This is a genomic window from Crossiella sp. SN42, assembly GCF_023897065.1.
Taxonomy (GTDB): domain Bacteria; phylum Actinomycetota; class Actinomycetes; order Mycobacteriales; family Pseudonocardiaceae; genus Crossiella.
The window spans coordinates 1-51,103 of sequence record NZ_JAMHIV010000051.1 but is presented as its reverse complement, the minus strand read 5'-3'; the positions used below and the strand labels follow the sequence as shown (position 1 = coordinate 51,103).

The following is a 51,103-nucleotide window of genomic DNA, read 5'->3' as shown; positions in this document are numbered from 1 at the left end:
GCCGAAGGCGGCGCGGACCGCTGAAGTGCCGCCGACGACGGGGAGGGTGAACTCGGTCTGGTTCAGGTTGACCGACAGGCCGGCGCCGGGCTTGGGGCGCAGGGTGTAGTCGTAGTCGCTGGAGAGCAGGACGATGCCGAGCTTGTGGCCGGCGGGCAGGACGTAGTCGTCCGGCTGCATCTCCACGTTGACCCGGTACTGCACACCCGGGCGCAGGGGCTGGGTGCGGTCCTCGCGGTGGCGGTTCTGCGGGTCGGTCCAGCCCCTGGTGATGATGTGGTTCTTGCCGTCGGGGGCGCGGTCGACCAGCAGGGCCGTCACGTTGGCCGCGGGGCGGGTGAAGGACACCTTGAGATCCACGCCGACGGTGCCGGAGATGCGCAGCGGGGCCGCGGCGGGACCGCTGAAGTAGGCCAGCCGGTGCGGGGACTCCGCGGCGGCGGTCAGGTCCTCGGCCTTCTTCGTCGCGTCGTCGACGATGTTCTCCAGGACCGGGCGGCCGTGCACGCCGTCGACGTGGGACAGGGCGCCGGTGGTGCTGCCGCCGGGGAGGGGGTGGAAGCCGACCTCGCGGGTGCCGGGGGCGGGCCACTCGGCTTCCTGCACCCAGCTCTTGTCCTCACGCTGCAGGGTGGCGCGGGGCTCCTGCTCGACGCCGTTGCGGTGGTCGTACAGGTACCGGGTGAACCAGCGGTTGAGGGTCTTCAGCCATTCGTCCTTGCGGAGGCTGAACGGGTCGGAGTGGCCGGACTGGTGCCACCAGATCTTGTGCGGGGTGCCCTGCTTGCGGAGCTGCTCGTACCACTGGGCGGCGTGCTTGGTCTTGACGTTCCAGTCGTTGAGGCCGTGCACGACCAGGGTCGCGGCCTTCACCTTGCGGACGTCGTTGAGGTAGTTGCGCTCGTCCCAGAACTCGCTGTAGTCACCGGTGATCCGGTCCTGGGCGGCGGCGACCTCGGCGATGATCGGCTTGCAGATCTCGCGGTCGGCGCGGGTGTAGACGTACTCGGCGAGCACGTCGGCGTCCTCGCCCTGGTAGGTGCCGGGGGCGACCACCGCGCCGTCGGCCCGGTAGTAGTCGTACCAGCTGCTGATCGCGGCGATCGGGACGATGGCCTCCAGGCCCTTGACCCCGGTGCTGGCGACCGCGTTGGGCAGGGTTCCGTTGTAGGACACGCCCATCATGCCGGTCTTACCGGTGCTCCAGGTGGCCGCGGCGGCGGCGCCCTTCTCATCCCGCGCCGGGGCGCGGCCGTTGAGCCAGTCCACAATGGACTTCGCGCCGATGGTCTCGTTGCGGCCGCCGGTGGTGGGGCAGCCGGTGGACTCGCCGGTGCCGAGGGACTCGCCGTAGACCACCGCGAAACCGCGGGCGGTGAAGTACTCCTCGTAGCGGGAGACCGGGATCGGCTTCTCCCGGGGACCGCCCACGGCCGCCTCGACCCGCTCGTCGGTGCGGGCGGAGGTGATCGCGCCGTCGCGGCCGGGGCGCTTGGGCACGTGCAGCTCGACGTCGACGTTGTGGTTGGGCACGTCGTTGGTCGGCGCGTAGTAGGGGCTCGGCAGGTAGACCACCGGGACCTTCAGGCCCGCCGTGGTCGCCTTGGGCCGCACCACCAGCGCGTGCGCCTCGTCGTCCTTGCCGTCGCGGTCGGAGTCGACCGGCGCGCGCACCCAGACGTTCTCGCGCAGCACGTCCTTCGGGTCGAACACCGGTTGCGCGGCGCCGTCGGCGAACACCGGTCCGCTCGGCGGGTCGGCCAGCGCGGGCACCGCGGTCAGCGGCAACACGGCGAGGGCGACCGCCACGGTCAACGGGACACTGCGAGCACGCCTCATGGGCACTCCTGATGATCACGTGTGCTGGTTGGCACCGGCACCCTTTCCCGAGGTGTGGCGCGTGTCAATAGTCCGTTGACCTGCTCCCAGGGGTTGGTCGAGACTGGATGGGTGACCTTGACCTCCGACGTGCGGCTGCCGCTCTACGGCAGCGATCACTCCCGGGGCGACCTGGCCTGGTAGTGGCGGTGGTTCCGCTCCCACCCCGCCAAGTCCGCACGAAAGGTCATTCACATGGACATGCGTTCCTTCGTCGCCGCCCTGCCCAAGGCGGAGCTGCACGTGCACCTGGTCGGCGCCGCCTCGGTGGACACCGTCCTGGAGCTCGCCCGCAGGCACCCCGGTCGCGGCGTCCCCACCGAACGGGACGAGCTGGCCCGCTACTACGAGTTCACCGACTTCGCGCACTTCATCACCGTCATCGGCGCGCTGGGCCGGCTGGTCACCACCGAGGCCGACGTGGTCACCCTGCTGGTCGGCCTGGCCAGGGACCTGGCCGCGAACCAGGTCCGCTACTGCGAGGTCACCGTCACCCCGGTCAACCTCTTCAACGCGGGCATCGGCGACGAGGCACTGGTCAGGGCGCTGGCCACCGGCAAGGAACGGGCCGCGGCCGAGCACGGCGTCGAACTCACCTGGATCTACGACATCCCCGGCGAGCAGGGCGTGGAGGCGGGCTGGCGGACCATCAACTGGTACCGCGAGCACCAGCCGGAGCACACCGTCGGCTTCGGCCTCGGCGGTCCGGAGATCGGCGTGCCACGCGGCCAGTTCAAGCCCATGTTCGACCTGGCCCGCGAGGCCGGGCTGCACTGCGTGCCGCACGCCGGGGAGACCACCGGCCCGGAGACGGTGTGGTCGGCGCTGCTGGACCTCGGCGCGGAGCGGATCGGCCACGGCATCCACTCGGTGCGCGATCCCGAGCTGGTCAGCTACCTCGCCGAGCACCGCATCCCGCTGGAGATCTCCCCGCACTCCAACCTGCGCACCCGCGAGGTGCTCGACCTGGCGGAGCACCCGCTGCCAAAACTGTTGGCCGCGGGTGTGCCGGTCGTGCTCAACACCGACGACCCCGGCATGTTCGACACCGACCTCAACCGCGAGTACCTGGCCGCGCACGAGAAGATGGGCCTGACCGCGAAACAGCTGGTCGACATCGCCCGCACCGGAGTCGAGGTGTCCTTCGCCAGTGACGCCACCAAGGCCGCTCTGCTGGCCGAGCTGGACGCGGTCACCCTGCCCGGCTAGCCCATTCTCTGGAGAACCCACCACCGGACGGCTCCGCGTCGTCGCCGCGGGACTGGCATAATCTTCCCCGCGGCGGCGATGTGGGTGGGGGGTTCGGAAACGATGTCCGGTCGGCGGGATCAGCAGATCACCCCGACGGCGGACCCGACCCTGCGTCCACTGGTCGGACGACAGCCACTGCTCAAGGTCCTCGGCACCACGCTGAAGCGCTCCGCGCGCAAGACCTTCCACCTGGTGGAGCTGGTCGGCGAGCCCGGTGTGGGCAAGTCCCGGTTGGTCGCCGAGGTGGCCAGCCGGGCCCGTGAGCTCGGCATGGTGACCCTGGCCGGGCGGGCCGCGGAGTTCGAGCAGGACGCGCCGTTCGCCGCGGTGGTGGACGCCCTCGATGACCATCTCGAGTCCCAGGTCGGCTTGCTGACCAGGCGGTTGCCGCTGCCCGAGGCGCGGCTGCTGTCCTCGGTCTTCCCCGGGCTGACCGTGGACCTGCCGCAGGTGCCGATCCCAGCCGGCGCCGGTGGCGCGCGCTACCGGTTGCACCGGGCGGTGCGCACGCTGCTGGAGGTGCTGGCCGAGTCCTCCGGCCTGACCCTGCTGCTCGACGACGTGCACTGGGCCGACGAGGCCACCATCGAGCTGCTCGACTACCTGGTGCGGCATCCCCCGCGCGGGCAGGTCGTGATCACGGTCGCCTACCGGCCGGCCCAGGTCTCCGCGCGGCTGCGCACCGCGCTGACCCAGGTGCCCGCGGACCAGGGCACCAGGATCACGGTGAGCCCGCTGTCGCAGAAGGAGACCGAGGAGTTCCTCGGTCCGGGGATGAGCCAGGCCAAGCGGCGCAGGCTGTACGAGTCCAGCGGCGGCAACCCGTTCTACCTGGAGGCGCTGTCCAGGGCGGAGAACGGCAACGGCAACCCGCTGTCCCCGATCACCGGCGACCTCGCCGAGGACGCGCTGCGCGACGTGCCGGACGCGGTCCGCTCCGCGCTGCAGGTGGAGCTGGGCCAGCTGTCCTCCAAGGCGCTGCTGATCGCGCACGCCGCCGCCGTGGTGGGCGATGAGTTCGAGCCCACCGCCGCCGCGGCCGCGGCCGAGCTGACCGACGCCGAGGCGCTGACCGTGCTGGACGAGCTGGTCGCCAGGGACGTGGTGCGGGTCGCGCCCACGCCGGGCCGGTTCCGCTTCCGGCACCCGCTGGTCCGGCACACCGCCTACACCTCGGCCTCGGCGGGCTGGCGGATGGCCACCCACGGCCGGGTCGCCGCCTACCTGCAGAAGCTCAACGCGCCCGCGCCACAGCTGGCCCGGCACGTGGTCCGCTCGGCGGGCTTCGGCGACATAGACGCCGTCGGCGTGCTGACCACCGCCGCCCGCTCGGTGGCCCCGCGCGCGCCACTGACCGCCTCCTACTGGCTGACCCAGGCGCTGCGCCTGCTGCCCGACATCCCGGCCAACACCGGCGAACGCATCCAGCTGCTCATCGAGCTGGCCAGCGCCCAGGGCGTGAGCAGCCAGTTCACCGAGGCCAGGGACACCGCGCTCGACGTGTTGGAACGGCTGCCCGCACAGGCTTATCCGCAGCGCGCGATGGTCGCGGGGCACATCTACTCCAAGGTGGAACGGCTGCTCGGGCGTTCGGTCGAGGCCCGCGCCCGGTTGCAACGGGAGCTGCGCGCCGTCCCCGCCGATCAACTGCACCACGCCGGGCCGCTGTACCTGCGGCTGGCCGTGGAGGCCACCTGGTCCGGCGAGAACGCAGAGGCGACCCGGCTGCTCGGCGAGGTGCCCGTGGACAAGGTGCCGTCCACGATCGCCTACGCGGTCGCCGCCCTGGGACCGATGCCCGCGATCGCCAGTGGCGACGGCGCGCGTGGCCTGGAACTGCTCGGCGAGGCCGACCGGGTGCTGGCCACCGCCACCGCCACCGACCTCGCGCCCTGGCTGGACGCCTACACCTGGCTGTGCTTCAGCGACCTGCTCACCGGCCGGTACCGCAACGCCCTGCCCCGCTTCGAGCGGGTGGCCGACATCGCCCGCAACACCGGCCAGAACTACATCCTGCCGCCGGTGCTCTCCGGTCAGGCCCAGGCCGTGGCGGTGCTTGGTGACATGGACGAGGCGTTCACGCTGATCGAGGAGGCCATCGATGTGGCCAGGGTCGGCGGCTCGCCGCAGTCCCTGGCGCTGGCGCTGGGCTCCCGGTCGATGCTGCTGACCTGGTCCGGCGACCACGCCGAGGCGCTGCGGGTGGCCGCGGAGGCCACCCAGGCCGGTGGCGATGTCCCCGAGTGGCCGAGCCTGCGGGCGCGGGTGGCCGAGGCGATCGCGGTGGCCTACACCGGCGACCTCGACGAGTCCGGCCCGGCCGAGGTGTGCGACCTGCTGGAGTCCGTGCAGCGGGACCAGCCGATGCTGCTGATGCTCTGCGAGACCATGGCGCACCTGCTGGCCGGGGCGAACCGCTGGACCGAGGCCGGCGGCTGGGCCGAACGCGCCGAGCGGGTGACCGATCCCGCGCTGCCGATCAACCGGACGATGGCCGACCTGGTCAAGGCCCATGCGCTGACCGGCACCGATCCCGTGGCCGCCGCCGAGCTGGCGCTGCGCTGCGCCGCCGTGCTGGAGCAGGCCGGGCTCAAGCTGGAGGCCGCCCGCGCCCGGCTGCGCGCCGGCCTGGCCTACGCCGCGGCCAAGGACCGGGTCAAGGCGCTGCCCGAGCTGGCCGCCGCGGCCGAGGCCTTCGCCGCCTGCAAGGCCAAGACCCTGCGGGCCGAGGCGCTGCGGGCCACCCGCCGCCTGGGTGTCCGGGTGGCCGTCCCAGGTGGACCGAAGCAGAGCGGGCCGTTCGGATTGTCACCGCGAGAACTCGAAATCGCGCGACTTGTGCTCGACGGGCACACCAACCAGCAGATTGCTGAGAAGCTGTTCATCGGCATCCGCACCGTGGAGACCCACGTGTCGCACGTGTTCACCAAGCTCGGTGTGACCTCGCGGGCTAGCGTCGGCCGGGTGCTCGGGCCCGCCCTGGACGCTCACGACCGGGGCTGAACCGACAGCTTCGTCCGGGTCGGGGCAGTTCAGCGAAGCTGACCCGGACGATTTGTCAGTGATTCCCACGATGGCACGGAGCAGGTCGGCTGGCCATGGTGGACACACACACGATGGTCAGGTGAAGGACCCATGAAACGCGAGATCCCGCTGTACACGCTCGACGGCGTGCGCGACGCGGACGTGTCCACGCACCCGTTCACCACCGAAGACGGCCTCGGCCTCAGCCTGCTGCGCTTCCACCGCGGCGAGAGCCAGGACGTCGTGCTGCTCATTCCCGGGCTGACCCAGTCCAGCGACATGTTCATCATGCCGGAGCACCGCAACCTGGTCAGCTACCTGCTGGACAACGGCTACGGCGACGTGTGGTCGCTGGACAGCCGGCTGAGCAACCGGCACCCGTACAACCACGGCATGCACCGCTACACCCTCGACGACGTGGCGCACTGGGACAGCGCCGAGGCGGTGCGCACCGTCCGCAAGGCGATCGGCCCGGACCGCAGGCTGCACGTGATCTCGCACTGCCTCGGCGCGGTCTCCTTCCTGATGGGCCTGTTCGGCGGCGTGATCGACGGCGTCACCAGCGTGGTCGCCAACAGCGTGGGGCTCACCCCGACCCTGTCCACCTACTCCGCGGCCAAGATCGCGGTGGAGCCGGACCTGCTCGAGTACGTGGCCGGCTTCGAGTACTTCGACCCGAACTGGGGCAACGCGCCCCGGTTCACCAGGGCCTGGCTGCTGTCCAAGGCCATCTCCGTCCTGCACCGCGAGTGCGACGTCGCCGCCTGCCACGTGCTCAGTCACCTGTGGGGCGCGGGCTGGCCCGCGATGTACCGGCACGAGAACCTGCTGGAGGTCACCCACCGCAGGCTCGGCGACCTGTGCGGCGGCACCGGCATGAACTACTACCGGCACGTGCGCAAGATGTACCTGGCCGGGCGCGCGGTGAAGTTCGACCCCAAGGACGAGCGGCACGAGGAGCTGCCCAACGACTACCTGGGCAACGCGGCCATGGTGGACGTGCCGATCCTGCTGACCACCGGCGACACCAACAAGGTCTTCGGCGACTCCAACGAGATCTGCTACCGCAAGCTGGAGAAGATCGCGCCCGGCAGGCACGAGTTCCGCATCCTGCCCGGCTACGGCCACCTGGACCCGTTCATCGGCGAGCACGCCGACATGGACGTCTTCCCGCACCTGCTCGACTTCATCAAGCGGCAGGCCGGTTGAGATGACCGAACACGTGGACGTGGTGGTGGTCGGGACCGGCTTCGGCGGTTCCGTCAGCGCCTACCGACTAGCCGAAGCCGGCAAGTCCGTCGTGGTGCTGGAGCGGGGCCGCAAGTACCCGCCCGGCTCCTTCGCCCGCTCCCCCGCGGAGATGCGGGGCAGCTTCTGGGACCCGGCGCGCAAGCAGTACGGCCTGTTCGACGTGTGGAGCTTCCGCGGCTTCGCCTCGCTGGTCTCGGCCGGGGTCGGCGGCGGCTCGCTGATCTACGCCAACGTGCTCAAGCGCAAGGACGAGCGCTGGTTCGTGCACGAGGAGCCGCTGCCCGGCGGCGGCTACGAGACCTGGCCGATCACCAGGGCCGACCTGGAACCGCACTACGACGCGGTGGAACGGATGCTCACCCCTGCTCCGTATCCACTCGACCACCCGGATTTCTCGGACATGCCGAGGACGAAGGCCATGCGCGAGGCGGCGGCCGCGCTCGGCCTGGAGTTCGAACGTCCGCCGCTGGCAGTCCGGTTCGCGGCTCGGCCAGGGGGCGAGCCGGGAACCGGGCTGCCGATCGAGGAGGAGTGGTACGGCAACCTGCACGGGGAGCAGCGCCGTACCTGCCGGCTGTGCGGTGAGTGCAACATCGGCTGCAACGACGGCGCGAAGAACAGCCTCGACCACACCTACCTGTCCGCGGCGAACGCCTACAAGGCCGACATCCGCGAGCGCAGCGAGGTGCGGGTGATCCGCCCGCTGACCGGTGGCGGCTACGAGGTGGGCTACCGCAGGCACCAGGAGGACGGCCGCACCACCGCAGCCACCATCCGGTGCGACAAGCTGGTGCTGGCCGCCGGCACCTTCGGCACGCTGCACCTGCTGCTGCGCAACCGGCCGCGGCTGCCCAGGCTGAGCAAGGCGCTGGGCACCAGGTTCACCGGCAACGGCGACCTGCTGACCTTCCTGATCAAGGCCAAGGACCGGGACGGGATGCGGGACCTGGAGGCCAACCGGGGACCGGTGATCACCAGCGCGATCCGGGTGCCGGACGCGGTGGAGGGCGAGGGGATCGTCGGGCGCGGGCACTACATCCAGGACGCCGGCTACCCGAGCTTCGTGTCCTGGCTGGTCGAGGCCGCCAACGCGCCGAGCCAGCTGACCAGGATCTTCGGCTTCGCGGCCAAGCGGCTGCTGAACGCGGTGGACCGCTCGCCGAGTGCCTCGCTCTCCCACGACCTGGCCGGGCTGCTCGACGACGGGGTGTTCACCGAGAGCTCGGTGCCGCTGCTGGGCATGGGCCGGGACGTGCCGGACGGGGTGGTCCGGATGCGGGACGGCTGGCTGGACATCGACTGGACGACCGAGTCCAGCCTGGAGTACTTCGGCGGGGTCCGCGCCACCATGCGCGGCATCTCCGAGGTGCTCGGCGGGGAGTACCACGACAACCCGATGTGGCTGACCAAGCGGATCATCTCGGTGCATCCGCTCGGCGGGGCGCCGATGGGGCGGCACCCCGGCGAAGGCCTGTGTGATCCCTATGGCGAGGTGTTCGGCTACCCGGGTCTCTACGTCGCCGACGGCGCGGCGATGCCGGGACCGGTGGGCCCGAACCCCTCGCTGACCATCGCGGCCTGGGCAGACCGTCTCTGTGACCGGCTCCTCGGGGGAGGGGGGCCAGCACACGGAAGCACGGTCGAGCCCATTGACCCGCACCGTTCGGAGGGAGCGGTGCGGGTCCCCGAGGAGGAGCCGGCCGGTCGAGGGGGGCCGGCCGGCTCCGCCGGGCTGTCCTTCACCGAGGAGATGTCCGGGTCGTTCGCATTGGGGGAGAGCGAGCCGAGGCAGGGCGAGCTGGTGGGGCGGCGGGACGAGCGGGGGCTCACCTTCCGCCTCACCATCTCCATCGAGGACATCGACCGGTTCCTGGACGACCCGAGCCACACCGCCACCGCCACCGGCTGGCTGCACTGCGACGACCTGGGCGGCCGGGTCTCGGTGCCGCACGGCCGGTTCCACCTGCTGGTGCCGGGTTCGGCGACGGACACCCGGCACATGTACTACCGGCTGTTCTTCGACGACCTGGCGGGCAACCCGCTGACCCTGACCGGGCGCAAGGACCTGCACGACGACCCCGGCCTGGACCTGTGGTCGGACACCACGACCTTGCAGGCGTGGCTGCACGCCGGGCACGTCTACGAGGACGAGGACCCGGGCCAGGCGATCGGCGCCGGGGTGCTGCACATCGGCTGGCGGGACTTCCTGCGGCAGCTGGGCACGATCCGGGCGACCGGGCCGGACCCGCTGGGCACCATCGAGCGGTTCGGGCGGATGTTCCTCGGCCGGTTGTGGGAGGTCTACGGCCCGCGCGGACCGGAGGACGAGGAGTGAGCGGCGGGCTGGCGCTGGTGCTCTCCGGCGGCGGGGCGCAGGCGGCCTACTTCGGCGCGGGGGTGGCGCAGGGGCTGGCCGAGCTGGGGCGCACGCCGCGGATCTACTCCGGGACCTCGGCGGGCGCGCTGAACATCGGGCTGCTCGCCGGGGGCATGGCGCCGGACGCGCTGGTACGGCTGTGGGCGGAGCTGGGGTCCTCGGACGTGTACCGCTTCCGCGCCGACCTGCACCGGCTGCTGCGGCCCTGGCAGCTGCTGCGGCTGGCCGAGGACCTGGTGGGCAACGCGCTGGGCGCGATCGGCTGGACCTGGCTGCTGGACACCGCCCCGGCCCGCAAGACCCTGGCCAAGGTGCTCGCCGGGAACGAGCTGCTGGTCGACGACGAGGTGGTCGCGGTGGTCTCCGCGGTGGAGCACGCCACCGGGCACGTCACCCGGTTCACCAACGTGCTGCCGCCGGAGCACCGGCGCACCGACCGGTACCGGCGGGTCGAGCTGACCGTGGACCACCTGCTGGCCAGCGCGGCGGCCCCGGTGCTGTTCCCGCCGGTGGAGATCGACGGGGTGGAGTACACCGACGCCGGTCTGGTCGCCAACACCCCGCTCTCCCCCGCGCTGGCCTACGAGCCGGACACGGTGATCGTGGCCGCCTCCTCCCGGCGGCAGCCCACGGACCGGCCGGACTCGCTGGACGAGGCGCTCGGGTTGCTGTTCGCCAACGTGGCGCGTTTCGCGGTGGAGCAGGACTTCCGGCACGCGCAGACGGTGAACAAGCTGGCCGAGGCCGGGGCCACGGACAAGCGTCAGGTGGAGCTGGTGCTGGTGGAGCCGAGCGCGGACTTCAGCATCTCCGGCTTCGTCCGGTTCTCCCCGGACACCGCGCGGGCCGTGGCCGAGCACGGCCGCTCCAGGGTGCTGGAGCTGCTGGGCTGACGCCTCCGCCACACCAGTACCGCCACGACCAGCAGCAACACCCCGAGCAGGCCGAGGCTGACCCAGCTGGACACGGTCGCCACCAGCTCGTAGGAGCGGCCCGCGGCCCAGCCGACGAGCACCCACAGCGCGCCCCACACCGGCGCGACCGGCAGGTTCCACCTGGCGAAGCGGTGGTACGGCAGCCCGGCCATGCCGGCCAGGCGGGGCACCAGGGTGCGCGCGCCGACCACCCACTGGCCGAGCAGCACCGCGCGCTCGCCGAAGTCGCCGACCAGGCCGGTGATCCGCTGCCAGCGGGCCGGACCGATCCGCCGGACCGTCCAGCTGCGCGGCAGGTCGCCCTCGCCGCCGAGGCTGCGACCGCGCCAGTAGGCCAGCTGCGAGCCGGTCAGCGCGGCCGCCCCGGCGGTGATCATGGCCGGGACCAGCGGCACCGTGCCGAGCTGGGTGAGGAAACCGAAGACCAGCAGTGCGCTCGCCCCCGGCAAGACCACGCCGATGACCAGCGCGGCCTCGGCGACCAGCAGCAGCCCGACCGCCAGGCACACCAGCAGCGGCGGGAGCCCGCTGAGCTGCTCCCGCAGCAGCTCGATCATGTCTTGGGGCGCCGGCACACGTAGGTGATGGCAGGCGGCACGTTGCGCCAGACCACCCTGGTGAGCAGCACCTCGTCGAAGACCGATTCCAGCAGGATGCGGAACTTGCGCGCGCCGACCATGCCGAGGGCGTGCACGTAGGCGAAGGTGGTGAACACCCCGGTCTGGCCGATGCCGTCGGCGACGTGGCCGATGATCTGCCGCTGCACCTGCTCCGGGATCAGCACCCAGGGCAGGCCGGAGACGACCGCGTCCACCATGCCGGGTTCGCCGACACCGCGGTCGGCCAGCACCTTGTCCAGGTCGGCGGCGTTGGCGTTGACGACCTCGATCTTGGGGTAGGCGGCCTGCACGTGCGTGGCCAGGTCCTCCTCCAGCTCGATCGCCAGGTAGCGGCCCCGGCCGCCCAGCCGCGACTCGATCGCGCCGCTGACCGCGCCGGTGCCCGCGCCCAACTCCACCACCAGCGGCTCACCCTGGCCGGGCACGACCGAGGCGAGCCGGGCCGCGAGCGCCGGGGAGCTGGGCACGACCGCGCCGATGAGGCTCGGCTGCCGCAGGACCGCGGAGACGAAAACGGCCAGCGAGCTGCGTGGTGGGGGTGCTGATGTCACCGCACCAGACTGCCTTATCGCCGCCTGTGATGTGCACGGGGATGTCCGATCTCAGGGCTTTTTCAGGGCTAGCTTCGATTCATGAACGCTCTCCAGCAGGTGTGGGGCGTGCTCGGCGGGAACCCCGCCGATCTGGCCTCGGTCACCGTGACCAGCCCGGACGAGATCCTCCCTTCGATCTTCAAGGTGACCGAGGCGGCCACCGCGGTGGTGGCGGCGGGCTCCCTGGCCGCGGCCAGGCTGTGGCGGACCCGTGGGGGTCCTGACCCTGAGGTCACCGTGGACGGCCGGGCCGCCGCGGTCGCCCTGCGCAGCGAGCGCTACCTCCGGATCGACGGCGTCGCGCCGCCGGTCTGGGGTCCGCTGTCCGGGGACTACCCGACCGCGGACGGCTGGGTGCGGCTGCACGGCAACTACCCCGCGCACCACCGGGCGGTGCTGACCGCGCTGGCGGTGCCGGAGTCCGAGGTGGCCGCCACGCTGCGCACCGCCTCGGCGGTGGCGGTGGAGGAGGCGGTGCTGGCCGCCGGTGGCGCGGCCGCCGCCCAGCGCACCCGCAGCGACTGGCTCGGCACGCCGCAGGCCCGCGCGCTGGCCAAGCTGCCGCTGATCGAGCTGACCTGCCGCTACGACACCCCGCGCCGCCCGCTGGGCCAGGCGGACCGGCCGCTGGCCGGGGTGCGGGTGCTCGACCTGACCAGGGTGATCGCCGGACCGGTGGCTGGCCGGACACTGGCCGGGCACGGCGCGGACGTGCTCCGGGTGGGCGCGGACCACCTGGAGCTGGTCGAGCCGCTGGTGGTGGACACCGGCTTCGGCAAGCACTTCTGCCACCTGGACCTGCGCGATCCGGCGGCCAGGGACACCCTGCGCGAGCTGGTCCGCCAGGCCGACGTGCTCATCCAGGCGTTCCGGCCGGGCGCGCTGGCCCAGCTCGGGCTTGGCCCTGACGACTGCGCCGCGGTCAACCCCGGCCTGGTGACGGTGTCGGTCAGCGCCTACGGCCAGGCGGGCCCGTGGTCGGGGCGGCGCGGCTTCGACAGCCTGGTGCAGGTGGCCACCGGCATCGCGCACGAGACGGCCACCGCGGCCGAGGCCGACCATCCGGTGCCGCTGCCCGCCCAGATCCTGGACCACGCCACCGGTCACCTGGCCGCGCTGGCCGCGGTGGAGGGCCTGCGCCGCCGGTCCCAGCACGGCGGGTCCTGGCACGCCGAGGTGTCGCTGGCCCGCACCGCGGCCTGGCTGGACGGGCTCGGCCGCCACGACGGGCTGGCGCTGCCGGAGCCGAGGGTCGAGGACCTGCTGACTGAGACGGACACCCCGTTCGGCCGGGTCCGGCACGCGCGCCCGGCGGGCACGATCGCGGGTCAGGCGCCGTACTGGGCCAACCCGCCGCACCGGCCGGGCGCGGATCCCGCGGCGTTCCGCTGAGACCTGCTCAGTCGGCCAGCAGCCGCTCCACTGGCCGCTCGGCCACCTCCCCGGCCGGCCGGGACAGGTAGAGGTCGGTGTGGAAGTAGCCGGTGGACTCCTTGTCCCGCACCGGGATTCCCGCGGAGGTCAGGGCGTGCACGGTGGCCCTGGCCTCCTCGGCGGAGGCGAAGCGGCGCTGCCGGAAGGTCCGGCTGGAGAGCTTCTCGGTGACCAGTCCGTGCCTGCCGAGCACCTCGGCGATGGCCCGGTAGGACACCCCGCGCAGCACGAAGGCGGCCACCCACGGCGGTCGGCGCACGCAGTCGAGCAGCCGCCGGAAGGTCAGGTGGGTGATGTAGCCGACCCCGCCGGTGACCGTGACCATGTTCGTCTCCGCCACGGCTTCGCGCAGTCCCGCGCTGGGCTCGGCGTGCTCCAGGTCCTCGCCGAAGCCCACGTCCAGCATCCCGGCCCGCTGCGCGTAGGCGACCGCGCGGGCCGAGCGGTCGATGCCCACCGTGCGCGGGGCCTTCGGGCGCCGGCGGCTGCGGAAGAAGGTGTGGTCCCTGGCCGCGAGGTCCTGGGCCGAGGAGGAGTCCACCTCGGCGTAGCGCACGTACAGGTCGTTGAGCACCAGGTCATGGCGCAGCAGGGCGGTGTTGACCCCGTACGAGCAGCAGAGATCGGTCACCGTGGCGCCGGTGGCCGGCTTGGGGCAGAACTCCAGCAGCCTGCGGAAGACCTGCTGGGCGTGGTGCGGGATCTGGTACTCCAGGGGGCGCAGCGTGCCGAAGTAGGCGCGCGGGTCGTGCTGTTCGTAGATGTGGTCGAAACTGGCTTTTCCGGCCAGGAGATGTCCGCTCGACTCGGCCTCACGGGCTACCACTCGGGCTCCTTCGGATGACCTCGGTTGGTACGGTCTCCTCTCGGAAACTAGTGGTTCCGCTACCTGCAGAACCGGCCGTGATTAGGCGAAACGTCACGTTTGGCCGGGGCGCGGTTCGGGCAGCCAACGCAGGGCGAGCCACAGTTCGGCGCGGGTGTCCGCGTCCTGCGGATCGCAGTCCAGCAGCCGGGCCGCGGTCGCCACGCGGTGCCGCACGGTGTTGCGGTGCACGCCGAGGACCTGGGCCGCGGTCTCCCAGTTGCCCCCGGCGGCCAGCCAGGCCCGCAGCGTCTCGGCCAGCGGAGCCGGGTGTCCGGCCAGCGGCGCGAGCCGGGACCGTGCGAACTCCGCCGCGTCCGCCGCCGGCACCAGCCCGTCCAGTCCGCCGCGCGGCGGCTCGGCCAGCGAACGGCCCTGCGCGACCGCGTGCCGCAGCAGCCGTGCCATCCGGCGGGCCGCGCCCGGCACCTCGGCCCAGCCCACCGGCGCGCTGACCGCGACCAGCCAGCGCGGGTCCTCGGCCAGCGCGCACCGCTCGGCCGCCGGGACCAGCGCGCGCACCCCGCCATCCTCGGCGAATCCGGCCAGCGGGGTGCCCAGCCGGGCGGCGACCTCGGCCCGGTCGACCTCCCCGGTAGTCCCGGCCCGCCGCGCCCGCACCACCTGCCACTGCCCGCCGGGCGCCACCCCCGCCGCGGCGGCCACGTGCGTCTCCACCTCGGCGGCCGCGCCGTCGAGCACCAGCGCGAGCAGCGCCGCCACCGGCTCCCCCACCGGCGCGGGCAGCCGGTCCGCGCCGCTGAGCACGGTCAGCAGCGCCACGCCGACCTCCAGGATCGCCCGGTCCGCGGTGCCGAACCCGGGCTCCCGGCCCGCGAGCAGCACCCGCCCGGTCCGCCCCAGCGCCTGCGCCACCACCTGCCCGCCGGCGCGGTGCGCGGTCGCCGAGGACGGCCCGCCCGGCGCGAGCAGCCGCGCCGCCAGCTCCTCCACCTCCTCCGCCCGCGCGGGCACCGCTCCCCCGCTGCTCAACCGGCGCCGCCCATCCGCCAGCACGGCCCACCCGCCCAGTGCCGCGGACAGCTGCCGGACCACCGCCGACACCCCGTCCGGCCGGGCCGCCGACCTGGTCAGCGCGGCCTGCGCGACCGAGATCCGGTGCTGGCCCGCCCGTTCCTGCGCGGCCAGCATCAGCGAGACCACCTGGCTGATCACCAGGAACGAGGTGCGCTGCGGCACCAGCAGCAGCGGCAGCCCGTGCCGACGGCAGGCGGTGACCAGCTCCGGCGGCACCTCGTCGTGGACCGGGGTCACCCCGAAGCCCAGCGCCGCCGCCCCGGCCGCGACCAGCCGCCGGACGTAGCGGTGCGTCTCGGCCTTGGTGTCGGGGAAGTCGACGCCCGCGGTCAGCAGCAGCTCGCCGCCGGTGAGGTAGTGCCCTGGGTCACGCAGCTCGCAGATGTGCACCCACCGGATCGTGCGGTCCTCCGCAGGCCCGCTCAGCTGGGTCAGCCCGAGGTCGGCACGGGCGAGCAGCTCGTGCAGCCCGATGGTCACCGTGGCCATGCCGCACTCCTCGCACCGGTGGACGAATCGTCCTGGACAGTGTTGTCAGTTGTGCGAATCATCCACTTCGCAGCGGTCCGGCGGGTCCCTACGGTCCTACCAACTCGGTTCCACTCGCGGCGAAGGAGGACCGGTGACGATCGACTCGGCGGTGATGATCACCTACCTGGTGGCCATGGTGGTCATCGGCTGGTGGGCGGCCCGGCGGGCCAGGGACAAGAGCGAGTTCCTGGTCGCGGGCAGGCGCCTGGGCTACGTCATGTACTCCGGCACCATGTCCGCGGTCGTGCTCGGCGGCGCGTCCACCGTCGGCGGGATCGGGCTGGGCTACCAGTACGGGCTGTCCGGGGCGTGGATGGTGCTGACCATCGGGCTCGGTGTGCTCGGCCTGAGCCTGGTCTTCGCCGCGCGGATCACCCGGCTCAAGGTCTACACGGTCAGCGAGATGCTGGACCTGCGCTACGGCGGCCGGGCCGCACCGGTCTCCGGCGTGGTCATGTGGGCCTACTCGCTGATGCTGATGGCCACCTCCACCATCGCCTGCGCCACCATCTTCGGCGTGCTGTTCGGGATGTCGCACATCCCGTCGGTGCTGCTCGGCGGCGGCATCGTGGTGCTGTACTCGGTGCTCGGCGGCATGTGGTCGATCACCGCCACCGACATCGTGCAGTTCGTGGTGAAGAGCGTCGGCATCCTGCTGGTGCTGCTGCCCGCGGCGATCATCAAGGCGGGCGGGTTCAGCGCGATGGCGGCGCAGTTGGAGCCGCGGTTCTTCTCGCTGTGGTCCATCGGCGGCGAGAACATCTTCAAGTACGTGCTGCTGTACTTCTTCGGCCTGCTCATCGGCCAGGACATCTGGCAGCGGGTGTTCACCGCGCGGGATGACAAGGTGGCCCGGATCGGCGGCGCGTTCTCCGGCGCCTACTGCCTGGTCTACGCCTTCGCCGGCGCCCTCATCGGCACCGCGACCAAGGCCCTGTACCCGGCCCTGGAGGCCCGCGACCGGGCGTTCGCCACCATCGTCACCGAGGCGCTGCCGGTCGGCCTCAAGGGCCTGGTGCTGGCGGCCGCGCTGGCCGCGGTCATGTCCACCGCCAGCGGCGCCCTCATCGCCTGCGCCACGGTCGCCGGCAACGACCTGTGGCCCCGCCTGCGCCGCAACCCCGGCGCGGGCGACGACCTGCGCACCACACGTCTTTTCACCCTGGTCCTCGGCGTGCTCGGAGTGGCCATCGCCTGCCTGGTCTCCGACGTGGTCACCGCCCTGGACGTCGCCTACAACCTCCTGGTCGGCGGCCTCCTGGTACCGATCCTCGGCGGCCTGCTCTGGCGCCGCGCCACCCGGGCCGGCGCCCTCACCGCGATGACCCTCGGCGGCGGCACGGTGATCGCCTGCATGGCCTACTTCGGCCTGTCCGCCCAGGAACCGATCTACCTGGGCCTGCTCGTCGGCCTGGTCAGCTACGTGACGGTCAGCCTGCTCACCCGCCCCGAGGACCCGGCCCGACTGGCCACCTGGGAACGCCGCCTGGCAGGCAAGGCCGACCCCGCCGAACCGATGGCGACCCGATGACCACGCCCACCCAACCCGACCCGGCCACCACTCCCGCCCCGGCCAGCTCCGCGCGTACGCCCGGCCCGCCCGGCACGGCTGACCAGCCCGACGCGTCTGGTCTCCCCGGCATCCGCGGGCCGGTCGACGCGTCCCGGGTCCCCCGTTTCGCGGGCTGGCCCACCTTCGCCCGCCTGCCCCGCCGCGACGAGGTCGACCGTTGCGACATCGCCGTGCTCGGCTTCCCCTTCGACGCCGGCACCTCCTACCGCCCCGGCGCCCGCTTCGGCCCGGCCGCGATCCGCGAGGGCAGCCGCCTGCTCCGCCCCTACCACCCCGGCCTGGCCATCTCCCCGTTCGCCACGGTCCAGGTCGCCGACTGCGGTGACGTCGCGGCCAACCCGTTCGACATCCCCGAGGCCCTGGCCCAGATGACCGAGGCCACCACCGCCCTGGTGGCCACCGGCGCCACCCCGATCGCCCTCGGCGGCGACCACACCATCGCGCTGCCCATGCTGCGCGCGGTCGCCGGCAGGCACGGACCGGTGGCGCTGCTGCACTTCGACGCGCACCTGGACACCTGGGACACCTACTTCGGCGCCGCGCACACCCACGGCACGGTGTTCCGCCGCGCCGCCGAGGAGGGCCTGCTCGACACCTCCCGGCTCACCCACGTCGGCATCCGCGGCCCGCTCTACGGCCCCGGCGACCTGGCCGCGGACGAGGCGCTCGGCTTCCTGGCGATCACCTCGATGGACCTGGCCGAGACCAGCGCCCGCGAGATCGCCGCCCGGATCGCCACCCGCGTCGGCGACGCCCCGCTCTACATCTCGGTGGACATCGACGTGCTCGACCCCGCGCACGCCCCCGGCACCGGCACCCCCGAAGCGGGCGGCCTGACCAGCCGGGAACTGCTCGGCATCCTGCGCGGCCTGGCGGGCTGCCGGATCGTCGGCGCGGACGTGGTGGAGGTCAGCCCGGCCTACGACCACGCCGAGCTGACCGCGATCGCCGCCGCGCACACCGCCTACGAACTGATCGGCCTCATCGCGGCGCGCCGCCGAATGGACAAGGAGAAGCACCGGTGATCACTCGGGTCAGCAGCAAGGTCGCCTCGTTCACCGAGTCGGTGATCCGGGAGATGACCCGGTTGGCCACCGCGCACGACGCGGTCAACCTGTCCCAGGGCCTGCCCGACTTCGCCTGCCCGCCGGAGCTGAAGCAGGCGGTCAAGGACGCGGTGGACGCCGACCTGAACCAGTACCCGATCACCTTCGGCGAGTCCGCGCTGCGCGAGGCCATCGCCGCCAAGACCGGGTGGGCCTACCCGGGCTGGCAGGTCGACCCGGAGACCGAGATCTGCGTGACCTGCGGCGCCACCGAGGCCATGGTCGCCACCATGCTCGCCCTGGTCGAACCCGGCGACGAGGTGATCATGTTCGAGCCGCACTACGAGAACTACGGCCCGGACGCGGTGCTCGCCGGCGCCACCCCCCGGTTCGTCCCGCTGCACCGCCCGGACTGGTCCATCGACGAGGCCGAGCTGCGCGCTGTGTTTTCCGAGCGCACCAGGGCGATCGTGGTCAACACCCCGCACAACCCGACCGGCAAGGTGTTCAGCCGCGCCGAGCTGGACCTGATCGCCGAGCTGTGCCAGCGCTACGACGTCCTGTGCATCACCGACGAGATCTACGAGCACATCCACTTCCTCGGCGCCGGCGGCCACATCCCACCGGCCACCGTGCCGGGCCTGAGCGACCGCACGATCACCATCAACAGCGTGTCCAAGACCTACGCGGTGACCGGCTGGCGGGTCGGCTGGACCATCGCCCCGGACTGGGCGACCAAGGCGATCCGCACCGTGCACGACTTCCTCACCGTCGGCGCGCCCACCCCGCTGCAAGCCGCCTCGGTCACCGCGCTGGGCCTGCCGCCGGAGTACTACACCGGCCTGGCCGTGCACTACCGCGAGCTGCGGGACCTGCTCTGCCCCGCGCTCGCCGAGATCGGCTTCCGGCTGCACTCGCCCGACGGCGCCTACTACGTGCTCTGCGGCACCGAGGACCTCGACCCCGGCGGCCACGACGTCGAGTTCGCCCGCCGCCTGATCACCGACCTGGGCGTCGCGGTGGTCCCCGGCTCCTCCTTCTACGCCAACCCCGAGGAGGGCCGGAAGCTGGTCCGCTTCGCCTTCCCCAAGCGTCCCGACACCCTGCACACCGCCATCGACCGCCTCCGTGCCCTGCACCGCATCCCAGCCAACACCTAGCTCCTGAACTGGGCAAACGCGGCGGGTCTCCACTCGGGGACCCGCCGTTTCGCTGTCCGAGGACAAGTCATGCTTGCATCTCCGACCGTTCGCGATATATCGTGAACGCATCGACGACACGATAAGCGTGTCGCGACTGTTCAAGGAGTGATCACATGACTGCCCACGCAGCAGCTTTCGGCCCCTGGTTCAGCGGCCCGCGCATGCGGACCCCGTGGACCCGGGTGGCCATGCACAACGACACCGGCGAAGTTCCCGGCGAGCCCGGCGAAGGCCGAGGTGAGCGCCGCGGCGAGCGGGGCCGCCGCGGCGGCGGCCCACACGAGCGCGGCCACGGCCGAGGCCGGGGCGGCCACCGCCACTTCTGGGGCTGGACCCCGGAGCGCGGTCCGGCCGGCCCACGCCACGGCGGCCCGTTCCCGCCCATGCCCCCCGGCTTCGGCGGCCCCGGCAGCGGCTGGCAGCGCCCCAAGGTCGGCCGCGGCGACGTCCGGGCCGCGGTGCTGCTCGTCCTGGTCGACGGCCCGACCCACGGCTACCAGCTCATCGCCGACATCACCGAACGCAGTGACGGCTACTGGCGTCCCAGCCCCGGCTCGATCTACCCCGTGCTCAAGCAGCTCGCGGAAGAGGGCCTGGTCGTCTCCGAGAAGGAAGGCGGCCGCCAGATGGTCGAACTGACCGAGGCAGGCCGCACCTACGTCGCGGAGAACGAGGCCGAGCTCGCCGTGGTCTGGGACACCGTCAGCGGTGGCGTGGACACCGCGGTCGTCGAGCTCCAGGAGCTACTCGGCCAGGTCCACCAGGCCGCCCTCCAGGTCGCCGCCGCCGGCACCCCGGAGCAGGCCGCCCGAGCCCGCCAGCTCCTCGCCGAGGTCCGCCGCAACCTCTACCGCATCCTCGCGGAAGAGGACGACCAGCAGTGACCGGCCCGGCAGGGGCGTGACGCGAAGTCCCGTCACGCCCCACACCGCGCCGACACCGCGACCCACCCCGGTCGCCCCCGGCCGACCGCAGTACGTGTTGCGGCGCGATCACCCACCCCGCAACGTCCGCGGAACCCGGCAGCGCCGCAACATCCAGCTGGCCCTGCAATGTCCGGCTAGCCCCGCAACATCCAGCTGGTCCCGCAGCGTCCGGCCGACCCCGCAACATCCAGCTGACCCCGCAATGTCCGGCCGGCCCGCAACATCCAGCTGGCCCCGCGGCCTCCAGCGATACCCGCGCCATCCGGCGGGCACCCGGCCGCGGGCACCCTCGCCCTCGCGGCCCCGGGTCCCGGTGTCCGGCCAGCGGAACGCGCGTCGCGGATCGCGGCGCTTGGTCAGCAAGCCGCAGCGAGCCGGGCCAGCTGGTCCACGCTGAGCTCCAGTTCCGCCGCCACCAGTGACTCCTCCAGCTGCGCCACCGAGCTGACGCCCAGCACCGGCACCATCACCGGGTTGCCGTGCAACAGCCACGCCAGCACCACCTGGTTCACCGTGGCGTCCAGCTCGGCGGCCACCTCTTGCAGGACGGCGATCTTGCGCTTGGTACCGGGGTGGTCGTAGTGCTCGTGCAGCGGACGGTCCGGCCGGGTGTAGGCCCCGAACAACAGGGTCGTGTACGCGGTCAGCACCAGGTCTTCCTCGGTGCGCACGTAGTCCAGCAGCTCATCACTGGCCTGAACGTGGCCGGTCTCGGGCAGCTTGATGTCTGGCCGCGGCCGGAGGTAGCTGTGCCGGAACTGCAGAACCCCGTACGGCGCAAGACCATCCCGCTTCGCCAGTTCACGCGCGCGGTCGATCCGCCAGGTCGGGTGGTTGCTGCACCCCGGCACCCGCACCTTGCCCTGCGCCACGGCCTCGCCGAACGCGCCGACCGTCTCGGCCAGCGACACCGAGCGGTCCTCGATGTGCGCGTAGTACACGTCCAGGTGATCAGTGCCCAGCCGCCGCAGACTGTTGTCCAGCTGGGTGCTGATCACCTTGGCGGACAAGCCTTCCGCGTTGTCCGGGAACTGTCCGGCCTTGTCCGGATCCGGCAGCGCGCCCACCTTGGACGCCAGCACCACCTCGGACCGGTTGCCCCTGGTGCGCAGCCAGTCGCCGAGCAGGTTCTCGCTTTCGTCGCCCTTTCCGTCCTCGGTCCAGAACACGTAGTTGTTCGCGGTGTCGATGAAGTTCCCGCCCGCCTCGACGAACCGGTCGAGGATGGCGAAGGAGGTGTCCCGGTCCACTGAGGACCCGAACGGCAGCGCGCCGAGGCACAACACACTGGCCCGCTGGCCACCGGCGCCGCCGAGGGTGATCTGTCGCATGCGCCGAGCCTGTCGGCTGGAGCGCGCTCCAGGTCAAGCCTTGTGCGGCACCAACTTCTCCAGCACCGCCACCGCGGCCTCCGCACCGCGCTCGGCGTTCACCAGCCGACCGAGCCGTTCGGCCCGCCGGGCCATGCCCGGATCGGTGACGGCGAGGTGGATCGCCTCGGCCAGTGCCCGCGTGGTCAGCACCCGCTGTGGGATCGGCGGCGGCGCCACCCCGAGGTGGTGCATCCGCCGCGCCCACTGCGGCTGGTCCGCCACGACCGGGCAGCCGACCTGCGGCCGCCCGGCGGCCACGGCCGCCGCGCTGGTGCCGCCACCGCCGTGGTGCACCACCGCGGACACCCGGGGGAACAGCCAGTCGAACGGCACGTGGTCGACCAGCATGACCTCCGGGGGCAGCTCGTCCAGCTGCATCCCGCCCCACCCGGACACCAGCACCGCGCGCACGCCTGCCAGCCGCACCGCGTCCAGCACGGTGCGCGCCAGGCGCCGAGGGTCGCCGCCGACCGTGCTGCCGAAGGTCACGCACACCGGCGGTGCACCGGCGTGCATGAACTCCGCCAGCGCGGGCGGCGGTGTCCAGTCCGTGGCCGCGGGCAGGAACCAGTAGCCCGTGGTGTGCACGGATTCCGGCCAGTCCGGCGCGGGCGGGAACACGTGCGGGCTGAACGCGTTCAGCACCGTCGTGGGCCGCCCGTCGGGCTGACGCAGCGGGTCGTGCTGTCCCCGGCGCCGGGGCAGGCCGAGCACCTGCTCCCGCCACCGGTCGGTCGGCTTGGACAACAGTCGTCCGGACAGCCCGAGCAGTGTGTAGGTGAACCGGTTGAACGCCGGCGGCAACCAGTCCGGCACCGAGATCAGCGAACAGGGGAACGCGTCCGTCGGCACGTAGGCGGTCTGCGGCGAGGCCAGCACCGACGGAACCCGAAGCTTTTCCGCGATGTGCTGTCCGGCCGTGATCGGGTGGTGCACCACCAGGTCGGGCCCGAACGCCGCGGCCGTCCAGCTGTCCTCGAGCACAGCGGTCGCCGCGTCCTTGCCGCGCCGGAGGGCATCAAGCCAGGCCACACCAGCTTGCACCGCATCGCCTTCTCGCGAGGCCCGAAGCTCCGCGCTGTCAGCGAGCTCCACCAGGGCATCACTGATCGGCGAAAAAGGCAAATCGTGCTCGGCGACGTAGGACTCGAACCGCGCGGGCGCGGCCAGCACCGCCTTGTGTCCGGCCTGCTCAAGCGCCTTGCCGAGCGCGACGAAAGGCTGGATGTCCCCCAGCGAGCCGTAGGCCAGAAGCAGCACGTTCATCGTCGTTGCCCCGTTGCGGATCGTCGTTCCCTCAGTGTGTGGAACACAATCGGTTGCCACCGCCGATCCGGTACCCCCCAAAGTAGGAGTCCGGACCAAGTTCACGTACTCGAAACCACCCAGCGTCACTGATTTCGCCGCCATTTCCGCACGACACGGGCGGCGGTATCCCACGGTCGTGGGGTCTGGCTACGTTTGCCCAAGAAGTGGTCGGATCCTCCCCTTCGGAGGCGCTACTGTGCATGGCGAGGACGTCCCCTGGTGGCCAGGCCTGTTCCGTCCTCTGCTGCATCGCGTGGCTCCTGACGCCGACCAGCTTCAGGTGACCCGAGAGCTCCGGGTCTGGTTCGCGTTGTGCAACTCCCCCGCCGTGCCGCCGAACCGGCGGCGGGCCGAGCGCACAGCCCGGTACTGCCCCACGTGTGTGCGGTCCACGCCCAAGTTCCGCTATGTCAACCAGAATCAGGAGGCCCCTACACCCGTACATCCACCCGGCCACCGACCCCAGCCCGGCAACTCCCCGCCCGGCGACCCCCGCTACGGCGATCCTCAGCACGGCAAGCCGCAGCACGACAACCCTCAGCCCGGCCGTCCCCACCGAGGCCCGCACCCGCAGTCGAGTCGATTCCTTTCAGGCCAACCTCGACGCGGCAGGCCCGGCCCCAGCTGACCCAGCCCGCTCCGGCCAGGCGCGGCACCGCATCCGGACTCCATCGAGCCAGTCCGGGCGCAGCCGCGCCGGAGAACCGCACCGCTGGTTCAGCAGGCCCCGCCAAAACACTGACCTCGGGCCAGCAGCAGACCGCTGGCCCCCGGATCGCCGACCCGCTGGACTGTCCGAGCCAGTCCGGTCCCCGGCGCATCCGGCGCCGCGACCTCAGTCGGGCGGAACTGGGCGAAACGAGGGTTGTCACCACGCCGGACGGGGCGGGCATGCCAAGCCGGCCAAGCCGATCACCGCCGCACTCCGACGATCTCGGCACCCTGACGATCCAGGCACTGAGCCGGGCCAGGACGGCCCAGCCGCCAGACCGCCCGGGGTGGGCCAACCCGGGGCAGTCCGATCGAGCCTCCGCGAGCCGGAGCGAGGTCGGGACCGCACCGGTTCGGTCCACCGCCGTCGCCGGGTCGCTCGCAGCGGCCACGGGAGGGATCCATCCCGTGCCGCCTGAGCGGCCCAGCACCGGCGGACGCGGCAGTGATCCGGCGCGGCCGGCCCGGCATCGCCCGAGCCAGGCCGGTGCGGCGCTGACCCCCGGAGCGCGAGGTCCTCGCTCCGTTCCGGGGGTCAGACCGCGGCCCTGGCCTCGCGGGGACGACGGCGCTGGGACAGGTCCGTGATGCCCGGCGGCTGGTAGAAGCTGTCGTCGGCGTTCAGGACGGTGCCGGGGGGAACGAGTTCGTCGATGCGGTCCAGCACCTCGTCCTCGAGCACGACATCCTTGCCCGCCAACAGGTCCGCGAGCTGTTCAGGAGTGCGCGGTCCGATGATCGCCGAGGTCACCGCCGGGTGGGCGAGCACGAACGCCACCGCGAGGTGGGCCAGTGAGTGGCCCGTCTCCTCGGCGAGCTTGAGCAGCTGCCCGATCACGGCGTACTTCCGCGCGTTGGCGGGGTTCGCCGGGTCGAACATCTGCTGCTGCACCGGGTGCGCGCCTTCGGGCAGCTGGTAGCCGGGCCGGTAGCGGCCGGTGAGCCAGCCGCGGTTGAGCGGCCCCCAGGTCAGCACACCCATGCCGTAGCGAGCGCAGGTCGGCAGGACGGAGGTTTCGGCCGCACGGTTGAAAATCGAATAGGGCGGTTGCTCGGTGCGCACGCGGACATGGCCGCGCCGTTCCGACTCCCACTGCATCTCCACGATGAGCTCGGCCGGGAACGTCGAGGTGCCTACCGCGCGGACCTTGCCGGAGCGCACCAGATCCGACAGCGCGCCCAGGGTCTCGTCCAGGGCGGTGTCCTCATCGGGCCGGTGCAGCTGATAGAGGTCCAGGTGGTCTGTGCCGAGCCTGCGGAGGCTGTCCTCCACGGCGCGGACCAGCCAGCGCCGGGAGCCACCGCGCCGGTTGGGGTTCTCGCCCATCGGCAGGTGCGCCTTGGTGGCCAGGACGACGTCGTCGCGACGGCCCTTGAGGGCCTTGCCGACGATCTCCTCGGACTCGCCGTTGGAGTAGACGTCAGCGGTGTCGATGAAGTTGATGCCCGCGTCCAGGGCGGTGTGGATCATGTGTACCGACTCGTCGTGGTCGGCGTTGCCCATGGCGCCGAACATCATCGCGCCGAGGCAGTAGGGGCTGACTTTGATTCCGGTGCCGCCGAGGGTGCGCAGCTGCATGTCGTTTATCCCTCAGTTCGTGGTGGGAAGACGGATCTGCTCGATCCGAGACATCACCGTATCGGGTTACTGTATATATGCAACACCCATGTTGCGAGTTTAGGTGGAGGCGCGACTGCTGGGTATCGTCTGCCCATGTCCTTGGAGCGGCCGCTACGCGCGGATGCGGAACGCACCCATCAGGCGATCCTGCGCGTGGCCGACCACATGCTGAGTGTGGATCCGACGACGACGTTGCAGCAGATCGCCGATGCCGCAGGCGTGGCCCGCACGACCGTGCACCGCCGGTTCGCCACCAGAGAGGCCCTGGTCGCGGCGATGATTGACGCCATCATGACCCAGGTCGAGGACGCGATCAACGCCGCCCGCACGGATACCGCGCCGCCGTTGGTGGCGCTGCACCAGTTGACCGCGAACCTGGTGACGGTGAAGAGCGTGTGGCGGTTCACGCCGAGCAAGCAGGCACTGGCCGAGTCCACCGCCAGCGCCACGGAGGTGCGCGTCCGACAGAAGTCGCAGGCGCTGTTCGACCGGGTCCTCGCGGCCGGGCTGGTGGACGAGTCGGTCAGCCGGGACTGGCTGGGCCGGGTTTACCACGCCCTGTTGCTCGAGGCGGTACACGAGCACGTCGAACAGCGCACTGACGTCGACGTGCTCGCCGACCGGGTTGTCACCACGCTGTTCCACGGCTTGGGCCCCCGAGGTTGAACCGTTGGGCACGGCGGCCTGGTGGCCGCCGTGCCCACCCCCAGTTCCCCCCGCCGTCAACACTCTCGCAGCACCCGCCGGGATCCCTCCCGCCGCGAGGTGAGCGCACTCCCCCGCCGGAGTGAGCCGCGCGATCACCCGAGGCTGCGGCACCGCCGGGTGCTCGCCGCCGCGGCCACCGTGTCCAGCAGGCAGTGCAGTCCCACGGCGGTGGTGAAGTCCGGGTCCTGTGGCGTTCCGGTCCGGACCGCCCGCAGGAGTTCGGCGTACAGGCGAGCGACTCCCTGGGCAGGGCCTGCCGGAACCGCGGCCACGCCGCTCCGGTAGCTCTCCGGGACCGGGACCGCCTCCAGCGATGGGGCCGCCCCGAGCAGGGCCGCGCCGGACGTGGCGAGACCGGACGTGACGGCACCAGGCGTGGTGCCATCGGATGTCACGGCACCGGGCGTGACGGCGCCCGCCGAAGTGCCGCCGCCGGTGCGGCGGGCCAGCAGCACGGTGGACTCCTGCTCGCCGATCCGGCTCGGGGACACCAGGACCAGAGCACCGCGGCGGCCTTGGACCTCCATCCGGAAGCCGGTGCCGCCGGGCGCGCCGGCCTGCAGGTGGGCCGAGATCGCCACCCCTGACTCGAGGAGTCCTTGCACCAGGACCTGGTCCGGGGCGGGCACGCCGGGGCAGCGGGTGGTGAGGGTCGCGGACAGTTCGGCGGGCTCGCCCAGGCAGAACCGGAGGACGTCCAGGGCCTGACCGCCGTCGCCGGTGAGCAGCGGTTCGTCCACTGTGGACTCCGATGGACTCGCGGGGGCGGCGCTCAGGGTCACGCCGAGCACCTCGCCGATCTCGCCGTGGGCCAGCAGGTCACGGGCGAAGCGTGCGCCGGGGTCGGCGCGGCCGCGCAGGCCGACTACCTGGTGCCCGCCGGATCGGACGGCCAGGTCGCGCAGTTCGGCCGCGGCGCGGACGTTGGTGGACAGCGGCCATTCACAGAACACGTGTTTGCCCGCGGACAGGGCGGTGCGCACGAGCTCGTCATGGCCGGGGACCGGGCCCGCGATGGTGACCACGTCCACCTGGCGGTGGGTGGCCAGCTCGGTCGGGTCGGCGCAGACCAGGTGCGCGCCCCACTGAGCCGCCACGTCGTCGGCCGGATGGCCCGGGTCGGCGACCGCGAACAGTTCGACTCCGTGCAGTCCTCGCAGCGCGGGGAAGTGCGCGCGGGCAGCCCAGCCCCGCGCCAGTCCGTCGCCGATCACCCCGACTCGCAATGCCCTACTCATGGGTGCAGCATGCAACCTCCACTAAGCTGGAGGTCAATCCCCGAAGGCTCGGGCGGGCGGCACCGGGGCGACCATGGGCGCGGTGTCGGTGATGGGTTCGGCGCCCGCGCACAGCTTGGTCAGGTCCGCGCCGGAGACGCAACGGGCCGGGAACGCCGCCGAGTGCACCTTGCTGGTGATCTCCGGCACCGGAAGCTCGGTTTTGGAGCCGACCAGCACCAGGTTGCCGAACCGGCGTCCGCGCAGCACCGCAGGTTCGGCGACCAGCAGGACCTGAGGAAAGACCAGGCTCAGGGTGGCCACGACACGGCGGGCGAACTTCAGGCCGGGGCCGTCGGTGACGTTGACGATCACCGTGCCGTCCGGACGGAGCACCCTGGCGATGTCGCCGATGAACTCCCGGGTGGCCAGGCCGCCGGGCATGGAGGCGCGCTGGAAGGCGTCCAGCACAACAAGATCCGCCGACTCGTCACGCCGGGTGGTCACGCCCTCCCTGCCGTCGCACACCCGGACCCGCAGGGCGGGGACGTCGCGCAGCCGGAGGTGTTCGCGGACCAGGTCGATGAGTTCGCCGTCGGCGTCGAAGACCAGTTGGCGCGAACCGGGGCGGGTGGCGGCGAGGTAGCGCGGGACAGTGCAGGCGCCGCCACCGATGTGCAGTGCGTCCAGGGGCGCTTCGGGCTGGCCCAGGCAGTCGATGACGTCGCCGATGCGGCGGATGTAGTCGAACTCCAGGTGGGTGGGGTCGTCGAGGTCCACATAGGACTGGGCGACGCCGTCCACGCTCAGCAGCCAGCCGTTGGGCCAGTCCAGGTCGGCGAGCAGCTCGGCCATGCCGAACCGCACCGGGTACTGGCCGGGCACCGGTCCGCGCACAGCGCCCCGCTGCCCCTTTGGTTCCCGCCCCCGCCGCATCCAGCCCCGTCCCGATTCCCGCCCGGCCAACCCCGCAACCCTAACCCCGAGCGGGGAGAGGGCGGCGGGGCAGGGCCGAGCGGGCCGCGAGGAGAAGGGCAGGCCCAGCGGCGGGACCGGCGGAACGGGCGGGGATGGACTGATCGGGCGGGATTGAGCGGAACTGGACGGGGACGCCGCGGGACGGAACGGGGCGACCAGCGGTGAGGCGGGCGGCCAGTGGGCGGGACGGGACGGGCGGGGCGCGCGGGACCGGCCAGCGAGACGGCGGGGCGCGCGGGTGGGCTAGGTGGCGTTCGGGAACGTCGCGGTGAAGCTGGTGTTGTCGGCCGCGCCCTGGATCTTGAGCGTCGGCCTCGCGTGGAAGGGGTTCCAGCGCAGGCGGAACTCAATGGTCTTGCCGTGGTGGGTGACGGCGAGGGTGGCGGTCGCTTCCTCGTGCGGTGCGGGGATGGTGATCGTGCCGGTGACGCCCGCGTCCGTGACGTGCTGGACGTTGTCCAGGCGGATCTGGGGGTTCTCGAAGTGGATCGTGCCGCCGCGGACGCCGGGGAGCTGCTTGCGGTTGGCCTGGTAGGCGGTGTTCGGGTTGCGGCGGGCCAGGGCGTCGTTGGCGGTGCTCAACGCCACGGCCAGGGCTGTGCGGTGTTCGCGGGACAGGGCTGGGGCGTGTGGCAGGGACAGGTTGTCCGTGGTGCGGGGGAAGTGGGCTTGGGCCTGGTAGTTCTCGGCGGTGCAGGGCGGGGTGGGTTTGGCCGGGTTGGTGAGGAAGGTGCGGACGGTGTGGGCGGCGCAGGGGCTGTAGCCGTAGTTGGTGATGCTGGGGACGTGCTGGCCGAAGGGGACGATCAGGGCGCGGCCGCGGGGGACTGAGGCGGCCAGGGTGCGGGCCGCTTGGTCGGCGCCCAGGTCGAGTTGGCCGCCGATGGCGAGCAGGGGGACGTCGGGCAGCGTGGCGCCGGGCGGGATCAGCGGAGTGGGGCGCGGGGTTGGCCAGTGGGCGCACCAGTCCTCGGTCCAGCCGAAGGCGCCCATGACCTCGGCGGCGGTCACCGGGCGTTCGGGGTTGGCCTGGCGGTAGCGGGCCAGTTCCTGGCGGCGGACCTCCGGGGTGGCGGTGCGGGAGAACGGGTAGGCGCTGTCCGCGCACCAGAACGCGAAGAACGGAGCGGTGAACGGCGAGCCCCTGGGCGGCAGGGTGGGGCCGGTGGCGGCGAGGCGGTGCAGTGGGGCCGGGTCATCGGCGAGGTAGGCGGCGATGGCGGCGTTGATCTCGCGGCCGACCGAGGGTTCGCCGGGTTTGGAGATGATGTCGTTGAGGGCGAACAGGGGCAGCTTGGGGTCGGGGTGGGCGCGCAGGCGGGTCATCAGGTCCGACCAGCGGCTCGCGGGGGTGCCGGGCAGGGCGCGGCAGGCCGGGGAGGGCGCGCAGATCGCGGTGAGCTGGGTGGCGGTGACCCGCAGGCGCTCGTTGAAGGTGTCGCCGACGGCGTAGCCCTCGGCGTTCACCGGCATGGTGCTGTCGGCGATGATCGCCTTGGTGCGCAGGGGAAAGCGGACCGCGTAGGCGGTGACGTCGCGGGTGCCGTAGGAGGTGCCGTACAGGGTCAGCGCCGGGATGCCCAGGGCGGCGCGGACGGCTTCGACGTCGGTGACGCGTTGGTCGGTGGTGAAGAACTGGAGCCGGGGGCCGATGCCGTTGGTGCAGTCGGCGATGGTCTGGGGTGCGGTCAGGTCCAGGTCGGGGCAGGCGAACGGGGCGGCGCGGCCGAAGCCCCGGCGTTCCACGGCCAGCAGGTTGAACCGGGCGGACTCGGCGCCCAGGGCTCGGCGGTGGCCTTCGATGGCGCCGCCGAGAGACGAGGCCGGGCCGCCGCCGAGGGCGAGCACGGTGCCCTCGGCGGGGCGGGACTGGTCGGTGCGGGGGTGGAAGGTGAACGGGATGGGGATGCGTTCGCCGGTGGGGTCGGACCAGTTCAGGGGGAGGTCGAGGGTGCCGTCGCACTGTTGGGTCGCGGTGGCGCAGGGGTGGGTGGGGGTTGGGGTGGGTGGAGCGGCGGCAGAGGTGGAGGTGGTGGCAGCGGCAGAGGTGGAGGCCGCGACAGCCGCGAAGGTGGCAGCGGAGAAGAGGGCTGCGGCGGCGGAGCGGGAGGTAGCAGCGGTGACGGCGGCGGAGGTGGCAGCGTAGGTTGCGGCGGCAGCGGGGGTGGCTGTGGCGGCAGCGGGGGTGGCGGTGGCTGTGGTGGGGATGGTTAGGGCGAGCAGGGTTGCCGTGGTGATGGTGCGGAAGTGGTTGGGGCGCATGTGAACCTTCCCTTGGTGTGGGGTGAAAGCTAGTCACGCCAAGGGGTTCGGGGCGTCAACCCGTGGTGCCAGGTCTGGGGTGGCACCTGGGTTGCAGTCAGGGCCAGGAGTTGAGGGTGGGCAGTGGGGTGCCGTCGGCGGCGGTGACCGGGGTGGGTGGGACTCGGCCGGCCAGCCAGGCGGCGACGGCGGTGGGGGTGCCTTCGAGGGTGACCGGGTGGGGCAGGCGGGGGTGCAGGTAGGTGGTCAGGTAGGCGGTGAACTCCGGGGTCCACTCGGTTGGGGTGTAGGCCAGGGCCAGGTCGGTGGTGTGGATTTCCGCTTCGCGCCACCAGGCGAGGGCGGTGTCGAGCAGGGTGCCGTCGCGGTAGGTGACCGGGCGGGTCCAGTCGGCGGGGGTGGCCTTGTCCCAGGTGGCGTCCAGGGTGTTCAGGGCGGTGTGCAGGGTGGCGCGCAGGGTTTTGGGGGGCTGGGTGGCGCCTTGTTCGATGGCGGCGTCGCGGGCTGGGCGGCCGCCGTCGTAGACCTCGATCTGGTTCCCGGCGTAGGCGAATTCCGCCTGGCGGGTGAACGCGGCGGCGAGGTTGGCCAGGTGGGTGAGGACGTGGGCTCGGGTCCAGCCGGGGAGGGCCGAGGGGGCGTTGGTGTCGAAGGGGGTGTCGAGCAGGGCGCGGAGGCGGTTGTTGGCGGCGCGCAGGGCTTGGGCGAGGGCTGGGGGCATCGTCATGCGGGGCTCCTAATGGGTTTTTGGTAGTTAACCATTAGGGTGGGGTGGTGGACCCGGTTTTGGCGTTGGTGAGCACCGTTCGGCATGACGGGCGGGGTGGGGTGGCCGACGATCTTGGGGATCTTGACCGGTGCAGGCGGTGGTTGGCGGATCCGGCGGTGACGGAGCCGGGGCGGCTGGCGCTGGTGGGGTTGCGGCAGGCGGTGCGGTCGTTGTTCGCGGTGGTGGTGGCGCCGGAGCCGCCGAGTGCGGCGGATGCGGACCGGTTGCCCGCGGTGGCGGAGGCGGTGCGGCTGGTCAACTCCGCGGTGTTGCCGGAGCGGGTTTCGCTGGCATGGGCAGATGAGCCGGTGGTGCGCAGGGAAGCGTTGGGGGGCAACGGGATTGAGCTGGTGCTGGATGGGTTCGCGCGGGCGGCGATCACGTTCCTGGCCTCGCCGGCGCGGCTGGAGTTGCGGGCCTGCCGGGGGCCCCGGTGTGTGAAGTACTACGTCCGCGCGCATCCCCGGCAGGGGTGGTGCTCGCCCGCGTGCGGCAACCGGGCCAGGGTCAGCAGGCACTACCACCGGCACGTGGACTGAGGGTGGGCGTGTCACCAGCGGCGGCGGTGCGTAACCTCGGAGGGTGCGTGCGGAGTTGTTGGACCCGATCGCGCTGCGGACCTTCGTGTCAGTGGTCGAGCACGGGTCGTTCACCGGGGCTGCCGCGGCCGGCGGCTACACCCAGTCGGCAGTGTCCCGCCAGATGGCGGCGCTTGAAGACCTCTGTGGCGTGGAACTGTTCGCCCGGATCCCCCGCGGCGTTCGCCTGACCCCCGCCGGGGAGTACCTGCTCCCCCATGCCCGGTCCCTGCTGGACCGGCTCACCGACACCGCGCGGGCGCTGGACGCGATGCGCACCCTGGACGCGGGCTGCCTGCGGGTCGGCGCCTTCGCCACCGCCAACGCGGCCCTGCTGCCGGGCGCGCTGTCCCGGTTCCGGGCGGCCCATCCCAAGATCACACTGACCCTGCGCGAGGGCACCACCGAGCGCCTGCTACCCATGGTGGAGGCCGGGGACCTCGACCTGGCCGTGGTCAGCACGCACAAGCGGCCCAGTCTGGAGGTGCCGGGCGCGGAGCTGCTGCCGGTGCTGGACGATCCGCTGCTGGTGGCGCTGCCGGTGACACACCGGCTGGCCGGCCGGCGCCGGGTGCCGCTGGGCGAGCTGGCCGGGGAGAGCTGGATCGTGGCGGACACCCCGCAGGCGGTGGGCGCGCTGAACGCGACCTGCGCGAGCGCCGGGTTCACCCCGGACACCCCGCTGCGGGTGGCCGAGTGGATGGCGAAGCTGAGCCTGGTCGCCGAGGGGCTCGGGGTGGCCATCGTGCCCGGCATCGCGGCCGGGCGGACACCGGCGGACGTGGTGCTGCGGCCGATCACGCCGGAGCCGCCGCGCCGGTCGGTGTGCCTGGCGGTGCCCCGGCACGCCCGGCGCTCCCCCGCGGTGCTGGCCTTCCACGCGGAGCTGCGGGCCAGCGCGGCCGAGTTGCGCCAGGCCAGCTAGCCGAGCCTGCGGCCCAGGTCGTCCAGGCCGTTCCAGGCCGCGCAGGCGCCGTAGACGATGATGAAGGCCAGCGGCTGGGCCAGGATGGCGGTGACGTCCACGGCGGCCGGGGCGACCGTGTAGACGTCGCCGAGCTGCACCGAGGTGGGCACCGAGTACCAGAAGCCGGTGAACAGCCCGCCCATCAGCGTGGCCAGGTAGGCCGCCAGCGCGGAGCCCGCGGTGGCGCCGATCATCACCACCGGTCCCCTGCGCCTGCGCAGCAGCCACACCACCGCGCCGGTGATCGCGCCCGCGGCCAGGGTGAGCAGCAGGAACACCGCCAGCGAGTCGAACTGGTGGTTGGAGTCGCCGGGCAGCGCCGGGGTGCGGCCGTTGGTGGCGACCTGGCGCTGGATCGGCGGGGCCAGCAGCGACCACAGGAACGCCACCGGGATGCCCAGCAGCGAGATCAGCGAGGCCATGCTGATCGCGGGCAGCAAATCGGCCTTGACCACCACCCTCGGGATCGGCCGGGGCAGCACGTAGGGCAGGTACGCCTCTTCCGGCAGCTGCCCGACCCCGCCGGGCTGGATCCGCACCGGGTCCGCGCGACCGGGCAGCGGCGGCTCGTTCATCACAGTCGTCCTCCCTGGCCGCCCTCGGTGGACCCGTGCGCGCTGCACTTGGCCGACCAGCCGGACGGGCTCACCTGCACGATCATCCGCCGCGCGCACTGGGGGCAGTACCGGGGCGGGTCGATGGCCCGCCTGGCCACGCAGCTCCGGTGTTCGCCCTCGTTGTCCGGCTTGCCGCAGATATCGCAGAACAGGGCGGTGGCAGGGGTGTCAGAAAGTGTCATTGAGCGCCTTGATCGGCATGTTCAGCTCTTCCAGCATGTCCAGGTCGGAGCTCGCCGGGCGGCCGAGGTTGGTCAGGTAGTTGCCGACGATGATCGCGTTGATGCCGCCCAGCATGCCCTGCCGGGTGCCCAGGTCGCCGAAGGTCAGCTCGCGGCCGCCGGAGAAGCGCAGGATGGCGCGGGGCATGGCCAGGCGGAACGCGGCGACGGTGCGCAGCGCGTCCGAGCCCTCCACGATCGAGAAGTTCTCGTACGGGGTGCCGGGCTGCGGGATGAGGAAGTTCATCGTGCACTCGTCCGGGTTCACCTCGGCCAGCTGGGCGGCGAACTCGGCGCGCTGCTCGACGGTCTCGCCCATGCCGATGATGCCGCCGCAGCAGACCTCCATGCCCGCCTCGCGCACCATCCGCAGGGTCTCCCAGCGCTCTTCCCAGGTGTGCGTGGTGACCACGTTCGCGAAGTGCGACTTCGCCGTCTCCAGGTTGTGGTTGTACCGGTGCACGCCCATCGCGACCAGCTCGTCCACCTGCTCCTGGGTGAGCATGCCGAGCGAGCAGGCGATCTGGATGTCGATGCCGGCCGCGCGGATGGCCTCGATCCCGGCCTTGACCTGGGAGAGCAGCCGCTTGTCCGGTCCGCGCACGGCGGCCACGATGCAGAACTCGGTGGCGCCGGTGGCCGCGGTCTGCTCGGCCGCCTTGACCAGGCCGGGGATGTCCAGCCAGGCCGAGCGCACCGGCGAGGGGAAGCGGCCGGACTGGGAGCAGAAGTGGCAGTCCTCGGGGCAGCCGCCGGTCTTGAGGCTGACGATGCCCTCGATCTCGACCTCGGGACCGCACCAGGCCATCCGCACCTCGTGCGCGAGCTGGAGCAGGTCGCCGAGGCGCTCGTCGGGCAGCTGGAGCGCGGCCAGGATCTGCGCCTCGGACAGGCCCTCGCCGCGGTTGAGCACCTGCTCCCGCGCGACGATGAGGATGTCCCGGTCGCCCGCCTCGGTTGTGGTGGCCTGTTCGGCGGCTGTGGTCACCGTGTGTTCCTTCCGATGGACGCTCGGTCGGCTTGCCATCCTGCCTTACCGATGCCGGAGTGTGCTGAGGTACATCTCACTGTTCCGGGGCGGATTCATCCCTTCTGGGGGAACGGATTCGATCCAGGCGACCGCGGGTCACCGTGGCGAGCACGGCCAGTGCGGCCAGGCCGAGCAGGCACCAGCCGACCACGCGCACGCCGCCGGGCGGGTTGGCCGCGATCAGCAGCAGCACGCCGGGTGCGATGAGCAGCACCAGGACCAGGCCGAGGCAGCCGAGGTCCAGGCGGCCGCGGGCCTCGCCGAGGCCGAGTGCGGCGGCGGTCGCGGCGGCGGCCAGTGCCAGCAGCGCGGCGCCGGCCACGGCCGCCCAGACTCGGCCGGAATGGCTGCGCGCGGGGTCGAAGGCGGCCAGCCAGAGCAGGGACAACCCGGGCAGGGCGAGCAGGCCGACCGCGGCCAGCGAGCAGCCGATCCGGTTCGCCCTCGGCACCGGCTCGTTGGCCGATGCGGGCCTGGGCAGGTGGCTGACCTGGCCGTTCGCCGGTTCGGCCGGTTCGTCCTGCTCGTCGGGGCCGCCGCGGTTGAGCACCGCGCCGAGCATCACCAGCACGCCGAGGACGACCAGGCCCCAGCCGGTGATGCGGATGCCGGCGCCCTCGGCGAGCAGGGCCAGCAGCAGGCCGGGCACGGTGAGCAGCGGCAGGCCCAGCGCCACGCAGCCGAGGTCGTAGCCGGGGCGTTTGCCGTCGCCGACGTCCAGGGTGACCAGCAGTCCGGCCACGGTGGCCACCAGCAGTGCGGCCGCGCCGACGGTCTGCCAGACCCGGACGTCGGGTTCCGCGCCGCCGAAGATCACAGCCCACACCAGGTAGGCGGCCGGTCCGCCGAGCAGCACCAGCAGGACGGCCGCGCAGCCGGGCGACTTGCGGGCCGGGGGCCGCGGCATCAGGTCAGCCCGTGCCGGACGGTGAACTCGGCCGCGTCGAACTCCCCGCCCAGCGCGGGCGCCAGGCCGCGGCGGGCCAGCACCAGGAAGTCCTCCTCGTGGCACTTGCCCGCGCCCTCGGGCAGCACGCCGAGCAGCGGCACGCCGGTGACCTCGGGCAGGTCGGCCAGGTTGTGCCGGGCGGCCAGGCCGGGCTGGTGCGGCCAGCTGCCCACCACCAGTCCCTGGCAGGTCAGGCCGCGGCGGCGCAGCGCCTCCACGGTGAGCGCGGCGGTGTTGAGCACGCCGAGCCCGGCCGAGGCGACCACCAGCACCGGCGCGCCCAGCGCCCAGGCGGCGTCGGCCAGGGTGCTGCCCGCGTGGTCGAAGCGGACCAGCAGGCCACCGGCGCCTTCCAGCAGCACCAGGTCGTGTTCGGCGTCCAGGCCCGTTGCCGAGGCGGCGATCTGGGCAGGCCGGACCGGGGGCAGCCCGGCGGCGCGGGCCGCGGTGGCGGGGGCCAACGGTTGTGGGTAGCGGGCGAGCTCGCGCGCGGTGACGGGACCGGCGAGGCGGACCACCTCGTCGATGTCACCCGGTTCGGTCGGCCCGACCCCGGTCTGCGCGGGCTTGAGCACGGCGACCCGCCTGCCCTGCGCCCTGGCCAGCGCGGCGACGGCGGCGGTGACGACCGTCTTGCCGACCTCGGTCCCGGTTCCAGTGATCACCAGCACGGTCACGTCTGTGCACGCTACTCAAGCGTCCGGGCGGGCCCGATCGGGGGAGGGTCAGCCGGCGGCCGCCGCGGCGCGCAGGGCGGCGGTGATCCGCTGGACGTCGTCGTCGGTGCTGACATACGGCGGCATCGCGTAGACCAGGTCGCGGAACGGGCGCAGCCACACGCCCTCGCCGACCGCGGCTTCGGTCGCGGCCAGCATGTCCACCGGATGGTCGAGCTGGATCACTCCGATGGCGCCGAGCACGCGCACATCGCGCACCCCGGGTAGCGCGCTCGCCCCGGCGAGCCCCTTGCCGAGACCGGTTTCGATCCGCCGGACCTCGGCCGCCCAGTCCTGGCTGAGCAGCAGCTCCAGCGAGGCGTTGGCCACCGCGGTGGCCAGCGGGTTGCCCATGAAGGTGGGGCCGTGCGCGAGCACCGGCAGCTCGCCCTTGGCGATGCCCTCGGCGATCCGCTCGGTGCACAGGGTGGCGGCCAGGCTGAGGTAGCCGCCGGTCAGGGCCTTGCCGAGGCACATCACGTCCGGGCTGACGCCGGGGTGGTCGGCGGCGAATAGCGCGCCGGTGCGGCCGAAGCCGGTGGCGATCTCGTCGAAGACCAGCAGCACGTCATGGGTCAGGCACAGCTCGCGCAGCACGTGCAGGTAGCGCGGGTTGTGGAAGACCATGCCGCCCGCGCCCTGCACCACCGGCTCGACGATGACCGCGGCGAGCTGGTCGGCGTGCTGCTCGATCGTGTCGGCCAGGTGCTGCACGTAGCGGGGGTCGATGTCGGTGTCGAAGCCGCGCGGCGGGGCGTCGGCGAAGACCTGCTCGGGCAGCACGCCGCGCCACAGCGAGTGCATGCCGCCGTCGGGGTCGCACACGCTCATCGGCTGGAAGGTGTCGCCGTGGTAGCCGCCGCGCCAGGTGAGCAGCCTGCGCTTGTCCGGGCGGCCGAGGGAACGCCAGTACTGCAAGCACATCTTGACCGCGACCTCGACCGAGACCGAGCCGGAGTCGCAGAGGAAGACGTGCTGGAGCGGCGCGGGGGTGATCTCGACCAGCTTCTGCGCCAGCCGGATCGCGGGCTCGTGGGTGAGGCCGCCGAACATGACGTGGCTGAGCTTGTCCACCTGCGCGCGCACCGCGGCGTCCAGCACGGGGTGGCGGTGGCCGTGGATGACCGCCCACCAGGAGGACATGCCGTCGATCAGCTCCCGGCCGTCGGCCAGCCGCAGCCGCACGCCCTGGGCGGACTCGACCAGCAGCGGCTCCTGGGTGCCGGGCATCGGGCCGTACGGGTGCCAGACGTGTCTGCGGTCGAGGTCGAGGAGTTCGCGGCTCACGTCCGGCACCCTAACCAGCCCGCGCGGCGAGTAGTTCGGGTGCGAGCAAGCGCACTGCGCCCGGTTCCACCGCGATCAGTCCGTCGGCGGCCAGGGCGCGCAGCGCGCGGTTGACGGTGACCCTGGACAGGCCGAGGTGTTCGCCGAGGCCCTGTTGCGCGCCGGGCAGCAGCACCCTGGTGTCGCCGTCGGCGCTGGTGAGCAGCCAGGCGGCGATGCGGGCGGCCGCGTCGGCGCCGTGCGTGCGGACCAGGTCGTCCTGGCGGGTGCGGACCTGGGCGGCGAGGTGGGCGAGCACGTGGCGGCGGGCGGCGGGCACGTCGTCAAGCAGCGTGAGCAGCTCGGCGGCGGGCAGCAGCAGGAGCTCGGCGCGGGTGGCCGCGGTCCAGGTCGCGGTGTGGCCGCCGCCGTCGAGCACCGCGGTCTTGTCCACCGCGCAGGGTCCGGCGAACTCGCCGAGGCGCAGCCGTCTGCCGTCCGCGGTGTCCCGGCTCGCGGTGAGCGCGCCGGTGCGCACCACGATGAGCGCAGTGGCGGGTTCGCCGAAGCGGGCCACGGTCTCCCCCGCCGCGACGGTGCGGGCGCGGGCACTGGCGCGCAGCCGGTCCAGGCGGGCGCGGTCCAGCCCGGCGAACAGCGGCACACCGGCCAGGTCGGTCATGGCGGCAGTATCACGTGATACAGCGCCGGATGCCCGCTCGCCCGCAGGCTGTCGGCATGATCGTGGTTGAGCTCGTCTTCACCGATGACCCCCGCCGCCTGGCCGCCCGGCCCGCGCACCGGGAACGCCTGGCCGAGCTGCGCGCGGCGGGCAAGCTGGTGCTGGCCGGTCCGTGGGCCGATGACTCCGGCGCGCTGCTGCTCTTCGACGCCGAGGAGCCGGAGCTGGCCCGGATCATGGCGGCCGATCCCTACTACCGCACGCCGGGGGTCAGCGTCCGGCTCCGGCGCGAGTACCGTCCACTGTGGACACTCAAGGGGTGACGCGGGCGTTCTTGATCAGCTGTGGCCGGGCCGCCATCCGCCGGTGCAGGATCTCGGCGAAGGCGTCCACCTCCTTGAGCGGGAACAGGATGGTGCCCCGGCGGCCCTGCACCTGTAGCACCCGGCCCGGCGGCAGCGAGGCTCCCCCGCTGCCGTCCGGCTTGCTCAGCGCGCGGCGGGCCGGGGCGAGGGTCTCGGAGACCTCGATCACCGTCACCTGCTCGATCTGCTTGAGCAGCAAGGAAACCTCCTGGCCCGAGCCGCCCTGGTTCCAGCGCAGCTCGGTCAGTTCCAGCCGGAGCTGGCCGGTGATCCCGTTCAGCTCGGGGTGCAGCACGAACCCGGTCTCGCCGAGGTCGGGGCCGTACGGGGTGAGGAACGCGCGCCTGGCCCGTCCGGCGAGCACTCCGGCGCAGGTGGGCAGCACGACGCACAGGGTCAGCACCAGCGGCCACACCCACCACTGGATCGGCGACCAGTAGCCGGTGGCCGGGAGCAGGGCGAAGCAGACCAGCGCGGTGATCCAGAACGCCCGCCGCGCCCAGGCCTTCGGCGTGAGCCACCACTCCGGCCTGCGAGTCAGCGCCCAGATGAAGCCGGCCAGCGGGCCGCCGGTGATGATCACCAGGCCGACCGCCGAGTCGGCCCGCAGGGTCAGGCCGAAGATCACCAGCGTGAGCACCAGGGCGGCGGCGAAGCCGGGGACGATCACGTAGGCGAGCACCAGCAGCGGCTGGGCGCGCAGCCAGCGCAGGCGGAGTTCGGCCTCGCTGGCCGGGGTGGACGGGCCGGGCGGCTTCGCGGAGATCACGGCATGGGTTTACCAAACCCGGCTGCCCCGCGCGTCCGGAACGGCCAACTCGGTGTCCAACAACGGCCAACCCGCGGTCAGGGGGAGCTGGGAGAGTGGCTGGGAGCCTGCTAGCTGCGGCGGAGCACCGGGTGGTCGCGGTGCGCGGGCCGGACGCCGGGATCACCGCGAGCGTGGACTTCGGGACGGCGGACGGGTCGGGTGACGCTGTCGGTGCACCGGGCGTGGTTCCACTGGCAGCGGCGGGACACCCAGCAGGAGCGGGACACCCAGTTCGCGCTGATCACCGGCTGATGGTCAACTTCCACGGCTCGACCATCCCGCACGGGCTGGCCCGCACCTGCTCACCATGGAGGCGGCATCGCCACCGGCCCGGCCACCGCGCGATCGCCTGCCGGGCCACCGCGGGCCGCACCAGATGTCACCAGCCGGTGCCACAGCCGCCGGTGACCAAGTTGACCGTCAGCCCTGGCGAAGCCGGGGACTTGGTAGCGCGCAACTGTCGGTGGGCGCGACCGGGGCGCGCACGCTGACGCTGCGGGTCACCGACGGCGGCGACGGCCGCAACTTCGACCACGCGGACTGGGCCGAGGCCAGGCTGCCCTGCTGAATGTCCACAAAGGACGGTGGCGCGCCCGCTGGGGACACGCCACCGTCGTTGTGGTGGATGCGGATCAGCCGTTCGGGCGGACCGGCAGCTCGATCAGCGAGCGGATCAGCACGCTGCTGCGGTAGTTCAGCTCCTCCGGCGGCACGGCCAGCGTGAGCTCGGGGAAGCGGTCCAGCAGGCCGCCGATCGCGGTGATCGCCTCCAGCCGGGCCAGTGGCGCGCCCACGCAGTAGTGGATGCCGTGGCCGAAGCCGAAGTGGCCGCCGAGCACCCGGTCGATGTTCAGCTCGTCCGGGTTCTCGAACTTGGTGGCGTCCCGGTTGGCCGAGCCCAGGCCGACCAGCAGCAGCTGGTTCGCGGGCACGGTCACCTCGCCCAGGGTGAGCGGCTCGGTGGTCATCCGGATGGTGCCGGTGATCACCGGGCCGTCGTAGCGGAGCAGCTCCTCGACCGCGTTGTGCAGGCGCTCGGGCTTGGCCCGCAGGGCGGCCAGCTGGTCGGGATGGGTGAGCAGCGCGCGCATCCCGTTGCCGATCAGGTTCGCCGTGGTCTCGTGCCCGGCCACCAGCAGCAGGAAGGCCATCGCGACCAGCTCGCCCTGGCTCAGCGAGTCGCTGTCCTCGCTGACCTGGATCAGGTCGGAGAGCATGTCGTCGGTGGGCGTGGCCCGCTTGTCGTCGATCAGCCGCACCAGGTACATGGCCAGGTCCTGGCTGTCCTTGGCCTGCTGTTCCGGTGCGATGTTGTTGCCCAGCAGCGAGTTGGACCAGCGGCGGAAGTCGGCCTGGTCGGCCTCTGGCACGCCGAGCAGCTCGCAGATGACCGTGACCGGCAGCGGGAAGGCCAAGGTCTCCATCAGGTCGACCACCTCGCCACCGGCGGCCACCCGGTCCAGCAGCTCGGTGGTGATCTGCTCGATCCGCGGGCGCAGCTGCTCCACCCGGCGCGGGGTGAACGCCTTGGCCACCAGCTTGCGCAGCCGGGTGTGCTGCGGCGGGTCGCTGTTGAGCATGTGGCCGGCCAGCTGCTCGGTGAACTGCGGGGTGCCCTCCGGCGCGTCCTTGAGGATCAGCTCGCGCATGGCGCTGGCGTCCTTGCTGACCTGTGGCGCGGTCAGCGCGATCTTGACGTCCTCGTACCTGGTGACCACCCACATGTCGAACGAGCGGTTGGGCATCGAGGTCCGGTGCACCGGCAGCTGCTGCCGCAGCCGGGCGTAGATCGGGTACGGGTCCTTCATGTACGCGTCGTCGAACATCTGCAGCTCCGGCAGCGGTTCCGCCGCCGCGGTGTCAGTGCCCATCCGGCCCTACTCCCCACTCGATACCGGGGTTCACATACGTCACCGTATTGTGAACATTGTTAACTCCGCTAAGCCGACCTTACTCCGCCCAACGTGTGCGTCCAGGCGAAAGTTCCTGACGGTATACACATAACCACCGTGGCTCACTAACGTGTGAGCGTGCCTCCGACGTCACCTCGCCGCACCGTCCATGTCGTCCCGCACACGCACTGGGATCGCGAGTGGTACGAGCCGTTCCAGCGGTTCCGGTTGCGCCTGGTGGACCTGCTGGACGAGGTGCTGCCGCGACTGGCCGCCGATCCCGAGCTCCGGTTCACCCTGGACGGGCAGACCGCCGCGGTGGACGACTACCTGGAGATCCGGCCCGCCGCGCTCGGCCAGGTACGCGAACTGGTGGCGCGCGGGCAGCTCGCGGTCGGCCCGTGGCGGGTGCTCGCGGACTCCTTCCTGTGCTCCGGCGAGAACCTGGTGCGCAACCTGGAGATCGGGTTGGCCCGCTCGGCCGAGCTGGGCGGCGCGATGCCGGTGGCCTACCTGCCGGACCAGTTCGGGCACGCGGCGCAGCTGCCGCAGCTGTTGCGCGGCTTCGGTTTCCGGCAGGCCTGCCTGTGGCGCGGAGTTCCGTCCACAGTGGACAGCAACGGCTTCTCCTGGGTGTCGCCCGACGGTTCGGCGGTGCGCACCGAGTACCTGCCCGGCGGCTACGGCAACGCGGCGGTGTTGTTCACCGACCCCTCGGCCACCAGGGGCCGGGCCGAGGACTTCGCCGAGCGGATGCGCGACTGGTTCGGCGCGGACGAGGTGCTGGCCATGTACGGCGCGGACCACGGCGCACCGCTGCCCTCGCTGACCGAGCAGGTCAGGGCGGTCAGCGCGGCGGAGGGCCCGGTCACCCTGCGGCTGGCCACCCTGACCGAGGCGCTGGCCGGGCGGGAGGTGGACGTGGCCGGGCTGACCGAGGTGCGCGGCGAGCTGCGCAGCCACGCGCGGGCGAACCTGCTGCCCGGGGTGCTCTCGGTGCGCGCGCCGGTGAAGCAGGCGATGGCCGCCGCCGAGCGGATGGTGCAGCGCTACGCCGAACCCCTTGCCGCACTGTGGTTCCCGGCCGCGGCCCGGCCCTTCGCCGAGATGGCCTGGCAGCGACTGGTGGACGCCTCCTGCCACGACTCGGTGACCGGCTGCGGCGCGGACAGCACCGCGGCCCAGGTGGCGGGCCGGATCGCCGAGGCCGAGCAGCTGGGTTCGGCGGTGCGGGACCGGGTGGTGGACGCGCTGGCGACCCGCGCGCCGGGGGACGCGGTGCTGGTGGTGAACCCCAGTCCGTGGCCCCGGCAGGACGTCGTGCGGGTGTCCGCGATCGCGCCGGAGGACTGGGACGCCGTGGCACTTCAGCTGCCGGACGGGCGGCTGGCGGCGACCCAGGAGGTCGAGCGGCCGGAGCGGGTGCTGCTGGCCGCGGAGTTCCCGGCGGCCGAGGTCGCCGAGGCGGTGCGGCGGCGGACCTTCGGCCAAGTCATGTACGACCGGGCAGTCCAACGGGCAGTCATCGGGGCAGGCGCGGTGGAGTTCGCGGTGGGGCGGCTGGGCGATCCGGGCTACGACGTGGAGCGCTTCGCGGCCGAGCTGGCGGCGCGGGCGGCCGAGCACCCGGTGTGGTCGCTGCGGGTGGTGGACGAGCCCAAGCGCGAGCTGCTGGCCGCGGTGCCGGTGCCCGCGCTGGGCTGGACCACGGCGCGACCGGTGGCCGGCGCCGCACCCGTCGACCATCCGGTGTCCATTGTGGATGGAGTGCTGAGCAACGGCCTGGTCTCGGTGACCGTGCTCGACGACGGCACGCTGCGGATCGAGGACCCCGACGGCCTCGCGCTGGAGGGGGTCGGGCGGATCTGCGACGGCGGGGACGCCGGGGACAGCTACAACTACGGCCCGCCAGTGGCCGACCTGCTGGTGCACGAGCCGGTGGCCATCCTGGTCTGCCCGGACGCGCCCGGCCCCCTGGTAGGCGGGTTCACCGTGTACCGGACCTACGAGTGGCCGACCGGGCTGGCCGATGCCGCCGGATCGGCGCGGGCGGCGGGCACGGTGGCCACCGAGGTGTCCATGGCGGTGGAGCTGCGGGCCGGGGAACCCTTTGTGCGGCTGGAGCTCCGGTTCGAGAACCGCAGCCGGGACCACCGGGTGCGGGTGCACCTGCCGGTCGGGCCGGTCACCGGATCGCGGGCCGAGGGCCAGTTCGGCGTGGTGGCGCGCGGGCTGACCAACGAGGGCGGCAACGGGGAGGCGCCGCTGCCGACCTTTCCCGCCTCCGGGTTCGTCGCGGCCGGTGCGGCCACGGTGTTGCTGGAGCAGGCCACCGAGTACGAGGTGACCGGCGGGGAGCTGGCGCTGACCGTGCTGCGGTCGGTGGGCGCGATCAGCCGGAACCTGCACCCGCTGCGGGCCGAGCCCGCCGGGCCGACCACCCCGATCCCCGGGGCGCAGGAGCTGGGGTCGCGGGTGGCCCGGTTCGGCATCGCGGTGGGGACGGAGCGCTCGGACGCCGAGGTGATGGGGCTGGTGGAGCGGTTCACCCTGCCGCTGGTGAGCGCGGCCGGGACCGGGACCGCCGAACTGGCCGAGGCGACCGGACTGCGCGTGGAGGGCGCGGTGCTGAGCGGGTTGCGGGAGCGGGACGGCGAGCTGGAGCTGCGGCTGGTCGCCTACTCCGTCGAGCCGGTGCCTACCGTGCTGCGGCTGCCCGGCCTGGTCAGCGCGCGGGTGACCGACCTGGCCGGGAACCCGTTGGCGAAACTGGACGTCGCCGAGGACGCGGTGGAGTTGTCCTTGCGGGGCTGGGAGATCATGACCGTGCGGCTCGGTCAGGGGTTGCCGCAGAGGGAGATCACGCCGCCCTCGTGATCGGTGAGCACGTGACCGCCAGGACCGGCGGCGGGCAGTCTGCCCTCGGTCCTGGCCTCGCGGCGGCTGCCGTCCGGACCGTAGAGCAGCGCGCCCGAGGCGCCCACCATGATCAGCTCGCCGTCGACCGGGAGCAGCACCGGGGCGTCCACGTCGGCGCTGATCGCGGTGCGGCCCGCGCGCAGGGCATCCAGGGCGGCCGTGGCCAGTTCCGTTGGGCCGTAGGCGTTCTCGTCCACGGCGAGCCAGGTGGTCGGGTTGCCGGGCTCGGCGTCGGTTCCCCTGCCGTGCCAGTCGCTGCCGCCGACCGGGGTGACGTGCATGCCCCAGGACCGCCACCAGGCCAGCGGGCCGCCCCAGGTCCGGCTCCACCAGCTGGAGTGCCAGATCTCGGCCAGCGGTGGACGTTCCGGCATCGGGTCCCGCCAGGAGCAGTCGCCGGAGAGCGGGTGGTTGATGGACAGCAGTCCGCCGCGATCCCGCACCGCGGTCAGCCACTCGGCCGGTGGTCGCCGGAAGTCGATCCAGCCGATGTCGCCGAAGGCGTTGGCGTGGCCGGAGTCCGTGGTGACCTCCTGGCCGGGGATCAGCGCGATGCCGTACCGGTTGCCCATTTCGGCCAGCTCGGCGTGGTGGGCCACGGTGTTGTGGTCGGTGACCGCCAGCGCGGACAGGCCGTTGGACACCGCCAGCGCGGCCAGTTCCGGCACGGTCAGCTGACCGTCGGAGTGCAGGGTGTGCGCGTGCAGGTCGGCCGGGATCCAGCGCAGGCCCGCACTGGCCGGGAGGTGCCGGGGCGGGCGTGGCGCTGGGGCCAGCGGGGCCGGGCGCTCGACCTCGACGAAGGCCGGGCCGAGGGTCACCTCGACCTGGGCGTGCGCGCCCTCCGGCGGAATCCGGTGCAGGCCAAGGACAATCCGCCACTCCCCTGGTTCGAGCTCGCCGGGCAGGTAGCCGGGAGTGGCGGCCTCGGGACCGATGGCGAAGCGGCGGCGGGCCGAACCGGACCAGCCGCGCCAGCCGGTCGGTCCGGCACAGCCGATGTCCAGGATCGCCGGTTCCGCGTAGGTCAGCTCGACGGTGACCCCCGCGCAGCCGGGCGGCACCTCGAACGGGAGCTCCAGCCACCGGCTGGCCGAGCGCAGCTCCCTGGTGATCAGTCCACTGTGGACGATCACGCGAGCACCGGTTCCGGGCTGAGCAGCAGGCCGCCGGCGTCGAAGAGCAGCAGCCTGCTGGGTTCGGGCACCGCGGTGACCGTGCTGCCTACCGGTGGCTCGTCCTGCTCCGGCACGGTGACCCCGACCAGCAGGCCGCCCGCGCATTCCAGCGACACCAGCGAGCTCACCCCGAGGTTCTCCACCGTCGACACCACGCCAGTGATCCCGCCGGTTGTGCCCTGCGGGGCGAGTCGCAGGTACTCGGGGCGGATGCCCGCCGTGACCTGGTCGCCGTCGGACACGGCCAGACCCAGGGGCCGACCCAGCCGCGCATCCGCCACCTCCACCTCGTCACCGACAACTACCGCGGGCAACAGGTTCATCGGGGTGGACCCGATGAAGTTGGCCACGAACACACTCGCCGGCCGCTGGAACACCTCGCGCGGGCTGCCCAGCTGCCGGATCTTGCCGGACTCCATCACCGCGATCCGGTCGGCCAGGGCCAGCGCCTCGGCCTGGTCGTGGGTGACGAAGACCGTGGTGATGCCCAGTTCCCGTTGCAGCCGCTTGAGGAACGTGCGCGCCTCCAGCCGCAACCTGGCGTCCAAGTTGGACAGTGGCTCGTCCAGCAGCAGCACCCGCGCGCCCATCGCGATGGCGCGGGCCAGCGCGACCCGCTGCTGCTGGCCGCCGGAGAGCTGGCCGGGACGGCGTTCCAGCAGCCCGGCCAGGCTCAGCCCGTCCGCGGTGGACTCGGCCACCTTCCGCTGCGCCGCCTTGTTCTCCCCGCGCACCCGCAGCGGGTAGCCGATGTTCTCCGCCACCGTCATGTGCGGGAACAGCGCGTAGTCCTGGAACACCATGGCCACCCCGCGCTTGCCGGGCTCGGCCGAGGTGACCTCCTCGCCATCGATGGTGATCGACCCCGCACTGGAGGACTCCAGTCCGGCGATGGTGCGCAGCAGCGTGGTCTTGCCGCAGCCGGAGGGGCCGAGCAGGGCGAAGAACTCGCCGTCGGCGATGCGCAGGTCGAGCTCGTCCACCGCGCGCACCCCGTTGGGGTACACAGTGGACAGTCCGGTGATGCCGATACCCGCCATCAGCTCTTGATCCCTCCGTGGAAGCGGAACCCGTAGCGTTTGCTGACGACCAGGTACAGCAGCACCACCGGTATCGAGTACAGCAGTGAGAACACCGGGATCACGGTGAGGTTCGCGCTGCCGCCCTCGTCCTGCAGGGTGCGCAGCAGCACCGCGGCCGGCTGCGCCTGGACATCGCGCAGCAGCAGGAACGGCAGCAGGAAGTTGCCCCAGGCGTTGACGAAGGCCCACACCAGGATGGTCGCGATCCCCGGCCGCGCCACCGGCAGCACCACGTGCCGCAGCACCTGCCCCGGCGAGGCGCCGAAGACCCTGGCCGACTCCTCGTAGGAGCGCGGCACCGAGTCCATGAAGTCCTTGAGGATGAAGATGGCCGCGGGCAGCATGCCGCCGGCGATCACCAGCGCGGTGCCGTACTGGGAGTTGATCAGGCCGAGCTGGAACATCATCACGAAGATGGGCACCATCGCCGCGGTGCCGGTGACCACGCTGGAGAGCAGCAACAGCAGGTACAGCAACAGGTCCCGGCCGGGGATGCGCACCCTGGACAGGGCGTAGGCGGCCAGTGCCGCGCACACCGTGGTCACCGCGGTGGCGATCCCGCACAGGATCAGCGAGTTCAGCAGCGAGGACAGCGTGTGCGGGTGCTCCAGGGTCTTGCCGACGTTGTCCAGCGTCCAGTCCGGCCAGCGCAGGCCGAGGCCGGGGCGGGCGTCGAAGGGCGCGCTGGCCAGCCACAGCATGGGCACCGCGAAGAAGAACAGCACCACCGCGATCAGCGTGTAGAAGCCGATGCGCCGCACCAGGAACCTCACGCTCATGCCCGCCTCCGCAGCAGCCGCAGGTACAGCCCGGCCACCAGCAGGTTCGCCAGCAGCAACAGCAGCGAGATGGCCGAGGCGTAGCCGAGCTGGCCGCCTTCGAGGGCCTGCCGGTAGATGAACACCGGCAGCGTCTCCGAGGCGTGGTTGGGCCCGCCCGCGGTGAGCAGGAACGGGGTGAAGTCGTTGGCGGTCCACAGGCTGATCAGCAGCGTGTTGGTCAGCACGTGCCCGCGGATGTGCGGGAACACCACGTCCCGCACGGTCTGCCAGCCGTTCGCGCCGACCAGCTTCGCCGTCTCCAGCTGGGAGGGCGGCACCGCGGCCAGCGCGGAGGAGTAGAGCAGCATGGAGAACGCGGTGCCCCGCCAGGTGTTGAACAGGATGATCGAGATCAGCGGGTACTGCACCAGCCAGGCGGTGCCCTCGTTGGCCAGCAACAGGTTCAGCGTGCCGCCGTCCCGGTCCAGCACGGCGATCCAGAGGAAGGCGACCACGGTGCTGGGCAGGATCCAGGCCAGCAGCACCAGGCTCTCGGTGAGCCGCCGCAGCCAGGGCGGGGCCCCGCGCAGCAGGTAGGCCAGGCCGAAGCCGAGCAGGTTCTGCCCGATCACCGCGGAGCCGAGCACGAACAGCACGGTCAGCCACAGCGAGTTGCGGAACAGCCCGTCGTTGAGCGCGGCCAGGAAGTTGTCCAGGCCGATGACCTGCGGGTTGGCCGCGGCCGGGCCGGTCAGCTGGTAGTCGGTGATGCCGATGTAGAGCGTCCACAGCGCGGGGAAGACCAGGAACAGCCCGATCAGCGCCAGCGCGGGCAGCACAAACCCGACCGCGCGGCCGATGCCCAGTCCGGCCACGTCGGCGACCCGGCCGCCCGCGGCGGGCTTGGCGACGGGCTTCAGGTCAACCGGCGTCGACATTGGCCTCGCCCACGATCTTGGACAGCGCGGCCCGGTAGTTCGACAGCGCCTCGGCCACGGTCCGCCCGGCGATCACGTCCGCGGTGGCCTGCTGCAACGCGGCGGAGACCCTCGGATAGCCGGCCACCGGTGGCCGGTAGTGGGTGACCGGCAGGACCTGTTGCGCCACATAGGTCAGCATCGGGTCCCCGGCCAGGACCTGGTTGTTCACGTCGTTGCGCGCGGTGACCTGCGCGCCGCCGGCCGCGCGGGCCTTGAGCGCCTCGGCGGAGTTCATGAACTGCAACAGCTCCCAGGCCTGCTGCGGGTACTTGGTGGCCGGGTTGAGCACGTTGACCGCGCCACCGGACATGCTGACGAAGTCCCGGCCGCCGACCCCCGGCTGGCGGGCCGGGATCTTGGCGTAGCCGACCGCCTGGTCCCGGTCGGCCATCTTGGCCACGCCCCGGTTCGGCTCGACCACCCCGCGCCACAGGTAGTCGCTCTCGATCATGATGCCGAGCTTGCCCTCGGCGAACTGGGCGAAGGACTTGTCCCGCCCCTTGGCCTCCTGCTGGGTGAGCGGGTCGCCGAGGCCCTCGCGGTAGACCTTGGCGTAGAGCTCCAGCACCTCGCCCAGTGCCGGACCGGCCTGCCACTTGCCGTCCCGGTACAGCGGTTTCCCGGCGCTGGCCAGCAGTGGCAGCACGCCCTGCATGGTGGTCGCCTCACCCATCGCGGTGCCGGCGTTGACCTGCAACGGTGTCACTCCGGGCAGTTTTTTCAGCTCCCCGGCCGCGGCCAGGATGTCGGTCCAGCTCCTCGGCTGCCAGTCCGCGGGCAGCCCGGCCTGGGCGAACAGCTTCTTGTTGAAGAACAGCACCCGCCCGTCGGTGCCGTCCGGGATGCCGTAGCGGCGCTCGCCGAAGGACCCGAGGCCCTGCACCGACCGCGGGACCTGGCTCCAGCCCTCCCACGCGTCCACCTTGGTCTTGCCGACCAGCTCGTCCAGCGGTTTGAGCTGCCCGGCCTCGGCGAACTCGCCGATCCAGATACCGTCCACGGTGAGCACGTCCGCGCCGCCGCCGGTCTTGAGGTCCAGCGCGACCTTGGTCTTGTAGTCCTCATCGCCCGCGCCGTTGCCGTCGAACTTCACCGTGACGGTGACGCCCTTGGCCTTCTGCGCCTCGGTGAACTTCGGGATCACCCAGTCGGTGACCCAGGCGGCGCGGGTGGCGTTCTTCCCGCCGGCCACCGCGTTGCCGGTGATGGTGAGGGACAGCTCCTTCGCGTCGGCGTTGCGGGTGACATCGGTCTGCTGGGGGCTGCCGAGACATCCGGCGAGCAACCCGAGCGACGCGACCATCACCAGCGGTGTCGCGACCCTGCGCATCCGCCACCTCCCGGGGCTGGTTCACCTGACTGATCCACGTGGGGTGAAATACTCACCAGACCGGGCGGAAGATGACAAGGGTCACAGCTCGGGTTTTTCCGTCGGTGGGTGCGCCCCCGCGGTGATCGCAGGGAAGGGGTAGGTTCGCTCCGTGGTGTCGCCGGATCCCGTGGACATGCGCCTGCTCGCCCTGCTGGCCGAGTCAGGGCGCGCGGCTCCCGTGCACGAGATCGCCGCCAGGGCAGGCGTGGACCCCAGGGAAGCCGCCTCCAGACTGGTCGCGCTCTCGGCCAGCGGCCTGCCCCTGATCGTCGGCGTCGAGTTCGACCCCAACGGCCTGCGCGGCGCACTGGCCGCGGCCGGCGCCTGGGCCGGATTCCCCCCGCCCGCTCCCCCGCCCCCGCCCGCCGCGCCACCCCCGTCCTACGGTCCCCCGGTCTACGGACCCGGCCCCGCCCACGGCACCCCCAGCGGCGTCTACCCGGCGCACGGCACCCCCAGCGGCCCCTACGGCACCCCAAGCGGCCCGTACGGCACACCCAGCGGTCCACATGGGACACCCAGCGGTCCCTACGGCACCCCAAGCGGCCCGTACCCGGCACACCAGCCCGGCGGCCCCACCGGCGCCTACCCGCCCCCACCCCCGGCCTACAACCCGCCGATCGGCCCACCCCGCGGCGGCTTCCCCGCCCCGCCCCCCTTCCCTGCCACCGGCGCGGACCCGATGAGCACCTGGGGCCCACCCCAGTCGGCGGCGTGGGCACGCGGCGACCAGCCCACCGTCACCACCGCACCCGCGGCGGGCAGCCGCACCGGCGTCGTCGGCGGCTCACTGGAAACGGAAGGCCAGGAAGGCGAACGACTGGTCATCCAGCTGGTCGAGGTGGTCGACCCGGCCGACTTCCTGTTCACCGCCGCCGGTTACCGGCTGCAAGAGGGCGAACGCTCGGTAGTCGTGCACACCGAACTGCACAACCGGGGCCCGGTGCCCTTCGCCTCCCTGCCGGACCTGTACCTGGTGCTGGTCACCGAGGACGGGCAACAGATCTCGAAGGCACCGGTGGCGTTGTCGTCCCGGCCGCCGCACCGGATCGGCGTCGCACCGGGTGAGACGGCGGGCGGGCACACGGTGTACGTGCTGCCGGAGTCCTTGCGGCTGACCCACATCCGGTGGAGTCCCCACCCGGGCGATGACACGCACAGCCTGACTTGGGCGATCGAGGACTGAAGCGACACCGGACCAGCGACGGGGTGGCTTTTCAAAACTC

General features: G+C 72.4%; 42 protein-coding genes and 1 pseudogene. 17 read left to right on the top strand and 26 right to left on the bottom strand.

Features of this window, described 5'->3' with window-relative positions; translation table 11 throughout:
* A partial coding sequence (locus tag M8C13_RS40900) for a Xaa-Pro dipeptidyl-peptidase (RefSeq protein WP_252486211.1) occupies positions 1–1,839 on the bottom strand: 1,839 nt, incomplete at its 3' end.
* A 234-nt stretch (positions 1,840–2,073) separates the two neighbouring features.
* Between M8C13_RS40900 and add the strand changes: the two genes are divergently transcribed.
* From add to M8C13_RS45690, 5 genes are all read left to right on the top strand, one after another.
* On the top strand, positions 2,074–3,087 hold the full coding sequence (gene add / locus M8C13_RS40895; protein ID WP_252486210.1) for an adenosine deaminase: 1,014 nt from the start codon (positions 2,074–2,076) through the stop codon (positions 3,085–3,087).
* 102 nt (positions 3,088–3,189) lie between these two features.
* Entirely contained in the window at positions 3,190–6,132 is a 2,943-nt protein-coding gene (locus M8C13_RS40890; protein WP_252486209.1) for a LuxR family transcriptional regulator, read from the top strand.
* 132 nt (positions 6,133–6,264) lie between these two features.
* A complete protein-coding gene (locus tag M8C13_RS40885) occupies positions 6,265–7,362 on the top strand; it encodes an alpha/beta fold hydrolase (RefSeq protein WP_252486208.1) in 1,098 nt (365 codons plus the stop codon).
* Between the two features lies 1 nt (position 7,363).
* Positions 7,364–9,739 carry an FAD-dependent oxidoreductase gene (locus tag M8C13_RS40880; RefSeq protein ID WP_252486207.1) on the top strand — a complete coding sequence of 792 codons (2,376 nt, stop codon included), beginning with the start codon at positions 7,364–7,366 and terminating at the stop codon, positions 9,737–9,739.
* Positions 9,736–10,674 carry a patatin-like phospholipase family protein gene (locus tag M8C13_RS45690; RefSeq protein WP_252486206.1) on the top strand — a complete coding sequence of 313 codons (939 nt, stop codon included), beginning with the start codon at positions 9,736–9,738 and terminating at the stop codon, positions 10,672–10,674. The genes M8C13_RS40880 and M8C13_RS45690 overlap by 4 nt, the downstream gene beginning before the upstream one ends.
* Before the next feature lie 119 nt (positions 10,675–10,793).
* Here the strand turns inward: M8C13_RS45690 and M8C13_RS44920 are convergent.
* Positions 10,794–11,273, bottom strand: a pseudogene (locus tag M8C13_RS44920) (DedA family protein); the annotation flags it as partial.
* Positions 11,270–11,887 carry a class I SAM-dependent methyltransferase gene (locus M8C13_RS40865; RefSeq protein WP_252486205.1) on the bottom strand — a complete coding sequence of 206 codons (618 nt, stop codon included), beginning with the start codon at positions 11,885–11,887 and terminating at the stop codon, positions 11,270–11,272. The pseudogene M8C13_RS44920 and the gene M8C13_RS40865, both read right to left, overlap by 4 nt.
* Before the next feature lie 81 nt (positions 11,888–11,968).
* Between M8C13_RS40865 and M8C13_RS40860 the strand changes: the two genes are divergently transcribed.
* Entirely contained in the window at positions 11,969–13,321 is a 1,353-nt protein-coding gene (locus M8C13_RS40860; protein ID WP_252486204.1) for a CoA transferase, read from the top strand.
* Positions 13,322–13,328: 7 nt separating this feature from the next.
* Here the strand turns inward: M8C13_RS40860 and M8C13_RS40855 are convergent, their stop codons facing one another.
* Together M8C13_RS40855 and M8C13_RS40850 are read right to left on the bottom strand one after the other, a co-directional pair.
* Positions 13,329–14,189 carry a class I SAM-dependent methyltransferase gene (locus M8C13_RS40855; RefSeq protein WP_252486203.1) on the bottom strand — a complete coding sequence of 287 codons (861 nt, stop codon included), beginning with the start codon at positions 14,187–14,189 and terminating at the stop codon, positions 13,329–13,331.
* Between the two features lie 93 nt (positions 14,190–14,282).
* Complete coding sequence (locus M8C13_RS40850) at positions 14,283–15,755, bottom strand: PucR family transcriptional regulator (RefSeq protein ID WP_252486202.1); 1,473 nt, start codon at positions 15,753–15,755, stop codon at positions 14,283–14,285.
* A 133-nt stretch (positions 15,756–15,888) separates the two neighbouring features.
* Between M8C13_RS40850 and M8C13_RS40845 the strand changes: the two genes are divergently transcribed.
* The 4 genes from M8C13_RS40845 to M8C13_RS40830 all read left to right on the top strand — a co-directional run bounded on the left by M8C13_RS40845 (position 15,889) and on the right by M8C13_RS40830 (position 20,502).
* Complete coding sequence (locus M8C13_RS40845) at positions 15,889–17,328, top strand: sodium:solute symporter (protein WP_252486201.1); 1,440 nt, start codon at positions 15,889–15,891, stop codon at positions 17,326–17,328.
* Entirely contained in the window at positions 17,325–18,395 is a 1,071-nt protein-coding gene (gene speB / locus M8C13_RS40840; protein ID WP_252486200.1) for an agmatinase, read from the top strand. The genes M8C13_RS40845 and speB overlap by 4 nt, the downstream gene beginning before the upstream one ends.
* Positions 18,392–19,576, top strand: a complete 1,185-nt coding sequence (locus tag M8C13_RS40835) for a pyridoxal phosphate-dependent aminotransferase (protein ID WP_252486199.1) — start codon at positions 18,392–18,394, stop codon at positions 19,574–19,576. Before speB ends, M8C13_RS40835 begins: the two co-directional genes overlap by 4 nt.
* Positions 19,577–19,731: 155 nt before the next feature.
* Positions 19,732–20,502: a PadR family transcriptional regulator gene (locus tag M8C13_RS40830; RefSeq protein ID WP_252486198.1), complete on the top strand. Its 771-nt coding sequence runs from the start codon at positions 19,732–19,734 to the stop codon at positions 20,500–20,502.
* Positions 20,503–20,900: 398 nt separating this feature from the next.
* Here M8C13_RS40830 and M8C13_RS40825 read toward each other — a convergent pair whose 3' ends face one another.
* The 3 genes from M8C13_RS40825 to M8C13_RS40815 form a co-directional block, all read right to left on the bottom strand.
* Positions 20,901–21,875, bottom strand: a complete 975-nt coding sequence (locus M8C13_RS40825; RefSeq protein WP_252486197.1) for an aldo/keto reductase — start codon at positions 21,873–21,875, stop codon at positions 20,901–20,903.
* A gap of 33 nt (positions 21,876–21,908) precedes the next feature.
* On the bottom strand, positions 21,909–23,183 hold the full coding sequence (locus M8C13_RS40820) for a glycosyltransferase (protein WP_252486196.1): 1,275 nt from the start codon (positions 23,181–23,183) through the stop codon (positions 21,909–21,911).
* A 1,288-nt stretch (positions 23,184–24,471) separates the two neighbouring features.
* Entirely contained in the window at positions 24,472–25,515 is a 1,044-nt protein-coding gene (locus tag M8C13_RS40815; protein ID WP_252486195.1) for an aldo/keto reductase, read from the bottom strand.
* 135 nt (positions 25,516–25,650) lie between these two features.
* Between M8C13_RS40815 and M8C13_RS40810 the strand changes: the two genes are divergently transcribed.
* The gene (locus M8C13_RS40810; protein ID WP_252486194.1) at positions 25,651–26,223 is read left to right on the top strand and encodes a TetR/AcrR family transcriptional regulator; all 573 of its coding nucleotides are present in this window, start codon (positions 25,651–25,653) and stop codon (positions 26,221–26,223) included.
* A 134-nt stretch (positions 26,224–26,357) separates the two neighbouring features.
* Here M8C13_RS40810 and M8C13_RS40805 read toward each other — a convergent pair whose 3' ends face one another.
* The 4 genes from M8C13_RS40805 to M8C13_RS40790 form a co-directional block, all read right to left on the bottom strand.
* Entirely contained in the window at positions 26,358–27,503 is a 1,146-nt protein-coding gene (locus M8C13_RS40805; RefSeq protein WP_252486193.1) for a Gfo/Idh/MocA family protein, read from the bottom strand.
* Positions 27,504–27,536: 33 nt separating this feature from the next.
* Positions 27,537–28,418, bottom strand: a complete 882-nt coding sequence (locus M8C13_RS40800) for a fused MFS/spermidine synthase (RefSeq protein ID WP_256510567.1) — start codon at positions 28,416–28,418, stop codon at positions 27,537–27,539.
* Positions 28,419–28,703: 285 nt separating this feature from the next.
* On the bottom strand, positions 28,704–30,722 hold the full coding sequence (locus M8C13_RS40795; protein ID WP_256510566.1) for an alpha/beta fold hydrolase: 2,019 nt from the start codon (positions 30,720–30,722) through the stop codon (positions 28,704–28,706).
* A 97-nt stretch (positions 30,723–30,819) separates the two neighbouring features.
* Positions 30,820–31,449: a maleylpyruvate isomerase family mycothiol-dependent enzyme gene (locus M8C13_RS40790; RefSeq protein ID WP_252486191.1), complete on the bottom strand. Its 630-nt coding sequence runs from the start codon at positions 31,447–31,449 to the stop codon at positions 30,820–30,822.
* A 44-nt stretch (positions 31,450–31,493) separates the two neighbouring features.
* Between M8C13_RS40790 and M8C13_RS40785 the strand changes: the two genes are divergently transcribed.
* Together M8C13_RS40785 and M8C13_RS40780 are read left to right on the top strand one after the other, a co-directional pair.
* Positions 31,494–32,030: a CGNR zinc finger domain-containing protein gene (locus M8C13_RS40785; protein ID WP_308202916.1), complete on the top strand. Its 537-nt coding sequence runs from the start codon at positions 31,494–31,496 to the stop codon at positions 32,028–32,030.
* A gap of 43 nt (positions 32,031–32,073) precedes the next feature.
* Entirely contained in the window at positions 32,074–32,994 is a 921-nt protein-coding gene (locus M8C13_RS40780; protein ID WP_252486189.1) for a LysR family transcriptional regulator, read from the top strand.
* Here M8C13_RS40780 and M8C13_RS40775 read toward each other — a convergent pair.
* The 7 genes from M8C13_RS40775 to M8C13_RS40745 all read right to left on the bottom strand — a co-directional run bounded on the left by M8C13_RS40775 (position 32,991) and on the right by M8C13_RS40745 (position 38,517).
* On the bottom strand, positions 32,991–33,611 hold the full coding sequence (locus M8C13_RS40775) for a DUF2567 domain-containing protein (protein ID WP_252486188.1): 621 nt from the start codon (positions 33,609–33,611) through the stop codon (positions 32,991–32,993). The two genes, M8C13_RS40780 and M8C13_RS40775, sit on opposite strands and share 4 nt — an antisense overlap.
* Positions 33,611–33,835 carry a hypothetical protein gene (locus M8C13_RS40770; RefSeq protein ID WP_252486187.1) on the bottom strand — a complete coding sequence of 75 codons (225 nt, stop codon included), beginning with the start codon at positions 33,833–33,835 and terminating at the stop codon, positions 33,611–33,613. Before M8C13_RS40770 ends, M8C13_RS40775 begins: the two co-directional genes overlap by 1 nt.
* Positions 33,822–34,862, bottom strand: a complete 1,041-nt coding sequence (gene bioB / locus M8C13_RS40765) for a biotin synthase BioB (RefSeq protein ID WP_252486186.1) — start codon at positions 34,860–34,862, stop codon at positions 33,822–33,824. The genes M8C13_RS40770 and bioB overlap by 14 nt, the downstream gene beginning before the upstream one ends.
* Positions 34,863–34,938: 76 nt before the next feature.
* Positions 34,939–35,811 (bottom strand): hypothetical protein, encoded by an 873-nt coding sequence (locus tag M8C13_RS40760; RefSeq protein ID WP_252486185.1) that lies wholly within the window; start codon positions 35,809–35,811, stop codon positions 34,939–34,941.
* Positions 35,811–36,530 carry a dethiobiotin synthase gene (gene bioD, locus M8C13_RS40755; protein WP_252486184.1) on the bottom strand — a complete coding sequence of 240 codons (720 nt, stop codon included), beginning with the start codon at positions 36,528–36,530 and terminating at the stop codon, positions 35,811–35,813. The genes M8C13_RS40760 and bioD overlap by 1 nt, the downstream gene beginning before the upstream one ends.
* Before the next feature lie 48 nt (positions 36,531–36,578).
* Positions 36,579–37,856 (bottom strand): adenosylmethionine--8-amino-7-oxononanoate transaminase, encoded by a 1,278-nt coding sequence (locus tag M8C13_RS40750; RefSeq protein WP_252486183.1) that lies wholly within the window; start codon positions 37,854–37,856, stop codon positions 36,579–36,581.
* Positions 37,857–37,866: 10 nt separating this feature from the next.
* Positions 37,867–38,517 carry a Crp/Fnr family transcriptional regulator gene (locus M8C13_RS40745; RefSeq protein WP_252486182.1) on the bottom strand — a complete coding sequence of 217 codons (651 nt, stop codon included), beginning with the start codon at positions 38,515–38,517 and terminating at the stop codon, positions 37,867–37,869.
* A 56-nt stretch (positions 38,518–38,573) separates the two neighbouring features.
* On the opposite strand from M8C13_RS40745, the gene M8C13_RS40740 reads away from it, so the two are divergent.
* Complete coding sequence (locus tag M8C13_RS40740) at positions 38,574–38,840, top strand: YciI family protein (RefSeq protein WP_252486181.1); 267 nt, start codon at positions 38,574–38,576, stop codon at positions 38,838–38,840.
* Here M8C13_RS40740 and M8C13_RS40735 read toward each other — a convergent pair.
* Entirely contained in the window at positions 38,830–39,651 is an 822-nt protein-coding gene (locus M8C13_RS40735; RefSeq protein WP_252486180.1) for a hypothetical protein, read from the bottom strand. The genes M8C13_RS40740 and M8C13_RS40735 overlap by 11 nt on opposite strands.
* A 349-nt stretch (positions 39,652–40,000) precedes the next feature.
* On the opposite strand from M8C13_RS40735, the gene M8C13_RS44915 reads away from it, so the two are divergent.
* Complete coding sequence (locus M8C13_RS44915; RefSeq protein WP_308202915.1) at positions 40,001–40,261, top strand: NPCBM/NEW2 domain-containing protein; 261 nt, start codon at positions 40,001–40,003, stop codon at positions 40,259–40,261.
* A gap of 64 nt (positions 40,262–40,325) precedes the next feature.
* On the opposite strand, the gene M8C13_RS40725 is transcribed toward M8C13_RS44915, so the two are convergent.
* A complete protein-coding gene (locus M8C13_RS40725) occupies positions 40,326–41,564 on the bottom strand; it encodes a cytochrome P450 (RefSeq protein ID WP_252486178.1) in 1,239 nt (412 codons plus the stop codon).
* Between the two features lie 159 nt (positions 41,565–41,723).
* On the opposite strand from M8C13_RS40725, the gene M8C13_RS40720 reads away from it, so the two are divergent.
* Complete coding sequence (locus M8C13_RS40720; RefSeq protein ID WP_252486177.1) at positions 41,724–44,462, top strand: hypothetical protein; 2,739 nt, start codon at positions 41,724–41,726, stop codon at positions 44,460–44,462.
* Here M8C13_RS40720 and M8C13_RS40715 read toward each other — a convergent pair.
* Genes M8C13_RS40715 through M8C13_RS40695 form a run of 5 tightly spaced genes read right to left on the bottom strand, consistent with a single transcriptional unit; the run spans position 44,423 to position 49,835 of the window.
* Positions 44,423–45,640 carry a CehA/McbA family metallohydrolase gene (locus M8C13_RS40715; protein ID WP_252486176.1) on the bottom strand — a complete coding sequence of 406 codons (1,218 nt, stop codon included), beginning with the start codon at positions 45,638–45,640 and terminating at the stop codon, positions 44,423–44,425. The two genes, M8C13_RS40720 and M8C13_RS40715, sit on opposite strands and share 40 nt — an antisense overlap.
* Complete coding sequence (locus M8C13_RS40710; protein WP_252486175.1) at positions 45,637–46,722, bottom strand: ABC transporter ATP-binding protein; 1,086 nt, start codon at positions 46,720–46,722, stop codon at positions 45,637–45,639. Before M8C13_RS40710 ends, M8C13_RS40715 begins: the two co-directional genes overlap by 4 nt.
* Entirely contained in the window at positions 46,722–47,543 is an 822-nt protein-coding gene (locus tag M8C13_RS40705) for a carbohydrate ABC transporter permease (RefSeq protein ID WP_252486174.1), read from the bottom strand. The genes M8C13_RS40710 and M8C13_RS40705 overlap by 1 nt, the downstream gene beginning before the upstream one ends.
* Positions 47,540–48,463: a carbohydrate ABC transporter permease gene (locus M8C13_RS40700; protein ID WP_252486173.1), complete on the bottom strand. Its 924-nt coding sequence runs from the start codon at positions 48,461–48,463 to the stop codon at positions 47,540–47,542. The genes M8C13_RS40705 and M8C13_RS40700 overlap by 4 nt, the downstream gene beginning before the upstream one ends.
* Positions 48,447–49,835: an extracellular solute-binding protein gene (locus M8C13_RS40695; RefSeq protein ID WP_252486172.1), complete on the bottom strand. Its 1,389-nt coding sequence runs from the start codon at positions 49,833–49,835 to the stop codon at positions 48,447–48,449. Before M8C13_RS40695 ends, M8C13_RS40700 begins: the two co-directional genes overlap by 17 nt.
* A gap of 151 nt (positions 49,836–49,986) precedes the next feature.
* Between M8C13_RS40695 and M8C13_RS40690 the strand changes: the two genes are divergently transcribed.
* Positions 49,987–51,063, top strand: coding sequence for an AsnC family protein (locus M8C13_RS40690; RefSeq protein ID WP_252486171.1), 1,077 nt, complete (start codon positions 49,987–49,989; stop codon positions 51,061–51,063).
* The last annotated feature ends 40 nt before the right edge of the window (positions 51,064–51,103 follow it).

Excerpts from the sequence above, each read along its gene's own strand:
- M8C13_RS40830 (WP_252486198.1), top strand. The coding sequence starts at position 19,732 with ATGACTGCCCACGCAGCAGCTTTCGGCCCCTGGTTCAGCGGCCCGCGC.
- M8C13_RS40790 (WP_252486191.1), bottom strand. The coding sequence starts at position 31,449 with ATGACGATGCCCCCAGCCCTCGCCCAAGCCCTGCGCGCCGCCAACAAC.
- M8C13_RS40890 (WP_252486209.1), top strand. The coding sequence starts at position 3,190 with ATGTCCGGTCGGCGGGATCAGCAGATCACCCCGACGGCGGACCCGACC.
- M8C13_RS40705 (WP_252486174.1), bottom strand. The coding sequence starts at position 47,543 with ATGAGCGTGAGGTTCCTGGTGCGGCGCATCGGCTTCTACACGCTGATC.
- speB (WP_252486200.1), top strand. The coding sequence starts at position 17,325 with ATGACCACGCCCACCCAACCCGACCCGGCCACCACTCCCGCCCCGGCC.
- M8C13_RS40710 (WP_252486175.1), bottom strand. The coding sequence starts at position 46,722 with ATGGCGGGTATCGGCATCACCGGACTGTCCACTGTGTACCCCAACGGG.
- M8C13_RS40745 (WP_252486182.1), bottom strand. The coding sequence starts at position 38,517 with ATGACCGACCTGGCCGGTGTGCCGCTGTTCGCCGGGCTGGACCGCGCC.
- add (WP_252486210.1), top strand. The coding sequence starts at position 2,074 with ATGGACATGCGTTCCTTCGTCGCCGCCCTGCCCAAGGCGGAGCTGCAC.
- M8C13_RS40775 (WP_252486188.1), bottom strand. The coding sequence starts at position 33,611 with ATGAACGAGCCGCCGCTGCCCGGTCGCGCGGACCCGGTGCGGATCCAG.
- M8C13_RS40695 (WP_252486172.1), bottom strand. The coding sequence starts at position 49,835 with ATGCGCAGGGTCGCGACACCGCTGGTGATGGTCGCGTCGCTCGGGTTG.
- M8C13_RS40815 (WP_252486195.1), bottom strand. The coding sequence starts at position 25,515 with ATGCAGCTGCGCACCCTCGGCGGCACCGGAATCAAAGTCAGCCCCTAC.
- M8C13_RS40795 (WP_256510566.1), bottom strand. The coding sequence starts at position 30,722 with ATGCGCCCCAACCACTTCCGCACCATCACCACGGCAACCCTGCTCGCC.
- M8C13_RS40825 (WP_252486197.1), bottom strand. The coding sequence starts at position 21,875 with ATGCGACAGATCACCCTCGGCGGCGCCGGTGGCCAGCGGGCCAGTGTG.
- M8C13_RS44915 (WP_308202915.1), top strand. The coding sequence starts at position 40,001 with ATGGAGGCGGCATCGCCACCGGCCCGGCCACCGCGCGATCGCCTGCCG.
- M8C13_RS40850 (WP_252486202.1), bottom strand. The coding sequence starts at position 15,755 with ATGGCCACGGTGACCATCGGGCTGCACGAGCTGCTCGCCCGTGCCGAC.
- M8C13_RS40860 (WP_252486204.1), top strand. The coding sequence starts at position 11,969 with ATGAACGCTCTCCAGCAGGTGTGGGGCGTGCTCGGCGGGAACCCCGCC.
- M8C13_RS40810 (WP_252486194.1), top strand. The coding sequence starts at position 25,651 with ATGTCCTTGGAGCGGCCGCTACGCGCGGATGCGGAACGCACCCATCAG.
- M8C13_RS40760 (WP_252486185.1), bottom strand. The coding sequence starts at position 35,811 with ATGCCGCGGCCCCCGGCCCGCAAGTCGCCCGGCTGCGCGGCCGTCCTG.
- M8C13_RS40805 (WP_252486193.1), bottom strand. The coding sequence starts at position 27,503 with ATGAGTAGGGCATTGCGAGTCGGGGTGATCGGCGACGGACTGGCGCGG.
- M8C13_RS40740 (WP_252486181.1), top strand. The coding sequence starts at position 38,574 with ATGATCGTGGTTGAGCTCGTCTTCACCGATGACCCCCGCCGCCTGGCC.
- M8C13_RS40880 (WP_252486207.1), top strand. The coding sequence starts at position 7,364 with ATGACCGAACACGTGGACGTGGTGGTGGTCGGGACCGGCTTCGGCGGT.
- M8C13_RS40800 (WP_256510567.1), bottom strand. The coding sequence starts at position 28,418 with ATGCGGCGGGGGCGGGAACCAAAGGGGCAGCGGGGCGCTGTGCGCGGA.
- M8C13_RS40885 (WP_252486208.1), top strand. The coding sequence starts at position 6,265 with ATGAAACGCGAGATCCCGCTGTACACGCTCGACGGCGTGCGCGACGCG.
- M8C13_RS40770 (WP_252486187.1), bottom strand. The coding sequence starts at position 33,835 with ATGACACTTTCTGACACCCCTGCCACCGCCCTGTTCTGCGATATCTGC.
- M8C13_RS40820 (WP_252486196.1), bottom strand. The coding sequence starts at position 23,183 with ATGAACGTGCTGCTTCTGGCCTACGGCTCGCTGGGGGACATCCAGCCT.
- M8C13_RS40725 (WP_252486178.1), bottom strand. The coding sequence starts at position 41,564 with ATGGGCACTGACACCGCGGCGGCGGAACCGCTGCCGGAGCTGCAGATG.
- M8C13_RS40700 (WP_252486173.1), bottom strand. The coding sequence starts at position 48,463 with ATGTCGACGCCGGTTGACCTGAAGCCCGTCGCCAAGCCCGCCGCGGGC.